Here is a 57,671-nt window from a genome sequence, read left to right as displayed (position 1 = left end):
TTTGCTTGCGTTGCTGCAATAGAAGTGATGTTACCAATGATCATCAAACCTGATGCAGAAGCAAATGCATACATTACCCATAGAGAGTAAAACTGTGGTGTTTTTAACATGGAACGCCAGTTTAGGTCAGCAACATTACCTGATTTATTATTTACGTCATAACCTGCAGGTACCTCTGGTGTATAGCCTGCTGGTGGATTGTTAATAGTACAAGCAAGTGGCACTGCAATAACAAGTACTGCAATACCTAAAACTAAAAAGCTAGTGTTAATGCCAACTTCTTTAATTAGGAAAGATGTTAGTGGGGCTAGGTATACAGCTGCTAAACCAAAGCCTGCTGCAATTAAACCGTTGACAAGGCCTTTCTTTGAAGGGTGGAACCATTTCATTGCAGAAGGGCTTAAGCATGCGTAGCCAAAACCGATACCACTACCCGTTAAGATACCGAATGTTATGATCAGTAGCATAGGAGAGGTGGCAAAACTTGAAATGATCATGCCTAGGCCAACCATCACTGTACCTAAAATGAGTACACGTCGTGGACCCATACGGTCTTGAAGAATACCTGCTACTAATAATGATAATGAGAAGGTAATAATCGCAACAGTGTAGGGTAGTGAAGCGTCGGCATTTGACCAGCCTAAATCAACAACAAGTGCTTTTTTGAAAACACTCCATGCGTAAAGAATACCCATACACAAATTAATGCAGAATCCAGCAAGTAAGATCTGCATTGCTCTATCAAATTTTTTCATACTTCTCTCAATTAAGACGATGTTAGCAAATCACTTTGCCAACGAAAATAATGTTATATCTAAATGGGTTTTTTAAAGTGCGCGAATCTTATCAAGATTATTTAAATTTAAAATTGGCTAGAAATTGTTTGTTACAAATGAGATGAAAGTATGAAAGTTAGAGTGTAACTGAATTTGAATGGCGCTTTTAATTAAGGCGGATGTAACTGAGTTGTTATTTGTTTGAGGTAATGTTGAGTATTAAAAAGGAATTATAGTAATAAAGGGAAAAGATCACTCTTTTCCCTTTATACAGTATTAAGTGTTATTACTTAAATTAGTGTCCAAGGAAACTAATATAGCCTTGTAGAACAAGAAGGTTAGTAATATCAATAAAGAAAGCACCTACAATAGGTACAACCATAAATGCTTGTGGTGATGGTCCATTTCGAGATACAAGCGCACCCATATTCATTACAGCTGTTGGTGTTGCACCCATACCAAAACCACAGTGACCACCTGCAATAATTGCTGCATCGTAATTCTTACCCATTACGCGGAAAGTAACGAAATAAGTAAATAGAGCGAGCACAATGGTTTGTACTACAAGAATAACCAGCATAGGTAAAGCAAGATCCATTAATTCCCATAAATGTAGGCTCATAAGTGCCATAGCAAGGAATAAAGATAATGAAATAGTACCTAAGGCATCAACGGTTTCCTTATTGATTTTGTAGCACTTAGTACCCTCACAAACGTTAGTAATGAAGACACCAATGAAAAGTGCGTATACAAACTCAGGAATACGAAGCGCATTAATACCGAAGCTATCAACAAACTCTTTTGCATGTGATGCACCAGCAACGCAGACAAGAAGAATAAATAGCACTTCAATCGTATTCTTTGAGGTAATACGATCTTCTTCTTTATCGCTGTATGTTACAAGATCTGGATGATCAATGTGGTGATTACCACTTTCACCAAAGTCTGATTTTAGATTGTATTTATTAATAAGACGCTGAGCAACAGGGCCTCCAATAATACCACCCATCACTAAACCAAACGTTGCACACGCCATCGACAATTCAAGCGTGTTTAAGCCATAGTCAGTCGAGAAGGTTTGCGCCCAAGCTGCACCTGTACCATGACCACCCGATAATGTAATCGAGCCAACAACAAGTCCCAGAAGCGGATCAAGACCAAGCAGCTTACTTAAGCTAACACCAACGGCATTTTGAATAACGATAAATACTGTTGCTAGTGCTAAGAATAAGAATACGCGTGATCCACCTTTAGCCAATAGTTTGTAGCTAGCAGCAAGACCGACTGTTGCAAAAAACATTTCCATTAACGCATTTTTCATACTTAGCTTGAAGCTAATATCAAACCCATGGAAATGAAAAATTGTGATAATAACAGCAACAACCAAGCCACCAACAATCGGCTCTGGAATGTTATATTTTCTTAAAATCGAAACTTTACTATTAATAAAGTAACCTAGAAAAAGCACGATTATTGCTATGAGCAATGATTCGAGCTCATTAATTTGAATAGTTGTGTTCATCGATAATCTTCTATTGTACTTCTTTGATGCTAATTTTAACGTTTAAAAGGTATTCTTACCATATTGCTATTCATTTTATAATGTAGTAGCTAATTAAGCTTTAAGTAGTGATATTGTATCAAATATCGAATATACCCACTTTAAAAAGTAAACAAAGTAACATTTTGGTGTTTTTATTGTTGTTTGGTTGTTTTATTTTTATGTATCAATGGTTGTTATTTTTCATGAGTGAAAACTGCAAATAAAATTTACATAAATATTATCTTTTAAATTTAAATCTTTTGATAAAACAGGTGGTTATTGGCTTATCATTGTCTAAATCAATAGGCTGGGTCATATTTATAACGAAATATGCACTGTAATACGAAGGTTAAAATGCAATTTAAGTTGTTATGAATGCAATTGAAAAAAAACGCAATTTTCTCACAATATAAGATTGGTTGTTTTTCGAACTAATTTTTTTGAATTTATTTGGATAAAAAATTCAAAAAACGGGATGATTTACACTTTAATAGTATTGAATGCTGTAATTTGTGCTTGTTTTTTGAGTTATTTTTATCAATGCTAAAAGTTATTGTAATTTTATTTGGTTTTTGACAATAAGAAAAAAGGAAGCCGTTGTGATAGCTTCCTTTTGATCAATGAAGATAAGATCAGTTACTGTATTTTTTTAGTTTTAGATCTTTTTTAAGCTGCTGAATATAAGCGATACGGTCAGGATCTGCTGGTCTTGCTTGTAATTTATTGTTTTCTAATGTTTGTGCTTCATCTGGTAAGACACAACGACCACTTACTCTTTCATGGTGTTGTTTGGTTTCAAATTCAGCACGCTTTGCAGCTAATTCTTGTTCACGAGCCATCGACTCACGGGCTTTACTTTGATCCGTTGCATCGACAACGACATAGCTATTACGTTTTTGCTGCCGTTGCTGGGCTGTGCCACCGAATTGCTCTCGCTGCTTGATAAAGTTATTTAAATGGTCATCAAAGCTCATCAACGCATCCTACATAAACAATTCTATTACCATAATGATAAGACACATTGAGAATGATGAGAACCTTGTTTTAATTTAAAATTGGTCTTATTGCATTTGCCGTCAAATATTTGTTCTCAAAAGCTGATAATGGCAACGGTTTGTCAAAATAATACCCTTGCAATTCTTCCACACCGAGAGATTCTAAGAATTTAAGTTGATCTTTCGTTTCAACACCTTCTGCGACAATTGTTAAATCTAAATTATGAGCAAGTTCAATGATAGATCGACAAATCGTAATACTGTCTTTGTTAAAAGGTAAGTCTTTGATGAACTCTCTATCAACTTTTAAGATATTAATAGGGAAGCGCGAAAGATAAGCGAGGGAGGAATAACCTGTTCCGAAATCATCAATAGCGATTTTAATACCAAGTTCACGTAAAGACTGAAGCTGTTTTAAAGCAAAATTAACATCACACATCAGTACGCTTTCTGTTAATTCAAGCTCGATAAAACGAGGGTTACAGCCTGTATTTTTAATTGAGTGTGTAATCGTTTCAACTAAGTCAGCCTCTAATAACTGTCTTGCTGAAATATTTATTGCAATATCAAAGTAATATCCTTTATCTTGCCACGTTTTTAATTGAAGGCAGGCTTGATTTATCAGATACCGTCCAGCATCGATAATGAGTTCTGATGATTCTAAAACAGGAATAACATCAATAGGTGAACGGTATTCTCCTTTGTTGTTTTTCCAACGTAGTAGGGCTTCAACACCGCATAAGGAATGTGTATTGGCATTCACTTTAGGTTGATAGAAGTATTCGTATTGATCACTACCAACGGATTTTCGTAAGTCAGATTCAAGTATTAAACGTTGAATATTTTCTGCTTCCATTGATTCAGTGAAATAGCAGTAGTTACTTCCTGCCAATCCCTTAGCACGATATAGAGCAATATGTGCATATTTTTGTATCAGCTTGGGATCTGCTTCTGCATCTGTACTTAATGCAATACCAATGTTAGTTGAAATAGAAAGAACCTGGCTATCAATAGACAATGGCGCATTAGTGTTTTTTAGTAATCGCTCAGCCAATTGTGTGATTGTTTGTATATCGTGAAATGATCTTATTAATATGCCAAATTCATCACTATCGATACGAGCTAAAACATCTGTTTCACGTAAATTAGATTTAATTCGCTTTGATACGATCAAGAGGATTTTTTCGATATCTTCATTACTCATGGATTCATGAAGTTGTTTAGTTAATTCTAAATCAATCACTATGATAGCAATTTGAGCCTGATGTTTGATGGCTTCTTGCATGCTGTGAGCAATATCCTGTGTAAACATCGTTCTGTTTGGTAACTGAGTTAATGCGTCATAGTGTGCGAGACGGTGTAATCTGTTCTCATAACTGACTCTATCTGTTATATCTTTACTCGTTGCGATGTAGTTACAAATATTGCCATCATCACCACGAATAGGTGAAATGGTATAATCCATATAGGTTATATTATTATCATTATTTTTAGTAATAACATGTCGAATTGATTGCCCTGATACCAATTTACTAATGATTTCATCTCGTTCGCTCTCATTATCAATATAGTCATCAAAGCATATTGAACTGTGATTACCGATAAGTTGATTTATAGGTTTATTACTCATTTTCACGTAAGCGCTGTTTACGTATTGAATAAAGCCATTCTTATCAGTAATGATAACGGATTCTGTACTTTGTTCTGCTGCTCGAGATAAGGCTTGTAATTTTTTTTCGCGATTAACCCAATAGGTTACGTCAGCAATATGAAGTAAAATATTATCTTCAATATTATTAACTTGTTTAGTGGCAATGACTTCTAAATGTTTAGAGCGCTTATATTTTAGTTTTATATGGGTTTTCAAATGCTCTGTATTAGGTAATTGATCGATAGTATTGAGTAAGGTTGTTAGCTCATCTTGTATTTGTTGGGAATTGAAAAGACTAATCAGCGGTTGATGTAAAGCACGGGAGTGAATATTCAGAATTTTAAAAGCAGCATCATTAATCGCTGTAATCACTCTATTTTTATTCAGGACAACAATACCATCTTCGCTATTCTTAATAATTGCAGCATATCTATTAAGGTGATCATCACGCTGTTGTCGTAATGTTTGTTCATTTTTATGGTTTTTAACCAAGCGATATATCAGTGCGATTGAGCTGACAATTAAAATAAAGAAAGTAATATAAATTGCAGCTAAACGTATACGAGTAAAGTTTGAAAAATAGAGATCGTTAAGTGCTTTATTTAAATTTAAGGATGAAATTAATACCCATTCTGAACTACTTTTATCTATGTTCTTACTCAGGTTCATATTTTCAAAAATCACGGGGGTATAAGTGTATAGATAGTCGCCAATGATTGTTTGCCCTTTATTTAATCGCTTTATTGTATTCCACAAGTAAGGGTAGGACACAGAAAATAGTACACTACTATCGCTATGGCTATTATGTTGTTGCTGATTCAGTGACTGTTGATAATAGGGTTGAGTGATCCATTTTGCGTCATTATCAATAATAAAACTGGCTCGTTCTTTACTGTTTGTTACATTGTTAATTGGTAGTTGGTGGTAATCTAATTGAATGACCCAGTGGCTATGTGTGAGTTTTAAATGCTGATAAAAGGATATTTTATTATTAGACTTAATAATATAAGTCATTTTATTTTTAAGTGAAAAGGTATGATCGATATTTCGTAACTCTTGTGGGTCATTAATTAATTTACTGTAATCAATAGAAAAGCCATCTTTACCTTTTTGTAGGAGAAGAACCTGAGTATTTTTATAATCAATTAACCTTATTGAGTCATAAAGCTCTGAATTAACAAGAATAGTTTTAAATTGCTTTAGTACATTGGCTTTTTCTAAAACTCGCAATGGTTCATGAAGCGGTTCTTGCTGTAATTGATAAGTTAAGCTATTTAAATCTTGAGTGACAGTATTGAGATGTAAATTAGTAATTTGTACAAAAGATTCTAATTGACTGAGTTCGTTTTCTTTAATGTGCTCGGTAAGCTGAATACTGTCTTTTTGGTAAAAATAGAGACTTAAAATAGTCACCATAGCTACCAATGGTACTAAAATGGCAAGAAGATACGGCTTTAACCCATTCACATAAACACCTTAATATGAATCTATAGACATACAGATAATAAGTTTATGCTAAACGGTTCATATAGTTAAGAGTAAATGACGAAAAACGTGATGAGGTAAATATTTCAAACTACCGGTAGTATATGGTTGTATCTGTTAATTTTAGAAATAAGTTTCGTGAAAGTGTAAATTATGGATTTTTTCACTAAAACCTTATTTTATATTGCTATAAAACCGATTTAACTGCTCAATAATAGAAGATTTTCCCTCGTAATTAAAAATTGTTTTTACAGTATGATCTGGCACTTCAAAAATATGCTTAATAGCATCTGCACTTTCGTTAGAAATACCATTGATACGATACTCTAAACGTTGATGAATTAATGAGTCTGTTGCGGTGACATAAATCATATCGATATCTGTGATATTTTGACGTAGAAAATCACGATGTTGCTTTTTATAAGCACCTTGCGTTACCACTACACGAGGATAAAGAGTACGGAAGTGATTTACTTTTTGGCTAATACGAATAAAAAAGTCATCTCTCATCGCATCAGTAAAAGGCTTGTTTGCACGGATGACTTCACGCATTTCATCAGTTAAATCATCATCGGCATGGTAAACGAACCAATCGTCATGAGCACCAATTACATCGCCGACATAAGATTTACCGGCACCAGAAAGACCAAATAAAAATAGGACTGATGGTGCATGGGTTAGTTGAAGACGATGACTCATTTTATATTCTCATTCTAGAGGTTAAATACACTTCAGCTGGTATAAAGAATCGAGTTAAATCAACTGAGGCGGTAATGTGCCAAATTATTCGAGCTGAGAATAGTAGAATATGCATATAAAGTGAATTTGAGATAAGAATGTGCGCTAACTGAATGTTTTGTAGACGCTCAGCGCAGTAAAGACATTAGAAGTGTGAACTGTGAGATTAATTGACTATTGCTATTCGTGATAAGTAGTGATCGGGATTTTTATACATTTAGTCTCATTTTGTGTGACAATAAAGAAATTCGATTTTATTTTTTATTAAGAGTATTGGATGCAAACTATTTTAATCGTGATCAATGACGCTCCTTATGGCTCTGAGCGACCGTTTAATGCATTACGCTTAGCAATTAAACTTAATGAACAGGAAGAACAACCTGTAAGTCTCAAATTGTTTTTAATGTCTGATGCTGTGATGTGTGCGATGAAACAACAGAATCCGGTTGAAGGTTATGATATTCAACAGATGCTTGAAATTCTTATTGCACAGGGGAGTGAGGTCAAGTTGTGCAAAACGTGTTGTTGCGCGCGTGGACTATCGGAATCGTTACTTATAGAAGATTGTGCAATAGGAACATTAGATGATTTAGCAAGTTGGACATTAAATGCAGAAAAAGTATTAACGTTTTAATCATTGTGCTCTGTGATCTAACTTTAGAGAAAATGGTTATTTTTGTACAGAAATCACAGAAAGCAAAAGAACTCAGCTACTACGTGTATTTATTATCAAAAAGCCGATCAAGCTAAGAGTTATCTTAGTTATATATGCTAGTGTCATTAAGTAAACTATTCATATATAGGAGATAAACTGTGCCGCATTGCATTATTGAATATGCCAAGGATCTTGAAACAGAGATTAATTTAAATGAATTAATGGCAACAACACATTACGCAACGTTTAGTTCAGGGCTTTTTGATGAAGAAGATATAAAAACTCGTGCTATACCTTATGAATTATATCGAACAGGGACAACAGAAAAGCCTTTTGTTCATATTACCGTAAGGGTACTTCCAGGTAGAGATCCGAAACAAAAAGATAATTTATCTGAAGTTATTTTGCATCAAGTAGCAGCAATGTTTCACAATGATATTTGTGTCACTGTAGAGATTGAAGATATTAATCAACAATCTTATCGCAAATACGTTATATAAAAATGCAAATATTTTTGCTTTAAATTATCAATAAAAGTAATAAATCAATGTTCAAATAAAAAATATTTGCACTCACTCGCATTTTCTGTTGATATATATGCAGATAATGTGGATTAGGATTAGATGATGCATAAGAAAATTTTGTTAATTGCTTTAAGCTCAGTAGCATTAGTTGCATGTAACTCTGCGAAAGAGGTAACTTCGAACGAGGCGAATATGCAAGAAAGTTGTCATTTTTCCCAAGCTGTCGTTGGTGGTTGGGCAGAAGGTGATGTAACACCTGAAGTGGAACAAGCAGCAAAAGCAGCCGTTAAAGCTATTTCTGGTGATCGTCAGCTAGGCAAGATCTATCATGTAAGACAGCAAGTTGTTGCTGGTATGAATTACTCAATTACATTTAGCATTGAAAATGGTGATTACTACAATGCTATTGTTTTCCGTAGTTTACAGAATACTTATGATGTTAAAGAAGTAAAACAAGTGCCATCAGCCGTTTCTAACTGTGATGTTCATAAGTAACTAAAATATTAAGTTATCATTGAAATTATAAAACGCTATTATTGAGTAATCAGTAATAGCGTTTTTTGTTTGAATAGTCGAAGAAGAATCAGAAGAGACGATATATGCATGTTGTAGGTCAGTGTTATCAAGATGAAAGCTTTTCTCAACAAGAATTGTCTGAATTTATTTTTGAGAATTGTCAGTTCTATCGTTGCGATTTCTCACGTGCAAATTTAGTTGAAGCGAATTTTATTAACTGTAATTTTATTAATGCGGGAGATGATAAAGGCTGTGATTTTTCATATTCAAAACTTAAAGATGCAAGTTTTAAGCAGTGTAACCTGTCGATGGCAAGTTTTCGTAATGCACAATGTTTTGGCATAGAGATGCGACAATCTAATCTTCAAGGTGCCGATTTTCAATATGCTTCTTTTTCAAATTATATTACCCATAGTACCTTTTTTAGCTCTGCATTTATAACGGGCTGCAATTTACGTTACAGCAATTTCGAAGATGTGAAATTAGAGCAATGTGAATTGTTTGAAAACCGATGGAACGGGGCGAATTTGTTGGCAACATCGTTTAAAGGCTCAGACTTAAGTCGTGGTGAGTTTTCTTCTGAACAGTGGCGTCAATGTCTTGTAGAAGACGCAGATCTTTGCCATGTTGATTTAGAGGGGGTAGATATTCGACGTGTTAATTTAAGTGGTGTAAAAATTTGCGATTGGCAACAAGAGCAATTATTAAGTCAACTTGGCATTATTGTGCTTTAGTACTGTATAAAAAGGTCGGTATTATTGAAAGAAATAATACCGACAAACAATGTTATTGCTTACCATTCACCTTGGTTTTGCATCGATGCCCAAGGTTCAGCTGCTTCTAGTGCGTCGCCTTTTTGTAGTAGTTCAATTGAAATACCATCAGGTGAGCGAACAAATGCCATGTGTCCATCACGGGGTGGACGATTAATGACAACACCATTATTTTGTAAATGAGTACATAAATCGTAAATATTATCGACGGCAAAAGCGAGGTGACCAAAATTACGGCCACCAGTGTAAGATTCTGGATCCCAGTTATATGTCAATTCTAATAAAGGCGATTGTGTTTCTTTTGCTGTTTCTGCCTGATTAGGTGCAGCTAAAAATACCAGTGTAAAACGTCCACGTTCGCTTTCTTTTCGTCGAATCTCTACCAGACCAAGCTTATTACAGTAAAAATCCAGTGAAGCATCTAAGTTGCTCACTCGTACCATGGTATGTAAGTATTCCATTCTATTTCCTAACTTTTATACAAAAAAATCCCCGTTGTATTAATACGTAGCATAAAGCAATTGAGTATTAAAACGAACGGGGATTATTAGATTTTATGAGCTAATATTAGTTGTATATTTATGCTGTTGCCGCTTGTTGGTGTTTCTTATGACGACGTAGGTGAATTGTACAACATGCTAAGAACCATACAGAGCTAACAGCGATACCTGCAATTGTTGAAGATAAGATACCCATTGCTAAGTAACCTAATAATGCGCCAATAGCGACAGTTAATGCATAAGGAAGTTGGGTCATTACGTGATCCATATGGTGACTACCAGCGCCTGTTGCAGACAAGATACTTGTACTTGAAATAGGTGAGCTGTGATCACCAAATACAGAGCCTGCAAGTACTGCAGATAACATTGGCATTAATAGGTGAGCATCACTTGCTACCGCCATATCACCAGCAAGCGGTAACATGATACCGAATGTGCCCCAACTTGTACCTGTTGCAAATGACATTGCACATGAAAGAATGAAGACTAAAGCTGGCAGTAATTCCGTTGGGAAACCACCTTTTGTTAAAGAGGCTAGATATTGGCCTGTTGACATATCACTCACAACAGTACCAATAGTCCATGCAAACAATAGGATGATAATTGCAGGTATCATTGCTTGCACACCTTGAGGTGCTGCAGTTAACCAAGTCTTACGTGGCAGCTTTAAACGTAAAGCCAGTAGAATAGAAACAGCTAGACTACATAAAGACGCATTAACTAATGAAGCACCTAGATCGGTATGCTCTAAAGAAGCAATCAAGCTAAAAGCCTCACCTTTTGCGCTTAATACTTCAGCACCACTGATGATCATAAAGATAACGCTTGAAACAGTCAGTGTTAGAATAGGCAATACCATATCAATCATAGTGCCTTGGCCTTCAGACTCAGTAGTGATCTCTAAACCTTTAGGGTGGCCTTTAGATTCATCCCACAGCTTACCTTCTTCTGCCCATGCTTCGTGTTGACGCATTGGACCAATATTAAGTTGGAAGAAAATAACAACGATAACCATTAATAGCGTGAATACAGCATACAAGTTCATTGGGATCATTTGAACAAACAATGAAATAGCACTGATATCTGTAATGTGGTTGGTTACTAAAATACCGCTAAGAATAGCAATAATGTAAGCACCCCAAGAAGAAATTGGCGTGATAACACAAACAGGTGCAGCCGTTGAATCAAGTAAGTAGGCAAGTTTTGCACGCGAGATATTGAAGCGATCTGTCACTGGGCGACAAATAGGCCCCACAGATAAGCTATGGAAAAAGTCATCAATAAAAAAAGCAAAAACCATTAAACCCGTTAGCATATTTGCGCTACGACGATCTTTACAGCGGCGAACACCCCATTCAGCAAATGCTTTAGTTGCACCAGTCGCTGTCATTAAGCTGATCAAACCACCAAGCAAAAGCATAAAGATGATCATATTAACGTTACCGCTATTAACAGCACCGTCTGCCCAAACAAGGCCTACAACTTTATTTACGATATATTGAAGCGCCGCTAAAGGACTGTAATCATTAAGAAGGATTGCGCCTGCAACAATACCAAGGCCAAGTGATAACAATACACGTCGTGTAGTGATTGCTAAAACAACCGCCAGCAAGGGTGGTACAACAGATAGCAGGGAGTCAGAATATTGAACTAGATTCATGGATCTCTTAAACACCTATATTAGGTGGAGATCTACCGAAAGGATAGAGAAACAGATTTCAGGAGAAAAAAACTTCTTCGTATCCCTTAGGGTAGCGCTCCATAGACAAAATAACTATGGCAGTTCTGCACTTATTTAATGCAGACCCAGCGATTGTTGACGACACAACAAACACTTCGGCGCCGACTCCTTTCCCCAGACTTCAAAGGTGTCACCCTCCATCTGGATACTTTTAGGCAGCGCGCCTCTACTCAAAGGATTGAAATTTGATGATACCTATTAATTTTGCTGAGGCAATAAAAAGCAGACAAAAAATGCATATTAATTGTAAACATTGTTATTTTTGATGGCATGTTAACCAATTGGTGATGTTACATGCCATTTAGATAAATGCTTATTCTGTTACGCTATTTGGTTGGTTTTGTGTCGGCGGTGTCATTGAATGAATATTTCCAGCGTAGCCACCTTTAATTAAATCTTTTCTTACCCCAGCCACTTCTTCTAGGGTCACAGGTACAGTTCTATCACCTAACTTATTACGGACAAAGCTAATTAACTTCGCGAGGTTGGCATCACTGATCACCGAGTTAAAGCTACTCATCGGCATAAAGTTACTGTCTTGTTCCATGAAGTTTGGCGATAAACCACGAATGGTAACTGCAATGGTATCGTAAGGATCACTGTGCATAATTATCCCATTGTTAAGCAGTGTTGGGGCAATCCCTTTTCTACCTTTACCGTCTTTACCATGGCATGCACCACAGGTTTGAACATACAAACCATATAGTTTGGCTTCGTTTTCAGGATCGTTGCTACTTAACGGTTTTAGCTCAACGGTTTGAATATCAACATTGGCTGGCACCAAGTCACCAAAACCGGGTGGGTTGAGCTGTGGAACCGATCTATCTAACTCGTTATATTTATCGCCAGTGATCAAGTATTCCGAAATGGCTGCGACGTCTTGTTCTGTCAAGAAACGGGTACTGTTTTGTACCACTTCCGCCATGCCGCCAAATGCGGTTCCTTTATCTGAATGGCCTGTTTTCAAAAAGTCGGTTAGTGTTTTTACATCCCAACGATCTTGATATAGTTCTGTTGCGGTAATATTCGGGGCTTTCCAACCATCAATTAAGTTACCTTGGAAGAGCTCTTTTTCTATCAAGGCTTGTGCAACATTACGTGGAGTATGACATTCCGAACAGTGGCCTAACCCCATGGTTAAATATTTACCCCGTTTCCATTGTTCGGTGGCATCTTCTGGGTATTGCAAAGGGTCGGTATTAAGAAAGGCAATATTCCAACCAAGTAGTCCTAAGCGGATATTACTTGGGAACATCATCTTGTTTTCTTCATTACGAGTATTCACAAAATTAAGCGATTGCATATAAGCCCAAAGTGCTTGGGTGTCTTCATCTGTCACATACTGATAAGACGAGTAGGGCATAGCTGGATAAAGGTAACCATGCTTGCCTTTTCCTTTATGTAGCGCATCGTAAAATTCATCGTAGGTGTAATCCCCAATACCATAGGTTGGATGCGCTGAAATATTGGTTGAATAAAGCGTACCAAATGGCGTTAAAAATCCTAAACCGCCGCCAAACGGTTCGCCACCTTCACCAGTGTGACAAGCAATACAGTCTCCTGCATAAGCAAGGTATTGTCCTTTACTGACCATATTCGGATCAAGCGCTGCGAGTTTCTCGTTTTGTCTATTACCTTGATGACGAATATAAGCGCCTAATGCTTGAATTTCGCTATCGCTGAGTTGCTCTTCAAAAGCAGGCATAAGATTATTTAAGCCATATTTTACCGTTGAAATAATACCTTCAACGCTGCCATCGTGAAGCCAGATATTATCGGTTAGATTTGGCGCACCAATTGCAGTATTACCTTTTGCATTACTGCCATGACAAGCCGTACAGTTAGCATCAAATACGGTTTTACCGAGCTCAAGCTTGACCGCTGGCTCTGAGATAATGCGGTTTTTTTCAAGTGAAGCTACATAATATGAAACATTCTCAATTTCTTCTTCAGTCAGAATATCTTTCCAACCAGCCATGACCCCGTTACGACCTTTAACAATTGAATGATGGATTGCCTCATCACTGCCACCATAAAGCCAAACGGTATCACTTAAATTAGGGAAATGAAGCTGACCTTGTGCTTGATTTAAATGGCAAGCCGCACAATGGGTTTGAAATAAAGCACGACCCGCGACCACAATTTCAGGTGAAGTACTTAATGCTTGAAATGATGTATCTCCATTAGGCACTTGGCTAATTTGCTTGGTTAACGAGGTGGGAGAGGTTGAAGCAGCTTCACTACTTGATTGCCACTTCATAAGTCCTTGCCAGTTTCCCATGCCAGGGTAGAGCACCAAAAAAACGGCAGCAATAATGAAAGCGAGAAGATAAGAAAGGAGTAAAAGGTTTGGTACGGCGGCATCGTTTTCATCAATACCATCGAAGCTATCGACGGTTCGATTAGCGTTGGCTGCACTGTTTTTCTTCCAGTAGTACGCAACAACGACGATCATAATTGCGAGAAAAATAAGGGTTAGGATAATGACCCAACCACTCCAAAAAGTACTCATGGTCGTACTCCTTGATCTTGTCCCAGACTTTGTAAATAGGCGATTAATGCCTGTGCCTTGGTTTTACCTTTTACTTCTAATCGTGCCTGTTTAATTTCCTTATCAGTGTAAGGAACACCAAGGGTGCGTAATGCAATCAGTTTTGCATCAATATCTTCACCATCGAGTACTTGCTCAAACAGCCAAGGGTAAGAGGGCATAATCGACGTAGGTACAACATCGCGGGGATTTCTTAGGTGGATGATGTGCCATTGATCTGAATATTTACGACCTAAATTGGTGAGATCAGGTCCAGTACGTTTTGAACCCCATAAATTGGGATGTTCATAAATATCGTCACTTTCTCGGCTATATCGTCCATAACGTTTAATTTCTGCATTTAAAGGACGAACCATCATGGTATGGCAAGTATGACAACCTTCACTGATATAAATATCGCGACCAGAGACCTCTAACGCAGTTAATGGCTTCGCGCTTGATTCAGCAATTAACTTATCTTGGTAAAAAAAAGCAGGAAGTACCCATACTAAGAACGAAAAGGCAGCAACCAAAGTTGTTGCAACAATGAGGATCACGACAGATGAGGTAAAGTCTTTATTAATCATAAGTATCTACCTTTTCTGTTGCTACATTTCGGTGCTTATCCGATTGAGGCTTTGGCTGTTTTAGCGTTCTGTATAGGTTATAAATCATTAATATCAGACCTAATACAAATAACGCACCACCGATAAAGCGAACTAACATCCACGGCGCACTGAAGTTCATCGCTTCGACAAAACTATAGCTAAGCGAGCCATTAGGATCTTCTTTTAACCACATATAGCCTTGTCCAATCCCAGCAATCCACAGTGCAACGGCATAAAGTGCAATCCCAATATGCGCAAACCAGAAATGCCATTTAACTAAACGGTTTGACCACAATTTTTCGTGACCAAATAAACGAGGGATAAAGTAATAAAATACGGCAATGGCAGACATGCCAACCCAACCCAAGGCGCCTGAATGCACATGGCCGATGATCCAATCGGTATTATGAGCAATCATGTTAAACCAGCGAATGGCTAATAATGGTCCTTCAAAAGTCGCTAACGCGTAGTAAACAATGGCAGAGAAGAAAAACCACATAATGTAATCGTGCTTTAGTTTCTGCTTATTGTTAAGCAAGGTCATGATGCTGTTAAACGCGCCCCCCCAAGAGGGAAGCCATAAAATTAACGACATCACAATACCAAGATTTTGTAACCAATCTGGGACAGAAGAATAAATAAGATGGTGTGTACCTGCCCAAGTATAAAAGCCGACTAAGCCCCAAAAGTGAATAACAGATAAGCGGTAAGAATAAATAGGGCGCTCAGCAATTTTGGGGATGAAATAGTAGTTCATACCAATGACGCCAGCGGTTAATAAAAAACCAACCGCATTATGTCCCCACCACCATTGCACGATGGCATCTTCAGCTCCTGAGTAAATAGAGTAAGATTTCCACATCGTGACAGGTAATTCGAGGTTGTTAGCAATAAAAATCATCGCAATAACAATAATAAACGCGCCGTAAAACCAGTTAGCAACAAAAATATGATGAACGGTACGTTTGGCAACTGTCATAAAAAACACAATGGCGTATATCACCCAGATGACAGCAATCAAGATATCAATCGGCCATTCAAGTTCAGCATATTCTTTTGAGGTAGTAAAACCTAACGGTAGGGTAATAAGAGCGAGAATAAGGATAAATTGCCATCCCCAAAAGACAGACCAAGCAGCAGTGTTGTTATATAGCGGGGTTTTACAGGTACGTTGGACAATATAAAAGGATGTTCCCATTAAAAGATTAACGACAAAGCCAAAAATGACGCCATTAGTATGCAATGGACGAAGACGACCAAATTGAAAGTATTCAGAATCGAGGTTAAGAGCAGGCCAATAAAGTTGCGCAGCTAAAATAACACCAATTAACATACCGATGAACGCCCAACAAACACTAGCGATCATAAAGTACTTAACGATTTTATAATTATACTGAGTATCCATCGTCATAACCTTAGCAAGTAATGCCGTTTATTGTGATTGATGGCTGGTATCTGTTTTTACGGTACTGAAGTAATACGCGAGATCCTTCATATCTTGATCACTTAAATCTTTTGCATAACCCTGCATTAATATAGCTAAACCATCAACACGTTGATTTTGTTTGTAAGCTTTAAGTGCAGCAACCAAATATTGTTGCTTTTGGCCTTGTAAGTTGGGATAAGTTCCCGTTGCTGAAATACCATCGACACCATGACATGTGATGCAAACAAGCGCTTTTTGTTTACCTATTTCAAATTGCTGTTTAGGCGTCATTTCGTCAGCAGAAGAAACGAGGGGAATGGTAAGTAAAACGACAAACAAAAAACGCTGAATGAATAGGATTAAAGACATGCTTGTCTCCCTTTAAATTCTATTTATAGAAGTCGCAATATAAATACATAATTATAAAGATAGATGTTTTTGGATTTTATCAATGTCTGTTTTTAACATTGCCTTAAAAAAAGAATACTCCTTGCTGTATTTATTACTGTCTGCAGGATGCTGACAATACTATGACTGTTTTTAGTGATTTTTTGGTATTTATTAAAATTGTTAATGAGAACTATTTTCGTTACCGTTGACGCTCATAAACAAGGAGTATACTAATGTTCACATGTCGACCATCGTTATGGATGTCTACGTATCAATTTATGTTCTGGTTTTCTTACGGCGTATATTTGCCGTTTAGAGGGCTATGGCTTGAAAAATTAGGCATTTCAGATGCTGATGTTGGAATGTTAGTTGGATTTGGTTTAGCCGCACGTTGTGTGATTAATTTTACGTTAACGCCTTTTTTCCACAAAGTCGGACATCTTATTCCATTTCTTCGTTGGTCGATGTTTTTAAGCTTACTTGGCTTTATTGCATTCATTTGGTTAGGAACAATTACGCCATCTTTCTGGGTACTTGCTTTATTGTTAGTGATTTTCAACTTAGCAATCGGCCCTGCTGTTGCGATCTCTGATGCAATTTCTAATCATTATGCGCGTGATAATCGGCTTGATTATGGTTATACACGCTTATGGGGAGCGGTAGCATTAACTGTAGCTTCGGCGTGTATGGGGTGGGTTATTCAACATTATGGTGTAAGTGCAGTTCCTGTTATGGGCGCGGTCGGTCTAGGTGCAACATTGATTGGTACCTTAATGAAGCCCAGTATCCCTATGGTATGTCATCATAATGAAGAAGATAAAAAACCTAGTATTTTTAAAGTGTTATGTTGCAAAGAAACATTAGTGTTCTTATTGGTTGCTTCATTGTTAGAGGGGAGTCATGGCGGGTATTATTTCTTTAGTACAGTGTATTGGGCTGATAAAGGATTAGATTCAGACACTATTGGCTACTTATGGAGCCTATCAACTATTTCTGTCATTGTCTTTTATTTGGTAAGCCGTAAAGCGTTTTCTAGCTGGAAAGTCTCTACGTTGTTTAGATTAGCCGCTGTTGCTGTCGTTATTCGTTGGGGGTTAATGGCGGTTTCTACTGATTTACCTGTTTTAATCTTTTGCCAAATTCTACACTGTATTACTTTCTCAGGAACAATACTGTCATCAGTACGTTATGTTGAAGAAAACAGAAAACATAACTATGTTGCTTTGCAGTCGTTATATCATGCTATTCCAGCTGGCTTTGTATTAGCCATTGTTTCTGCAGCGTGTGGCTGGCTAATGCACCATTCAGATATTAATATGTTTTGGTTTATGGCTGTGATGGGGCTCCCATGCATTTTCCTAACAGTTAAGCAGCCAGAACCATATACCGTAAGCAACCTCCATAGTGCAGCGAAGCCTTTAGTATCAGTGTAAACGCGCTAATGAACAAGGATAGGTAAAGTAAATTCATAAATCAAAAAGCCGATAATGTCAGTATTATCGGCTCTCTTATATGGTGAAGGTTGAAATTTAATTCGCCACTTCAAACGCTAAAGCTTTTTTCTCTATCATCCTAAAGGCAATAGAAAGCAGTGCATTAACGGTAAGATACATCGCACCTGCAATCGCAAATACAGTTAATGTATCGTAGGTTTGAGCATTAATACGCTGCGCGTAACCCATGATGTCCATAATTGTAATAGTGCTGGCAAGCGATGTACCTTTAAACACTAAAATTACTTCATTAGAATAAGCAGGCACAGAACGACGAATGGCAAAAGGTAATAGGGTACTCAATGTCGTTTTAGTTTCCATACCTAATGCTCGACATGCTTGCCATTGACCTTTAGGAATTGCATCAAACGCACCTTTAAACAGTTGGGTACTGTAAGCGGCAGTATTTAATGCTAGTGCTAACATTGCACAGAACCACGGTTGGCTGAGCCATTGCCATACAAAGCTATCACGAATACCTTCAAATTGTCCCGGTCCGTAGTAAATCAAAAAGATTTGAACTAACAAAGGCGTACCCGTAAATAGGGTAATGATGCCACGGCTTATCCAATGTAAAACAGGGGTTCTTAAAATTAATGTCATTGTCATTAATAGAGCGAGAGTACAGCCAACTAATAACGATGCAACGGTCAATTGTAAGCTGGTGGCAAGGCCATCCAATAATTGCCAAAAGTGTTGTTCATTCATGCCATCGCTCCTTCAACAACCGTTTTTTTGTTGTTGCTTGAACCTTCTTGAGCGCTATATTTCGCATCAATCCGTTTAATAATTTGTTGAGTAATTAGAGTGATCACTAAATACACTGCCGCAGCTGTTGCATACCAGGTAAAACTTTCATGCGTCGCTGCAGAGCTTAACTGCGCTTGTTTTAGAAGATCTGTCACACCGATGAGCGATACCAATGCCGTATCTTTTAATAACACTAACCATTGGTTAGTTAACCCCGGCAATGCATGACGGATCGCTTGTGGCATAATAATAGCGACAAATGTTCTTGTTTTGCTGATCCCAAGTGCACTGGCTGCTTCTCTTTGTCCTTTAGGCACAGCTTTAATGGCACCACGGATAGTTTGCGCTGCATAAGAGGCAAAAATCAGTGAAAGCGCAATAACACCTGAAAGAAAAGGACTGATCTCGATATAATCACCGGTGATATAAAATAAAATCTGACCTGAACCAAAAAAGATGAATAAAACAATCAGTAGTTCAGGTAAGCCGCGTAATATGGTTACTAAGGCTGTCGTTGGCCATGCCACGAAGCGAAATCGAGACATCTCACCGCCAGCAAACAACATAGCCAGCACCAATCCAACCGCTAAACTGGTAAAAGCGAGCTGGACTGTCATCCAGCTAGCTTCTAACAGGGAAAGAGAATATCCCGATAACATCATAATTTACTTACCAAAGTACTTATCAAAAATAACTTGATACTGACCATCTTGCTTAATTTTAGCGAGTGCCGTATTCAACTGTGTAACCAATTCTTGGTTGTTTTTATTTACCCCGATACCAAAACCGTTACCGAAGTATTTAGGGTTAGTCACTGGCTTACCGACATACGCGAGGTTGTCATCTTTTTTCAGCCATTCTGCGATAACCGCAGTATCACCAAATACCGAATCAATACGGCCATTTTTCATATCAATAAAGGCATCTTGGTAACTGGTATAAGGAACCGCAGTCACACCTGACATTTGATCGGTTAAATAGCTCTGGTGAGTAGAACCATTTTGTACCCCAACACGTTTACCTTTAAGGGCGGCAACATCGGTTACTTTACCTTTTATAGAAATAAAGCCAGCAGCGTTATCGTAATAAGGTTGGCTAAAGCTCACTTGTTGTTGACGTGCTTCAGTAATGTCCATTGCCGAAATAGCGGCATCGTATCGTTTGAATTTAAGAGCAGGAATTAGGCTATCGAAAGATTGGTTATGAAAAGTACAGGTAGCATCCATCTCTTTACATAGGGCTTTAGCAACATCAACGTCAAAGCCTTGGATTTGATTATTCTCATCCATATATTCAAAAGGGGCGTATGTTGCTTCCATTGCAAACTTAATCTCTTGCGCCATAGCTTGAGAAGAAACCAGACCGATAATGCTAGCTAATAAAATTTTATTCATCGCGATACTCCATGCGTCTTTTACGAACGAATATATAGAGAGATATAATTCGTTAATGTTTTAAATAGTCAGCAAATTGTGAGGTTTTAGGGTGACTAAACGCCTCGTTACTGCCGTGTTCAATAATTTTGCCGTTTTCCATGTAAAGCACATGGCTGGCGATTTTCTTTGCAAAATCCACTTCGTGGGTAACCACAACTTGGGTAATGCCTGTGCCGCTTAATGTTTTGATGATCTGTACAATTTGGCTTGTGATCTCAGGATCAAGCGCCGCAGTAGGCTCATCAAATAACAACACTTCAGGCTTCATCATTAACGCACGTGCAATTGCAACACGTTGTTGTTGACCGCCAGACAGTTGCAAAGGCCATGCATTGGCTTTATCTGCTAACTGTAATTTTGATAAATGCTCTAACGCTTCTTTTTTCGCTTGAGCTTTATCGACACCGAGCACTTTTACAGGTGCTTCTATTAAGTTCTCCAACACGGTTTTGTGGGGCCACAAATTGTATTGTTGGAATACCATGCCAACTTTACGACGCAGTTTTAAGCCATCTTTTTCAACGATTGTTTTTTTAAAATCAAAATAATTTTCTGCAATGCTTAGCTCACCAGCAGAAGCATCTTCTAATAGGTTTAATACCCGTAGTAAAGAGCTTTTACCTGCACCACTTGGACCAAGTAAAACCAGAGTTTCACCTTTATTACATTCGAAGGTTACATCGTGTAAAACCTGATGCTTACCATAGAATTTATCAACGCCTTTTATTTGAATACCCATGCGCTTATTCTGCATTTGTTCTCACTTGTGTTTTATATTACTCAAGTTGGTATTCTATGCAATAAAAAAGTAAAAATAATTTTATTTGTTAATTAATTGTTTAATTTTTAGTCTTTTGTTGGTTTTATATTCTAATTAAAACCTAGGGTTAACGTTTAAATGTAGATGGAGATAAATGCTGTAATAGCATGTTAACAACTAACTAAAGGGTGTGTTTTTTAAGAAGAACTCTAGTTGGGTAATTATTCAAATTATGATGGTGGAGATAGGAGTGGTGAAAAATGAGAATATAGAAAATAATAATTGTTGAGTACGAGCAAATACCATATTTCTTTATGTACAGATAGCATCTAGATAACCCATTATTGTTATGTTATAACATAACAATAATGTTTGATTTACTGCGTTAGTTGTGACTGAACCATTTCCCTATGCGATTTTTCTGGAAGGTAAGTGGTCATTAAAAGTTGCGGGTGATTGCGCGAATAGTGAAGAGAAAAAGAGATGCTAAGAAGAAACCCAACAGGGCATATGCCAACGATATCTGAAACTGCGTTTATTGATCCTACTGCGATTATTTGTGGCAAAGTGATTGTAGAAGATAACGTTTTCATTGGGCCTTATGCAGTAATACGTGCTGATGAAGTGAATGAGCTGGGTGAAATGGATGCAATTGTGATTAAACGCGATACTAATATTCAAGATGGTGTAGTTATTCACTCAAAAGCGGGGGCTGCAGTTACTATTGGTGAACGTTCTTCTATTGCTCACCGGTCAATCATTCATGGGCCGTGTGAGGTTAGTGATGATGTGTTTATTGGTTTCAACTCAGTGGTATTTAACGCCGTTATTGGTAAAGGGTGTGTGATCCGACATAACTGCGTTGTAGATGGATTAGATCTGCCTGAAAACTTTCACGTCCCGCCAATGACCAATATTGGTGCAGGTTTTGACTTAAATAGTATTTCAAAAGTCCCACCTGAATATTCCGCTTTTTCTGAATCGGTTGTATCTGCTAACCACGAACTGGTTCAGGGATACAGGAGGATTGCTAATGAGCTTTAAGGTATCATCGCCAATTTTAGGAGTGCCAACCAACATTATTACTGGGTTTCTTGGGGTCGGGAAAACCTCAGCTATTCTTCACTTAATGAAAAGCAAACCTGATAACGAACGTTGGGCTGTGCTGGTTAATGAGTTTGGTGCAATTGGTGTCGATGGTAGTTTGCTGCAAGGTCAAAGCGGTAACGAGCAACAGATTTTTATTAAGGAAGTACCCGGCGGCTGTATGTGTTGTACCGCTGGTTTACCAATGCAGATTGCGCTTAATCAATTACTTTCAGAAGCAAAGCCTGATCGTTTGTTCATCGAACCCACAGGGCTTGGTCATCCTAAAGAAGTGATGCAAGTGCTTTCTACTGAATATTATCGTGATGTCCTATCGTTACAGAAAAATATCACATTAGTGGATGCAAGAAAGTTATCCGATCCTCGCTACACCTCACATGACACCTTTAGACAACAGATTGCGATTGCCGATACGGTGGTAGGAAATAAGACCGATCTTTATCAAGCTGAGGATAAAGAAAAGTTAAAAGCTTTTGTCGCGCAAGTTGCTAGCCTAAAAACGAAAGTGATTTTTGCTAAACATGGTGTGATCCCATTTAATGAGTTTGATGGTGAAACCGGTATAGAAGTATTACCGCCGTCTTATCTCCATCGTGATAGGCAGACAAGTGTATCTGAAGAAGCGCTATCGGAAGAACTGATACCTGAAAGTGGCGTGATAAAAGCCACTAACCAAGGTGAAGGTTTCAAAAGTATTGGCTGGCGTTTTGCATCTGAAAAAGTCTTTGAACGTCAATCATTACATCAGCTCTTTCAAACATTGAATGTTGAGCGAATGAAGGCAGTGTTTATCACTTCTGATGGGATCTTTGGTTATAACAAAACGGCAGATGGAATCACAGAAGTTGAGCTTGATGAGTGTGCTGAAAGCCGTGTCGAAATTATCGCAGATACATTAGATGATGTATTGGAAGGCAAGCTTTTAGATTGTTTAATTGTTAATGACGTGGATGATTAACGAAATCGTATATAGCACCGTTACTCGGGAGCATACTTATGTATCATCACACAACAAGTAATCAAGAACGATAAGATCAAAGTGATTTGCCACAAACCATCTTCATAAAACGACATCTGGTTGTCTGACCAAATTCGCAAGCCGATATTGAATAATTCACCTTTTATACCGATCACTAATACTGTAGCGAGAAAATATTTCGTAAAGTCTGTCGCTAATATTTTGATGTAAGAGATGTACGTATCTAGCATTTGAAAAACCTTAGTCGCTCAATAGATTGGCGCCTGAATGAATGTCATATCACCGTCTAATGTTAAATCTAATATCATGCAATCATCGGCTTGTGAAAATCTGCCGTTATATACGCTTTTATTCTGATATTTCATTGTAATCTCTGTATTTTGCGAGTTACTTCATGTCTAGCAGAGGTGGGCGATCAAGTTGAATAGATTGGAAACAAAAAGGGGGAGCTGAATTATCAGCTCCCCCTTTTGTTAAACCAGTATGTAGATTGGTTAAAGCATATTACGCTGTTTGTAGCTCACCATCTTGTGCTTCTTTACGAGCTTGAGTAACTAGGACAAAACCAAAGATTGCAATAAAGCCGGTAATGAACATGCCAGTTGTTACTGTTAGTAGACCGTGTGCAGCGAATGCTGAAACTAAACCACTTGCCGCAAAACATACCATGGTTTGCATGAAGTTAAGTAGACCTGCAGCGGTTGCGCTACAGTTTTTAAAGTCAGACAGTGCTGCGCTAATAACAATCGGGTAAATCGCACCGTTCGCTACTGCTAGGAAGCAGAATGGGATCAGGATAGGCCAGATTGTTGTTACTGTGGTAGTTACCGAGATAACAAACATGACAGCTACGCTTGCAAAAAATAGCGCTAAAATCCAAGGTAGAAGCTGCTTACCAGAGTAACGGTTAAGTAGCGTACGACAACCGTAACCACCGACAATAAATGCTACTGTTTGTGGAGCGTAGCTTAGACCAATATCTGCACCTGAATAACCCATTGCAGACATAACAAACGGTGAACCTGTTAAGTAAGCAAAGAATGCCGCAGAACACGCCGCGAAAATAACCATGTTACCCCAGAACTTTTTAGAGCGTAGGATTTGGCTATAGTCTTTACGAAGTTGAACCGTTACGCTTTCTTGCTCTTTATCTAATGCAGCACTTTCTTTTTCTTTAAGCGTTAGCATTGCTAAAACTGCACCAAAACCGACTAATGCAATAAAGATGCTGCGCCAGCCAACGTGATGCTCAAGCAGTGCGCCTAATAACGGTGCTAATGCTGGAGATAACGCGACAAGCGGCATAATTGTTGCGAACACACGCTCAGAAGTTTTACCTTCGTAACGATCAACAACCACTGCCTGCCAAATAACCGTTGCGCTACATGCACCTAATGCTTGAGCGAAACGTGCTAATAAGAACACTTCAATGTTTGGCGCAAAAGCAGAGGCTAAAGAGCCAAGGCTAAATAGAGCAATACCGCCAAGTAGTACTTTAATTCGTCCAATACGATCAGACAGTGGGCCGTAAATCAGTTGGCCTAATGCCATACCGAGTAAAAAGATACTTAGTGAAAGGCCGATAAGAGATTGGGTTGTAGCAAAGTCGGCACGAATCGTTTCAAACGCAGGTAAATACATATCTGTGGCTAAAAAGCCCAGCATGCTTAAGCAAGCGAACCAAAATAGGGTGATTTTTGATGGTTTAGCGTGTTGTTTATTCATTTTTATTATAACTATATCTATATGACATATGTGTAGTGTAATACTGGTTTAAATCGCTGTGAAACGCTAATATTTCAACATTGCTTTCAAAAAATTTGATTTGATATGTTTTCATACAACGATCTCCAAGTTATTGACGTAGTAGCCCGTCGTGGCAGCTTCTCTGCTGCTGCTGAAGAATTACATAAAGTACCCAGTGCGATAAGTTATACAGTTCGGTTAATAGAAGAGCGATTAGCTGTCGAATTATTTGTTCGATTACACAGGCAGGTGAAATTGACACCGGCTGGTGAGTATTTTGTCGAAGAAGCGCGCAAACTTATTAAACAGATGGATACCATTAAATATCAAACCCAACGGGTAGCGAATGGTTGGTCAGAAAATGTCTCTGTTGCGCTTGATACCGTGGTACGCCAAAGTCGAGTAAATACCCTTGTTCGAGATTTCTATTTACATTTCCCTGATGTAGAGCTGCATCTGACAATGGAAGTGTTTAATGGGGTATGGGATGCCTTAGCTGATGGGCGGGCAGATATTGCCATTGGTGCTACTGCTGCTGTGCCAATTGGCGGCAGTTTTGATTATCGTGATATGGGCGTGTTGACGTGGAAGTTTGTGGTATCGCCAGACCATCCTTTAGCAATGGCAACCCATCCGTTAGAGCCTTCGGAATTAGCACAATATCCTGCGATTTGTTTAGAAGATACCTCACGAACGTTACCTAAACGAACAACTTGGCTAATGGATAACCAACGTCGGATCATGGTGCCAAGTTGGCACAGTGCATTTCAATGTTTACAAGCTGGGCTGGGCATTTCTGTTGTTCCTAGCCATATGGCGATCAGTAAAATTGAATCAGGAGAGCTGGTGGAAAAAGAGCTCGCGGTGAAGCCTTCAATGAGTCCTTGTTGTTTAGCATGGAATACAGAAACTTTGAGCCCAGCTATCAGTTGGTTACTCGATTACTTAGGCGACAGTGAGCAGCTTCATCATGAATGGATGCGTTAATAAAGTGATATTGATGCCATTATAAATACCTTTAAAGAATAAAAGTGGCGATGTAAGAATTGTTTAATAAATGCAATGTAGGTTGCTCGCATTCAATAAAAACAGCGAGTTGGCAATGCGGTGATTGGTACGATGACAACCACTTTATTGTTAGCCTATTCAGGCAGTTTTTTAACAATGATTATGTTGTTTGCGAGTCGTGGTAACGATGTGATGCAAATTATTAACATGAAAGTCGTGGCAGCCGAAATTGCACGAACATTAATTGGTAGTTTATCGTTGATTATTGTTGCACCTATTACGGCATGGATAGCATGTTGGATGATTAGTAAAGAGTTTGAGCCTAACGCGCAAATCGAATTAGAAGAAGCTTAATAAAAATAGCCAGCGTGTCATTGAACTTGCTGATGAAAGAGCAGAGCACAGTGATGGGCTGGCTGTTTTAATAACAGTTAGAGCAACATAACAAAGCTTAGTGTCCGTAACGCTTTTGCCATTCATGCTCAATGGCCATTAGCCATGTAGGGTTGGGTTCGGCAATAGATGGATAAAGCTCAAAAGACTGGCTCTTATAAGGCTCAGCTAATTGGCTAAATGCTTCAGCTTTTAGCACTGTTGGATCGCCCCAAACCTTGGTGTCTGATTTACGCGCTTGTGCTTCTGGGCTCATTAAAAAGTTTATCGCAACCAGTGCCCCTTCTTTTGCTGATGCATTCCATGGTATCGCTAAAAAGTGAATATTGGTTAATGCCCCTTGCTTAAAGGCATAGGTTTTCGTATTTTCAGTTAAATTACCGTTCTCAATTGCAGCTGAGGCGGCGTTAGGATTAAAAGTGATAGCTAATAATAATTGCTGATCGTCAAGCAGCTGTACGGTTTCTGCAGTGCCCGCTGGGAACTGTTTACCACCACGCCATGCCACTTTATGGAGCTGATCTAAATAGTGCCAAAGCGGTGCTGTCACGTTATCAAATAGCGTTTGTTCGGCAGGTAATGATAATGGCTGATAGAGTGCTTTTTTATCATCAGTGAGCTCTAGCAATGCTGCTTTTAAAAAACTGCTACCATGAAACTCAGGTGGGCGAGGGTAGCTGATCTTACCTGGGTACTTTTGTGCTAATGCTAATAGCTCTTTAAAGCTTTGCGGTGGCTGTTTAAGTACACTGGTATCGTAAATAAAGACGAGCTGACCAACGCCCCAAGGCGCTTCATACCCTTCTGTCGGTACACTGAAATCTTGATCAATAGGTAGCTTAGTATCAACATACTTCCAACTGGGTAACTGTTGAGTAAAAGGACCATACAAGAGGTGGTGTTGCTTCATTGAACGGAAGTTTTCACCATTGATCCAAACTAAATCAACCCCACCGTTGGTATTTTTTCCCGCTGTTTTTTCTGCCAGTAGGCGCTGGGTTGTTTCAGCTATATCGGTGACTTTGACTTGTTTTAGCGTTACACCGTAATCTTTCTGTAATTGTTTATCAGCCCATTTTAGGTAGTCATTGATCTCTTGACTGCCGCCCCATGCATTGAAGTAGACGGTTTGACCTTTGGATTTTTGTTCAATTTTCTGCCAGCTTTGGCTTTCATTTACAGGTGCTTTCGTTTCTTCAGCGTAAGCGAAGCTAGAAATTGTTAACGATAACGCGATACCTTTTGATAAGGCTTTTAGTTTATTTTTTTTCATCATCAGAGTTTCGTCCTTATTTAATTCCTTGTATCGAATAACCTATTTACGCATCCATTGATGATAGCGTTTAACCATTGCCAATAACTTTTGTGGGGCATTGGCTTGTTTCCATACACCAGCCGCGTATTTATTGGCTTCACTCATCGTTGGATAAGGGTGAATAGTTGATAAAATCTTATTCAATCCAAGTTTATAACGCATTGCTAAAGTGAATTCCGCGAGTAATTCACCACCATGATGACCGACAATTGTAACCCCTAAAATCTTATCACTATTGGGTGGGGTTAGAACTTTAACGAAACCTTCAGCAGCATTATCGGCAATCGCACGATCTAAATCGGATATAGGGTAAGTATATGTTCGATAATCGATATTTTGCGAAATTGCTTCTTTTTCATTGAGTCCCACTCGAGCTAACTCTGGCGCAGTATATGTAACTGCAGGTAATATCGAGTAATCAGCTTTAAACTTTTTGAATGTACCAAATAAACTATTTACCGAGGCATACCATGCTTGGTGTGCCGCAGCATGAGTTAATTGGAAAGGACCTGCCACATCACCCACTGCGTATATATTAGGATATTGTGTTTGTAGGTAGTTGTTAACTTTGATCGTCCCTTGTGGGGTTGTTGCTATATGTAGGTTTTCTAAGCCGAAACCTTTGGTATTAGCAACACGACCTAACGCCACAATAACCTGATCAAACTCAACGTCGATAGTTTGCTCTGACGTAAGATCATCAAGCTTAACGTGGTGATATTGCGTAGCTCCTTTTTCTGTAAAACTAGCGGCTTTGTGTTTAAGAAGTACTCTAACACCTTCATGTGTTAGTTTTTGATAGATTAAATCGGCCGCATCTTGATCTTCACGGTTAAGTAGCTGATCTGCCATTTCAATTAAGGTAACAGATGCGCCAAGACGATTAAACGCTTGAGCCAATTCACAACCAATAGGACCACCACCCAAAATTAATAATTTTTCAGGTAAGGTATCCAATTGCCATAGGTTATCGGACGTTAATGGATCAACCGTGTTTAAGCCTGAAATGTTGGGCAACAGTGGGGAAGCCCCTGTTGCGATAATGATGTTACGGGTGGTGATCACTTTGCCGTTAACTTCTACTTCCCAAGGTGACAAAATTGTCGCGTCACCTTGAACGCAGTTCACACCAAGCTTGCTGTAACGTTCAACTGAATCATGCGGCTCGATACCTTTGATAACCTTGTGAACACGTGCCATAACAGCTTTAAAGTCGATTTTTTCAATTTTGGCTTCAATACCAAATTGTTTTGCTTTTTGCAGCTCATAAGCGCTATGAGCGACACGGATTAAGGCTTTAGATGGCACACAACCTGTGTTTAAGCAGTCACCACCCATTTTATGGCGCTCAATTAATGTGACTTCCGCTTTTACGGCTGCCGCGATATAGGAACTGACTAAACCGCCAGCACCAGCGCCAATCACCACTAGGTTTTGATTAAATGATGTTGGTTTGTTAAATCCTTTGTATACCTGTTTGCGTTTAATGGTAGTGACGATGAACTTAGCGATGAGTGGGAAAATACCCAATAGTGCTAAGGACAGTAATACTGGCGTCGAGATAATACCGCGAAGCGATTCGATATTGCTAAGTTGTGTGCCTGCATTGATGAAAATAGCTGTAGCGGGCAGCATCCCTAATTGGCTGATTAAATAAAAAGTACGGGTTTTAATAGGGGTTAAGCCCATTAATAAATTGATAAGAAAAAATGGGAAGACAGGAATTAAACGCAAAGTCAGGAGATAAAACTCACCTTCTTTCTCGATACCTTGGTTAATGGTTTTTAAGCGAGAGCCAAAACGTTGTTGTACCCAGTCACGTAAAATAAAGCGGCTAGAGAGAAAAGCCAATGTCGCGCCAATAGTACTGGCAAATGAGACAATAACGAGACTTGGCCAGAAACCAAAGATCGCTGCTGCTAACAAAGTTAAAATAGCAGCACCCGGTAAGGATAAGGCAGTCGCTAGAACGTAAATCGCAAAGTAAGATACATAAACCACGATTGGCTGGTTTTGAATTTTTGCTTGCAGTGCAGATTGCTCTTGCTTGATAAAATCAAGGGTGAGGTATTGCCCTAGATCGAAATGAACCCAACTTACAATTAGGCTGATGATCACGATGAGTAAAGCGAGCTTTTTCTTATCCATTTATCTCACCTTATTTAGCTTGCTGAGCATCAGCTTGTGATTTGCCTTGGTCTTGGCTAGAAGTTATATCAGTAGGTTTAATTGGTAGAGTGCAAAAACCTTGCTCTGGTACATCTAATGCGGTGTTGAATTTAGCCGATAGATTTTGGAAACTAATTAATGCTGTGATCTCTATGATGTCATCGCTACTGTACCACTGCTGGAGCGCATGAAGCATTTCATCAGTAACACGGTGTCCAGTAATCGTCATTGCTTCTGTGTAGGCAAGCACAGCACGCTCTTGTACTGTAAATAAATCAGAATGTTGCCAGTTAGCCAACGCTTTAATTTTTTCTTCAGAATCGCAACGCTCTGCCAATTTCATACCATTAGCATCTACACAGAAAGCACAATCATTGAGTTGTGATACCCGAACGCAAATTAGTGAACGCATGACTTCTTGAATCGGTGACTTCTTGCGATCAAGAAAACCGAAGAACCCAGCTACTAACCAAAATAGGACTGGTTTACGCCCCCATAGTTTTGCAGGGTTTAATACTTGACCATAGTGGCGGGCTTGAAGCCATAGCAGGGGTTTTATCCATAAAGAGTCAATTTTTTTGATCGAAATACGCATGTTATTCCTTAATAAATACCCTAAAAAAGGGCTTGATACGATCTTACTTAGTAGCAGTAGTAAACATGTAGACCTTAAGAACAGACATTGTATTTCATTTAATGAGAAATATTTCTTTTTCTTCAATTGGTTGCTGAAAAAAACAGCAGGAGATATGAAAATTTAAAACACTGAGTTATTTATCAATGAGAAGCTATGTTAGTGGTTGTATTTAAAAATAAATAAGCATGGAATATAAAAAACAATAATTATTATTTATATAAATCTAATAATATAAAACAGAGAGAAATTAAATTGAGTGTAAAATATTGTCACTATGCAATTAAAGTAGGTAGGTGTTAGAGTTTATAAAAAGAAAGGAGGGAATAATGATAACAATGAAATTATTTTAGAAAGGTATACTTAGAAATAAAAGAATGAGAATCTTTTATTCCTAAGTATTGTATATTTAAAACAAATGATACTTTAAGATAACGCGGATAATAACTCATTTCGACGTTGCTCAGGAATAACTGACCAATGTTGTCCGCTAATTGCGCCTTCCAATGCCCAAAGTAATTCAATACTCAATGGACTTTTCTGTGATTCTTGAAGTGCTTTATATGCACCAAGAGAGCCCACGGCTAGAAGTTGTTCAATGGTATTTATGCCTGCTTTCTTAAGCATTCTTTCATTTGATAATCGTAGATTAGGTAAATCTTTAATTCGGTCAGGTATGCAACTCTCCTTTTCTTGCTTGTCTTTTTCTGCCGCATCCAGTGAATACCTGCCTTGAGCTACAATCTTAGCGGGTTCATCCCACCATTGATCAGGTATTGCATAGTGCTTGGTTACAACAGGGAAACCACGTTTTTTATAAACATATGGTTCCAAGCCAGCTTGTTTGAATTCCTTTTCAGTTTCAGCATTTGCACGCAAGTGAAGTTTATCGTTTACAACTAATGCAAACATTGTATCACCAGCAAAAATGCCAAAACCTCCAAACATCGACCGTGATTTTATTGATCCAAAATGGTCAAATAATTTTAATGAATCTTTTAATATTGGTTTATCCATGCTTCTACTCGGTGAAAAAATATGAGTGTCACCTAAACATTAAGAGCGAGGAAATAGATTAATTAATCTACTCATTGATACTGTCAATATATTGTTAAAATTTATGTCATAATATTGTCAGTTCAATAATAATCCTTCGGTAACCCCGCTGCCTTGAATTATTAAAATAATTTTTAGGCCGGTGGTTTTGCGTCTTAATCTTTCAATTAATTTGCCAGTTCGTGACTATATAAAGTTATATTAAATAATACTTTTAATATTAAATCTAAGCCCTCAAAAGTGTGATATTGGTTCAGGTATTTGTTCATAGCTTATTTAAATAAGCTTAATTATTATAAATACTCATGATTGTTTTTTGGTAAGAAAAAAAAGCCAACAAGATAAACTTATCGGCTTTTTCTTTACATAGAAAGATCAATTTTGTTAGTTGAGATCTTTAACAGACTTTCTCGCAACAAGTTTAGGGGTCATTTCAAAAGTTTGACGCTCATGATTCTTGTCTTTAACACGCTCTAACAAAATTTCGATCGCTTTTTTACCCAAACGACGCTTCGGTTGGTGGATCGTTGTTAGTGGTGGGGCAAAGTAGGGAGCAAGATCAATGTTGTCATAACCAATGATAGAGATATCATCAGGAACTCGTAATCCAGCCTGTTCAAAGGTACTGATCAGAGCCATAGCCATGATGTCGTTAAAACAGAAGATAGCAGTAGGGCGATCTTCCATTGCGATAAACTTTTGAGCAGCGTCAACGGCTGATTCACACTCAAAGTCACCTTCAAGTAGCCAATCATCGTTAACAGTGAGATCTGCTTCTGCCATTGCTTTTCGGAAGCCCTTCAGACGTTCTTGACAAGTAGACTTATCAACTTGTCCTGATAAACAGCCAATTTTTTTATGACCATTTTCAATAAAGTGCTTAGTCGCAATGTAACCGCCGTGTTCAGCGTTATCAAGAATATTATCTGTATGTGGGCTTTCAGGACCCCAGTCCATGATAACCATAGGCAGATCATTTTTACGCTCAAGTAAATCGAGCAGCATTTGATCCAGATCGCTACACATAACCAATAGGCCATCAACACGTTTTTCAGAAAGCATACGAAGGTAATCGCGTTGCTTTTCTAAGTTACCTTCTGTGTTACATAGGATCAGTGTATAACCTGCACCGTAACAATATTCTTCAACACCATGTACTACTTCTGCAAAAAATGGGTTAGTCGATTTAGTGACTAACATGCCAATGGTGCGTGTTGTATTACATTTTAAGCTCCGCGCTACAGCACTTGGGGCATAGTTAAGCTCATCAACTGCAGCCAACACTTTTTGTTGCGTTGCTTCTGCAACAAAGCGTGTTTTATTGATCACGTGCGACACTGTTGTAGTTGATACACCTGCCATACGTGCAACGTCTTTAATGGTTGCCATATTTATTCTTCTTATCATGGTCAGATTAGGATCTGACAAAGGTTTTGATACCAAATTGATTAATTACGTAGTCTATGGCTTGCGAGTTTACTCGCAGTGATAAAAGTTATTTAATTATTAACTACTTAATTATTCAATTTGATACCGAATTATAGGGTGTTGCAATTGCCTTAGATCATAAACAGCTAAAGCCGCAATAAATGCGGCATTAGAAGATAGAAACTGTTCTTACACTAATTACACGTGTAATCGCTTGCGCTCACATTTTACTGTGTGTTTTGCGTTGTGCAATCATTCTATTCAACTTGATTAAATTAATTGATGCTAAAACGCAAAAACTCGACTTTTGTCATGCAAATCATATGAATTTATCGACTAAATCTAGCTATTAACGAATAGCGAATTAAAAAATAGAATGATTGGCTGATAAAAGATAAGGAAAATGACCACTGGGATGAATATGAACGCTTACTGGCCAACCATATAAGCTTTGTATTATCTGTGGTGTAAGAACATCTTTAGGTTTGCCATCAGCTTTTATTTCTCCTTCATTAAGGAAAATCATCCGATCAGTGTATTGAGATGCAAGGTTTAAATCGTGTAATACAATAATCACAGCCGCGCCTTGCATTGCCATGTTTTTGGCAATTTGTAAGGTGTGGTGCTGGTGGGCAAGATCAAGTGCTGAGGTTGGTTCATCTAACATTAAAATACACTTATCGCCGGATTTACTCAGTTGTGTTAAAACCCGAGCAAGATGCACACGCTGTTTTTCACCACCAGATAAGGTGGGGTAGAGACGTTTAGCTAAATTGTTAATGTCAACGTATTGCATGCTTGACGCTGTCGCATCTTTCAGCTCTGGCGACGTGAGTTGCAAAGGTATTGCGCCTAGTTCGACAACTTCTTTAGCGGTAAAGGCAAAAGATAATGCACTATGTTGTGGGAGGACACCTAAATGACATGCTAATTCTTCTCGAGCCCAATTATTAAGAGGTTTATCAAAGAAAGAAACCGTGCCTGATTTTGGTGTAATTTCACCACATAATACTTTTAATAGGGTACTTTTACCTGCACCATTTGGCCCAAGTAATGCGGTGACTTCTCCTGCATGAATATCAATATCAAGATGATTTAGCAGGACTTTATCGCCAAATTGTAATGATAAGTCGCGAGCCTGAATAACACAGACTTTGTCGCTACTTGCTGTAAAGTCGACCTTTTCTGAATTACTTAACATCATGACATCTGACTCTTTTGATTGACTAATAAATAGATAAAGAAAGGCGCGCCTAACATGGCGGTGATGATCCCAACCGGCAGTTCTTGCGGTGAGAATGCGCTTCGAGCAATCATATCGGCCACCAAGAGGATTAAGCCGCCAAGTAACGCTGAAATTGGCAATAAGGTTTTATGATTTGGGCCTGTTAGTATTCTACCTACATGAGGTATAACCAAACCAATAAAGCCAATCGGTCCACAAACGGCAACAGTAATACCCACTCCCGCAGCACACGTAATAATTAAATTACGTTTTAGTTTTTGCGTGTTAACGCCCATGTGTCGAGCTTCAGCTTCGCCTAATAACAACGCGTTTAAATTGCTGGTATGACGATAAAAATAGCTAAACAGTAACCCGAAGGTGCAATAGGCGAGAATAATACCTGTCCATGTAGCACCAGCCAGTGAGCCCATTGACCACAATGATAAGTCACGTAAGGCTTGATCGTCGGCAACATAATTGAGTAACCCAAGACCTGCGCCTGAAATTGCGGTAATAGCGACACCAGCGAGTAGCATGATCATCACCGATGTCCCGTTTTTATCAGTACCAAGACGATAAACTAAAACTGTGCTGATTGCGCCGCCAATAAAGGCAAAAATAGGCACAATAGCGAAGTTTAAAAGCTGAGGGAATGATGTAGTGAGTGGGGCAAATAAAACAATGGCTAATGCAGCACCTAAGCCTGCACCGCCAGTGATTCCAATGATCCCTGGATCAGCAAGCGGGTTGCGAAAGAGCCCCTGTAGTACAGCGCCACATACAGCTAAAATTGCACCGATAGCAAAGCAGAGAAGAGTACGTGGTAAACGAATTTGATGGATCACTAGGCTGACATGTTTAGCAAGCTCATGATCACCGGGTAATAGTGCTAACAAACTTTGTTTATAACTGATCGCCATAGGACCAATAACAATAGAAGAAAGCCCTGCAAAAATAAGTAAGGCGATACTTATTATATAAATATGATGGGCTGAGAAGCGTTTTGTATACATGTACAACAACCTTACGCACGAATAAATAGGGATGATAGAGGCGTAATTTAAGGGTAAATAGCCTGATTAAGTTTTAAAGCTTCATCAACACTTTCGAGCCCTAAACCACCAATGAGCGCAGTACTTTTTATTGTGAGTAATGCATTATTTGTTGCAGCTGGTGTTGCGGCAAGTAATGGCATCTTGGCAATAAGATCTTGCATGTTTTTGATCTTGCTGGTTGTACGTGTGCTCAATAAAATAATATCTGGTTGCATGGTAACAATAGCTTCACCAGAAATAGGCTTGTAGTTACTGATTGATGTTGCAGCAGGGTTTTTAGCGCCAGCAAGTGTAATAATGCTATCTGCAGTGGTATTGCTTCCTGCAATGTTAATTGGGCGTCCATCATGGATCATTAAGAACAAGACTTTTTTAGGTGTCTTAATATTGGCTGTTGCGGTATTAATTTTATTTAGCTGAACATTAAGTTTCTGTTTTAGTTTTTCAGCACGATCTTGATGATCAGTGAGTTTAGCAATCTGATCGATACGTATAAGCAAATCTTTGACCGTTTCCCCAGAATTAACAATATCAACTTCAACACCTGACTGCTCAAGCAGGTTAAGTGTGCTTTGTGGCCCCATTTCATTAGAACCAACAAGGTGAGTAGGGGATAAAGACATTAAGTTTTCTGCTGAAAGTTGGCGGTGATAACCCACTTTAGGAATCGATTTATTCACTAATCCTTTACTTGTTAGATCAACAGCGACGACTTGATCATTAGCATCTAAGGCGTTAATGATTTGAGTCACTGAAGCACCAGCACTGATGATTTTATTTTTTTCAGTTGCTGACTCCGTATTTGCTTGCGCGTAGCTACTAAGTCCTAACACCAGCGTTAATAAAGAGGTCTTTAATAGAGAGGGTTTATTCATTGTTTGATTCTTCCATAAGTAGCTGAGTCGCTTTTATATTATTTTCTTGCAAGAAAGCGAGTAATTTGAGCATTTGTTCAACAGAGGCTGCTTTATCTGCACCAATCACAACAGGTTTCGTTGGGTTAGTTTTCACTTCTTGTAACAAGGCTGTTTTGAAGTCATCCCATTGATTGATTTTATTACCTTGCAGTGCCCAATAAGGCGCTTTTGAAACTAAATTAATAGCAATAGGATCGGCTTGGGTTGTCTGTAATGTTTTGGTTGCTGTTTGTGGTAAATCGACATCGAGGGCTTTAATTTTCACTGTGGCTGTTAACAGTAAAAACACCATGACAATAAAAATAATATCCAGTAAAGGAGTCAGATCTGGATTCATTTCTTCGGTTTGGAAAACGCTACTGTTGGCTTTGATCATGATGCAGTCCCATTAACGGCAGGGTTTTGCTCACAGGTATCACAGGCTGATGTTTTCCCGTTTTCAGCGTCAACATTCATCCCTTCAAGCCAAAGATTACAACGGTTTAAACTGTGTTCTAGTTTAGCCGTAACATTATCAGCCCATAGCCCAAGTAGTTGTGCACCAGTAATGGCAGGAAGTGCGATGATCAAACCAGCAGCTGTTGTTCGCATAGCAAGACCAAGGCCGTCAGCAAGATCGCTGGGAGTCACAGAGCCTGTGGAATGGGAAATACCGGTAAACATATCAATTAAGCCAAGTACTGTACCGAGTAAACCAAGTAACGGACTAATAACACCAATCAAACTTAATAATCGTAAACCTGAACGTAATTCAGTACGTTTTTGAATTAACCAAATAGCTGCGGCATCTTCACGTAATGGTTTAGTGAAATGGCGATGCGCAATTAACATCGCAATTCCTTTATAAAGCAATGGACGTTGCTGTTTTAACTCCTCGGTTAATTTATCAAGCGTGTGTTCGTCGTGACGATTTTGTCGAGCAAGGAGTGCTGTAACTTTTGTTTTACCTACACCGGTACATAACAAAACTTGAATCAGACGCTCAGTTAAAATCATAACAGTGAGCACTGAACAAATAATAAGAGGCCACGCCATTAGGCCAAGTTGCTGGTTTAGGTTGTCAATAAAAGGCATGATTTAATCCAATTTGAAACGAACGGGAATTTGAACACGGTGTGCAATAGCAATGCCGTCAACAATATGGGGTGAGAAACGCCACTTTTTAATCGCTTTAAGTGCCGCATTATCAAGCACATTAGCGCCAGATGATTTGATCAGCTTCTGTTTAACTTGATGACCATCTTTTGCAATCTGTACTTCAACTAATACTGTGCCTTCAATTCCACGACGTTTTGCTAATCGTGGATACTTCACAGCGGAAGGTTTCGTGGCAAACGTGGGTTTTGAGACAAGTTGAGGTGAATTTGCTCCAACCGTTGTCTTTTTAGCTTTAGTTGTATTATTTAATGCCAGTTGTGATGACACAGGCTTGGTATAATCTGTTGCTTTAAGTTCAAACTTCTCAGTTTTTCTTTGGGTTTTTCTTTGGGTTTTTGTTACGTTTTTAGAAACTGTTTTTTTCTCCACTTTCTTCTGAATATTTTTCGTTACTGGCTTCTTTACTGTTTTTTGGTGAGCTTTCTTTTTTGGCTGAACAGGAGCCTTAACTGTTTTCTTTTCAGGTTGTGACTTTTTGACCAACTTTTTCATTGTTGTTTTTGGTGTTGGCGTGGTTTTAGCAACAGGTTGAGGAGTCACTATAGCGGGTGGTTGCGCCTTAGCAGGTTCAACGATGGGTTCTGGTTTTATATTAGGCAGTGATACCAAGTTGACGGCCACGCTTGTCGACTTTTCAAGAGGGACAGTAATGATCTTCTTCTCTGGCATTGCTGACACAATAAGACTGTGGAAGAGAATAGAGGCACAGCCAGCAATGAGATAACGTTTAATATTCACAATGTAAGCCTTATTGAACAGATGAAGGAATGTGAACTAAATGTTTAATTGCGTTTTTTAGCATGGTTTGTTTCTTAATATAGTTCCGTTTATTCAATGAATTAGGTTTATTTTATAAATGTAACACTAATGTTTATAACGCGTATTAACCTCATTATCCATGAAATACGAATAATATCAATTATCATTTGCAATATTATTTAATCGTTAATATCATGAACAAAGTTAGTCGATGATGTAAGACTTAGACTTGCTCAATTGAGAACGTCTAAGTAACAAAGGCTAAATTAAAAATGCATAGAATTTTATGGACGCAATAAATAGTTTTTTTCTATAGAAGCCGGTTGTATAGAAAAATATCTAAAGAGAAGGAAAACCAAGGTGTTTGAGCAATACACTCGTGAAGAATTGAAATTGAAAGTCGCTGCTTTATTAGCTGAGAACCCTAAACTTCATGCTGTTTCAATCGCAGAGCAATTAGCAGTAACAGAAGGTGAGGTTGTCATGTCTTACCCTGATGAAATGGTGTGTTTATTGCCCGGTCATTTAGCGAAAACAATTTTAGAATCGTTACCTGAATGGGGACCGGTGACTACGATTGTGCATTCAATGGGTTCTATTTTCGAAGTAAAAGCGGCGTTCCCCAAAGGCAAAGAAGCGCGTGGATATTATAATTTAATGGGTAAAGAGGGCGAGTTACATGGTCACTTACGTTTAGAGCATGTCTCTGACGTTGCGCTCGTTAGTAAACCCTTTATGGGGCAGGAAAGTTACTTCATCGGTTTTTTTGCCGTAACAGGCGAGTGTGTATTTAAAGTCTATTTAGGTAGAGACAAACAACGTAACTTGTTCCCAGAACAAATTGAGAAATTTAAGTTGTTAAAACAAATTAAATAAATCTAGTCGAAGAACTAGGCCAAAGTAAAGTTAGTCAAATTGAGGAAGAAATATCATGAGTGAAGTAAAACAGGAACGTTTGCAAAATCGCCTTGGTCCTGAGATTGAAGAATTCCGCGAAGCATGCCAAACGCTACAATTAGCGACGGTAGATGCGAACGGTAAACCCAATGTGAGCTATGCACCGTTTGCTTTGCTTGATGATGGTTATTACGTATTAATTAGCCAAATTGCTAAACATGCCAGAAATTTACTTGAAAACCCGCAAGTCTCTTTAATGATGATTGAAGACGAATCTGCATCTAAAGCACTTTACGCCCGTAAGCGTCTAACGTTTGAAGCTGATGTGAGTGTGATTGAACGAAAATCTGATCGTTGGCATCAAGGAATTGCTGCACTGCAAACGCGTTTTGGTGAAATTGTAGAAGGCTTAAGTGGTTTAGAAGATTTTTCATTGTTCCGCTTAGCGCCGACTCAAGGTTTATTCGTTAAAGGTTTTGGACAGGCATTCCAAGTAAGTGGCGATGATTTAGTAGATTTTGTTCATCTACAAGAAGGTCACCGTCGTGTTAAAGACGGGAGTGAGATCGAGTCAGCAGAAGAAAAACTGTAGTATCTAGAATGGTTTTCACGTGAATGCCTATACAGTAATGTATGGGCATTTGTTCGTTTAGGGTGTTATAGCAGACTTTAGCGAAGTGTAAACAAGCTGTTTTGATCCTGATCATCGTAATTTGCAGCGAAACTTGAAGTCGCTAAAATACCTGTGATAATTAGGGGTAAATCATTACCTTTATTGCTGATTTGGATTAACGTTATGACACAAGATAATAAAAAAGGCGTTTGGTTTGCGTATATAGCAAGCTTTCTTACTCCGTTTACACTGCTTACCTCTGGTATTGTGGCGATCATTTATGCAGGGTACCAATTAAACAAAGGTACAGACGAACTTACATATAGTCACTATTACTCCATTATCCGTAGCTTCTTTTTATTCTTTACATTTTTTGTGGTATTGGGTGTAACAGCGGCAACAACAACGGGTATGGTTGCCGGTGCTGATTATTGGGTACAAGGTTCAATGCTTCATGATGTAATGAATACTGTGTTAAATGTTCTACCATTTGTTGGCGGTGCCATTGCTATCGTTGCTGTACTTTATTGGCTGTTTAAAATTATTAAAGGCATGAGAATGCTAAGTCAAGATAAGCCAGTGTGCTTGTAACTGATTAGAATAAAAGAAAAGAGTGGCTTGATAGCCACTCTTTCTTTGCTTTGAGTCAATTGAAAGAGGATATAAACAATATGTTTAACTCATTAGCTGTCGGTTATAAATAGTCATTACGTCATTATTGATGATGTATGGTGCACGATACGCTGTAGGTTCAACTGAGATTACTTCTGGAACAGAGCAATCATTCCAATCACATACATCACCACAATCTAGTACACCTTCAGGGCATTCAGGAGTAACTACTGGTGGTTCGATACAATCGATCGCCCAATCACAAGGGTCACCACAGTCCATTACGCCAACAGGACATTCAGGGTCGACAGTTGGTCCATCACAATTGCCAGCAAGGATACAGGCATCTAGTCCACAATCTTGAACACCAACAGGACATTCAGGGTCAACAGTTGGTCCATCACAATTGCCAGCAAGGACACAGGCATCTAGTCCACAATCTTGAACACCAACAGGACATTCAGGGTCGACAGTTGGTCCTTCGCAATTACCAGCAAGAACACAGGCATCTAATCCGCAATCTTGGACGCCAACAGGGCACTCAGGATCAACCGTTGGTCCTTCGCAATTACCAGCAAGGACGCAGGCACCTAGTCCACAATCTTGAACACCAACCGGACATTCTGGTGGCTCCGTACATGTCCCATCTGCTTCACAAGCTAATGTATCTAACAGAGTTTGACGATCTATCCAGTTGACAGATTCACCTGAATTTTCTGCAACAATACGATCTATTTTTTTCGCTAAACTTGCGGTTTGAATCGCTTGGTAGCGGCTATGCGTTAAGCCAATTTGAACATCACCGAGTGATTGAGTTTCTATCACCCAAGCTCCCCCTTTGAAATTTTTTTCAAAGTAAACAGGTCTTGTATTATGACGTGCTGTTTTTTTGTTTTTACCTTTAGCACTGTATGATGCAATCATTTGAAAACCGTGAAGTGCAGAGACTGAAAATCGCCCGTGCTCTGGTAATAATGGATAACGGAGCAGTGCGACTTGTGGGGTATTTTCTAATGGTGCTGCAAGTTGTAATAAAACAAACTTTTTGTTTTTAAACTTAAAGGCCTTTTTAACAGTGCTGATATTTATTGTATTTAAGCTATTAGTAGATGCGATATTAATGGTTGAATTGTTAGTACCTTTTACACATTTTAAGGCAGTTAATACCCAGCTAGGACTAATAACTGAACCTTGGCATTGTGTTGTTTGCAAGGTATTTAGATTAAAGCTTTCTACACTCACATGATACTTTTTTTCAATGTTCGGGTGTATAGGGGGGGAGACCGCTGATGCATTATATGAAAACATAAGCAATGCCATCGCTGAAAGTAAATTTACGTAAGATATCATAGCGTTATCACTCTGTTGAACGTCGGTTTAACAGCAGAAAGAAACTTTAAGTTAATTCACTATAAAATCTTAGTAATAAGATTGTTTATTATCAATGAGAATAAAAATATTTCGTTTTAACTTTTTTGTCTTTATTAATTTATAGAAAAGCTAATAAACAAAAATAAAAAAGGATAGCCATAGCTATCCTTTTTTATTCGTTAATAGTAATAATTAACTTTTAAATTGTTTCACTAAGCTATCTAACTCAGTAAGCAGTTTCTCTGCTTTAGGATCTTGTTTCTTCATTGCTGTAAGTACATCTTTTTGTACTTGTTTGTCTTGCTTGCTAATTGCAGGATCAGACAGGATAGATTTTTGCTGCTTAGCTAGTTCCATACGAATATTGGTGAACTCTTTTACAAGCTCAGTACGCTTCGCATTAGATAAACCTTCTTTACGCGCCTCAAGTTGGATTTCTTGAGCGCGTTTGATTAGCTTCTCTGGGTTGTAGCCTTTTGCTTTTACTTTATTGTTAAAAGCTGTTTCGTAAGCTTTTAGCTCTTTTACTAATTCAGGATGAGATTGAAGAGTCTGATGGCGGATGCCCGCAAGCTCTTGCTGAATCATACCGATACGATTAGCAATATTTTGCTGTTGAGCAGTAATTTGAGGTGCTGCAGCAGGAACAACGGCAGTCTCTTTAGCCATAGCAGGAGCTGCGGTAAATGCGCATGCAAGTGCTAGAGGAACAGCAGCTTTTAGTAGCTTTGATTTTAAGCTTGATGTTTTAGTATGCATATGACTTCTCTTTTTCATGTTGATGCCGCTAAGATACGATGCGTTTTAATCTGTATTGTCAGATGATTGTCATTAAGTCTGAATATGAGCTGACAATTGCTCGCATTGATTGCGAATTAATCTCTATTACTAATATCGTAAATCATAGTTCTACGCAAATAAATCGTCATACAATTGCAATATTCCCTTATAGCATAGATAATTAAGGCTAAATTTTTGGTTGTTGTTGATTAAGTAGCCATTTTATACCTTTTTGCATTGCAAGGCTTACCTCTTTCTTGTTTTTCCGGTAAGCCGATGTCGGTTGGAGTTCCTATGTGTCAAGATTGCGGTTGTTCACTAGCCGGTGGTGATCATCACCATCATCACCAATTACAAGCAAACCCTCAGCTTAATGATAAAAAAACATTATCTGTTATTCATAAAATCCTTGATAAGAATGATGTTGAAGCAGCACATAACCGTGCACATTTTAATGCTAAAAATGTGACAGCATTTAACTTAATGAGTAGTCCTGGCAGCGGTAAAACGACGTTATTAGAACATCTACATCAGTATACACCGCTGAAATATGCAGTTGTTGAAGGTGACTTAGAAACATCACGCGACGCTGATCGATTAAAAGCGCAGGGGATTAATGCATATCAAATTCAAACGGGCTCGGCCTGCCACCTTGATGCATTTATGGTGCATTCAGCACTTCATCATATTGAATTAGATGATCTTGACATTTGTTTCGTTGAAAACGTCGGTAACCTTGTTTGTCCTGCGAGTTACGATGTGGGTACGCATAAAAATATCGTATTGGTCTCAGTACCAGAAGGCGATGATAAAATTGAAAAATACCCAGTGATGTTCCGTCGCGCTGATGTAGTTCTTATCACTAAGTGTGATTTATTGCCGTATTTTGATTTCAGTATTGAAGAAGCAAAAGCGCAACTACAAAAACTTAATCCTAATGTTGAAGTTATTTCATTATCAACCAAAGATCCTGAAAGCTTCCAACCGCTTGTTTCATGGATTAACAACAATCTTATTGAAGGATAATTATCATGTGTTTATCTATTCCTTCACAGGTGGTTGAGTTACATCCTGAAGAAAATAGCGTCACGGTTGATACTATGGGGGTTAAGCGCACAGTAAGCTGTCATCTATTAACTGAGCCTTTGGTGTTAGGGGATTATGTACTTATCCATATTGGTTTTGTAATGAGCAAAATTGATGATAAAGACGCCCAAGAAAGTTTAGAAATGTATCGTTTACTGTTGGCTGAAGCAGGGCCATTAGCATTATGAGTTTTGATTTAAAACAGCTATATCAAGGCTTTCGTGATGCTGATACCGTGCTGAGTTTAGCCGAACAAATAAAAGCGATAGCGCCACAATTACCAGAGCCTTTAAAAGTGATGGAAGTGTGTGGTGGTCATACTCATACCATTATGAAGTATGGTTTAAAGCAGTTACTGCCCGAGAATATTGATTTTATTCATGGTCCTGGTTGTCCTGTTTGTGTCATGCCCAAAGAACGTATTGATCATGCCGCTGCACTGGCATGCCAACCCAATGTTATTTTAGTTACCCTTGGCGATATGATCCGCGTTCCGGGGTCTAAAGGTAGTTTGGCGCAATATCGTGCTAAAGGCTGTGATATTCGACCTATCTACGATCCGCTTGATTGCTTAACCATTGCAACAGAAAATCCAGATAAAGAGGTGGTTTTCTTTGCAATTGGTTTTGAAACCTCAACGCCTATGACTGCAGTGTTAGTTGAACTAGCCGAGCAACGCCAAATCAATAACCTTTATTTTCACATTAACCATGTATTAGTGCCGCCTGCCGTTGATGCTGTAATGGCTGATCCAGCGGTAAAAGTGAATGCGTTTATCGGTCCATCACATGTGAGTGTGATTGAAGGGGCGAAGATTTATCGTCCGTTGGTTGAGAAATACAATACTCCCGTTGTGGTTGCAGGTTTTGAACCTGTTGATGTGATGGAATCTATTCTTCGTATCACTAAACAAAAAATCGCTGGTGAATCTGAACTCGACGTGCAGTATACGCGTGCAGTAACAGAAGAGGGGAATACGGTTGCTCAACAAGCCGTAAAACGTTGTTTTGATGTGCGCGATAGTTTCCGCTGGCGTGGCTTAGGGCCTATTGCTAACTCAGCCTTAAAACTCAACGCTGCTTATCAACACCGTGATGCTGAAATTCGTTTTGCGGATTGCTTACCCATGACACCAATTGATGATCATAAAGCGTGTCAATGTGGTGATATTCTTCGTGGCTTAGCTAAACCACAAGATTGTAAAGTGTTTGGTCGAGGCTGCACACCACAAACCCCATTGGGTAGCTGTATGGTGAGCTCTGAAGGTGCATGTAATGCTTATTTCCGTTACCGAGGTGTTTAATAATGACTGATATTGATTTAACAACCCTGTCTACGACCAAGTCGATTCAATTAAGTCACGGTGGCGGTGGTCAGGAAATGAATAAGCTGATCAAAGGCTTATTCTTTAAAGCGTTTGATAACGATATCCTTCGTAATGAAGAAGATGCTGCGGTTTTAACACTGGAAGGTAAAACGGCTTTTACTACCGATTCCTTTACGGTTTCGCCATTGTTTTTTGCTGGTGGCAATATCGGTAAATTAGCCATTGCAGGTACGGTGAATGATCTCGCAATGATGGGCGCAAAACCTCAGTATTTGAGTTGCAGTGTGATCATCGAAGAAGGCTTTGATGTTGCTAATCTAAAAACCATTGTTGATAGCATGGCCAATGAGCTTAGTATTTCTGGTGCTAAGATCGTGTGTGGTGATACTAAAGTTGTGCCGAAAGGCTGTGCGGATGGTTTGTTCATCAATACCACTGGTGTTGGCACTATTACCAAATCTGGTATTTCAGTACGTAACCTAAAACAGGGCGATGCAATCATTGTTTCTCGTGATATTGGTCGTCATGGCGCTGCTATTTTAATGGCACGTGAAGGGCTAACGCTAGAATCTGAACTTATCAGTGATTGCAATACCTTGTGGCCAGCAGTTGAGGCGTTAATTGCTGCTGATCTTGATATTCATGCAATGCGTGATGCCACGCGTGGTGGCTTATCTGCAGTACTTAACGAATGGGCGCAAGCATCTGGCATTGGTATCAATGTGGTTGAAGATGACGTACCTGTTAGTGAAGAGGTACGTGGCCTTTGTGAGTTATACGGTTTTGAACCGTTTGATCTTGCAAATGAAGGAACATTTATTATCGCACTACCACAGGAACAAGCAGAAAAAGCATTAGAAGTATTAAATGCATTTGCTGCGTGTGGTGATGCTGCCATTATCGGTGAAGTCAGTGACGATTATGCAGGGCGTGTAATTTTAACTAGCGGATGGGGTAGTCGTCGTTACCTTGATTTACCACAAGGTGAGTTACTTCCGAGGATCTGTTAATGCATGAATATTCCATTGTTGGCGCTTTAATTGAACAATGCGAACAACATGCAGAAGATAATGATGCGACCAAAGTAACTCGTGTTGCAATCAAAGTCGGTATTTTAAGCGGTGTTGAACCTGCATTATTAGAAACAGCCTTTCAAACCTTTAAGTTAGAAGGGGTTTGTCATGACGCTATATTTGAAATGCAAATCCAACCATTAGTGTTATCGTGTTTCGAGTGTGGGCAAGAAACCACTCATAACGAGCGCAGTATTATATGTAGCCATTGCCAAAGTAATCGTACAGAGGTAATTGATGGCGAAGATTTAATGCTGATGCAGTTAGAGCTTGAGTAAAAACACACTAAAAATTACGTTCTAAAAAAAAGGCAATACTGGTTTTTATCGTTATTGCCTTTTTTGTGATCTATTTACTACTGATCTCACTTGGTGCAAGGATCAATGATTGTGCCACAGCCTACTGGATATTATGTTACAGCTTGATCTTCCAGTGATATTTATGGCAAATATCACGAGTATTCAGAAATCTTAGCGCATAATCATAACACTACGGGACTGTTATAAAGTCCGATATCTGTATTTATAATTTATATGTGACAATGTCACCTACATTATTACGTTGCCTTTGTCAGTATAATTGAAGATGTTTGTGATTAGATGTCTGAGAAGTATTTTTCAATTGGTTTAGAGATTTCAAGGATAACAGCGTTATGCACTTCAAGATCGTATTATCAGTCAGTGGGTTTGCATTTTGTTAACAAATTATCTTAAACAGACGCATGATCATTAACTGACTGTTTTTTTGACGCTGGTATCACTACGTATAGAGCAGTGATATAAGAAAAATAAGTCGCTATATTATGCTTTTAATTGAGTAATAAGAAGTGCTTTATGAAAAATAAGCCTTATTAAATGTAAGTGTAATAATGGCTTCGAAATGGAATAAAAAAAGCCCCATCGTTAAATGAGGCTTAATAATCAATGAATTCTGATTATTTCTAGGCAAGGGGCCTAATTACCGGCTAGGTATGGAATTAATTTAGATGATTCTAAAGATAATTAAAATCACATTATAATCATTTTGAGATCTTGGTGCTTTAGTGCCTAGTTTTTCATGCTAATCATGTTGCATAGGTGTAATCAATGTAACCGATGTCAAAAAAATGGCGATTTTTTGATGTTCTCATTATTCAAGAATGACTGATTATAAATATTATTTGATTTTTTTCTTGCGCCATACTGATTTTAGAACAAGCTAATTTTATTAGGGCTAACGTTACGTTTATAAAATGCCTTTTCTACGTTCTGAAATATCGAAGCCGAGATCTATAAGGTATTGTTCCATTTCTTGATTATCTTGCTTAATTTGCTGATATAGCCAGTTAAGATAACTCTGTTGTAATGGCTGATAGTGTCTATTGGGTTGACTGAGAAGCACATATCGTAACCCCGTAATTATTGGCATGTTAAACGGGATGACGAGACGCCCATTAGTGAGTGCTTCAAAAGCAAATAAAAAATCACAGATTAAGACGCCTAAACCATTTTCTGCAGCAGACAATGCCATATCCAATGTGTCAAATTCATAACCCGTTGTTGTATCAAAATTATGGAGTTGCATTGCTTTAGCCCAAGCTTCCCAATGAATGTGACCATCTAATCGAGTATGCAGTAAAGTATGATTAACAAGATCTTGCGCTGACTTTATTTGACCATTGCGGGCAAGGTAATCAGGTGAAACGACTACAAATAACGACTCTTCACGTAGTAATTCTGTTCGCAAATTATTAAAAGGGTAATTAATACAAGCATGAATGACTAATTGGTTGGGTTCTGTTTGAATATAGTCTGTGATAGTCCGTAACCACGTTGTTTCGATATGTAGCGATAGTTCAGGTAGGTTTTTGTGAAGTAGTTCCATACGTGGAATTAACCAACGACTCGCAAAGGTTGGTGGGGCTTGTAAGCGTAATTGACCGGCTTGACCCTGAATCGTATCAATAGCTTGTTGTAGGCAGTCTAATGCCTCTACACAGCCAGTATAAAATAAACGTCCAGTCTCTGTTAAATCAATCTTTTGCCCTTTTCTTATAAAGAGAGATGTATTTAAGAATCGCTCTAAACCTTTAATTTGTTTGCTAACACCACTTTGCGTGATCGAAAGTTCTTCAGCTGCCAGTGTAAAGTTTAAATGGCGTGCTGCAGACTCGAAAACACGAATAGATTGCTGTGATGGTAGCTGTTGATAACGATGCCTAGTATAACTCTTTGTCATGATTGGATAACCATAAGTCGTTTGTTTATAGCATAATCATCGCATAACCTGATGTTATTAGGTAGTTTGATGATTCTAATAATGACTGAACGGAATAGTATGAACTTGGCGTTTTTTAATGGTAAATACATGCCTTTAAATGAGGTTGCGATATCACCGTTTGATCGCGGTTTTTTATTTGGAGATAGTATTTATGAGGTTATACCTGTATATAGCGGAAAGATGCTAGAAGGCGAACTTCATCTTCAGCGATTATTGAATGGTTTAAGTGCTGTTGGTATTGAATCACCTTATAGCTTACTTGATTGGCGAGAGTTGATAAGTAATATAATCATTGAAGCAGAAGCAACTCAGATGATTTATATCCAAGTAACACGAGGAGTTGAAGAATCGAGAAATCACCGCTTTCCTGTCAAAGTAGCACCGTCAGTATTAATCTTTGCAACGCCATTTACGTCTCCTATTGATCTTTCATATCCTGGCTGTGCTGCAATATTACAAAGTGATAAGCGCTGGCTAAATTGTCATATAAAAGCAACGAGCTTATTAGCAAATGTGATGGCATATCGGCGACTTTATTTAGAGGGGAAACCACAGGATGAAGCGTTATTTATACGTAATGGATACGTGGTTGAAGCTGCTAGTAGCAATTTGTTTATGGTCAAAGATAAGGTCATTTATACACCTCCGATTGATAATATTCTGCCGGGAATTACGCGTCATATTATTCTTCAAATTGCTGAAAAATTGCAATATCAAGTCTATGAAATAGCGCCCGATAAAAAAACATTGGAAAAAGCTGATGAAGTGTGGGTTTCCAATTCTATTGAAGAACTTAAACCTGTAATAAGGATTGATGATCACTGTATTGGCTCTGGGCAGCCGGGTGAGGTCTGGCGTGAGTTTTGGTTACACTATCAAAGTAAAAAATGAGGTGGATATGAACTATAACAATCAATTACGTTTTTACAGTGGATTAAGATTGAGAAATATAATTATAGTGATGGTATTTGCTATTTTAACAACTAAGGGAAATGCTGCATCATTTAACTCTGAGGTGTGGGAAAGCAATAAAATTGGTTTATTTCCGATGGTGATTAGTAATATGGGGAATAGTGTTGCAGCCTATGATGCTGACTTTAATATGATTACATTTTTTACTCAAGAGAAAAAAGAAACGTGTTTAAAGATGAATGACACTGACCTTGTTATTAATAATAAGCCGATAAAAGTTAAAACCATATATAGTTATCATAACTGTTTAATTCAGGCGAAAAATAAAGAAGATTCAGCTTATATAGTAAGTCAGTTTAAAGATAAATCAAAAGTTGATGTTGGCCCGCTGCATTTTAGTGCGATTGGTTTTAATGATGAGGCTATTTTAACAAATATTGATGAAACAGTTAGCTGGGGTTTTAAAAAAGAAAAACATCTAAATTTCAAATCTATAGGTGCAATGGATGGATGGGAAGGTGTATGGAGCGGTGAAAAGGTTGAGTTATACCAATATAGCCGTAGTAATAATATTACTTTAGATGTTTTTGAAGCAGAGGCATTAGATCAACATGGAACGAATTGGTTTGAGGTCTGCCAATATAAAAACTTATTGATGTTAAGTAGCGGCGATAAAGCATGTAAAGCATTAATACATCACCTATAGATTTTGAATATAATTTAAAACCACCCTAAATATTTATATAAAATTAATTAGAATGTAAAATTAATAATAAAGCTCTAAATTAATAGAGCTTTATTATTTTTATATTCAATTAACGGCGACGCATCTTTAGGTATAACGCACCGGCACTTAGGTTACTGCCATCGAGTTCTAATTGACGGTTAACAGTAATAGCAAAGTTTTTACCTACACGGAGTGATAGACGTTCAGTTAGCACTTCATTGGCAAAATCACTGCCTGCTAAAACCACAGCATTTAAGCCTGTGGTTTCGTCTATACGTTCTAACCAGTTAGCAATAAAGTCAGCTAATGAATCCATGATGCCAAAAGCAAGCTTATCATGTTCTGATTTGTCGACAACTAAGCTGAAGCTCATCAGACTTCCGAGGGTTTTAGCCCATTCAATGGTACGTTTGCCATCTACCATATCTAGTGGGTAATCAACGCGATGGCCTTTTTGCCCGCTGTTTTGTAATGCTTTAGCGATCAGTGCATCGTTTAAGTATTGAATACTATTAGTACTGGATGTTGATAAGCCAAGGATGGTGGCAGCGACAGCAAATAACCCCGATAACTGATTATAACTATCTTCAAGATGAATTTGGCTTAGTGCATGGTAGCTCTCAGGTCGGGATTCTTTAAATTTAGCAAGAATCGTCGCTTGTTCTCCTGCGGTCATCAGGCGAATAATTTCATGCCCTGTTTGCGGCAAGCTAGGCAGTACTAAAAAGCTATCTGTACGGGTAAATTTATCTTGGCAAACAATTTCACCTGCAGCATATCGACCAAAATATATAACCGCGGTATTACGCCCGTTACCTGATTCAATATTACCGCCATGCAACGCACAAATAGGCAGCGCGTGAGAGGGGACATCGTTTGGATGATTTGGTTTGTAGTCGAAATGAATACGACGTTTATGCCAATAAGCATTTAAGCCGTTAATGCAAGCTTGATCGTGTAAGGGTTCAAGGGCTTTGATTGACACTGGAAGATCAAGTTCAGGATCGCTATCGACTTGGCTCCAACCTTTTTCAATCCATGTAATTAAGGGTTGCCAATGGTTGGTATCAATAAATACGAAATCAACGCCTTGTTGACGTAAAATTTCAGTCAGCACTGTGAGCACGCGATTATAGCTAAAACACAAATCATACAAGGGATCCTGTAATTGATGATGTTTCGCTTTGGGCTGTACCGTAACGCGCGGTTTCTCAAGGCTTGATAACGCGAATACGTGTTCTGATGGAGTAAAGAAATGCAAAGGTACATTATTAGGATTACAGATCAGAATTTGTGGGCGTTCTTGCGATGAGGTTAAAACCGGTGTTGTACTGAGTTGGAATACCTGATGCTTACCTTGCTCTGTAGTTAAGGTAAATAACACATTGCCAGTGGTAAGAATATCATTAGCCCAAACTTTTACTTGGTTAATACTGATTGCTTGATGTAAACGCTGCTCGCCATGACAACATACACAAGGTAATGCTAACTCACCAAATTGTGGCGATTGGTTATCGCCTAATAACGGCTCGCAATGTTGGCAAAAGGGTAAGTGATGTTGAGTATTAACCAGAGGGACAATACTGCCTTCACGATGGATGATTTCTTCCACTTTAGATTCAACTAACCAAATGGAAAGCAGGAAATCATTGGCAATTTTTTCAGCTAATGCTTCAAGTTGTGCTTGTTCACCGACCGCTTCAATTAGATAACGATTTTTAACAAAACCAATGGTAATTTCATAAGGTTCATTGGCTAAATAGTCATTACATAATTGCGCATAAAACGGCACTTGGCGTGAGCATTTAAAAGAAAATTGAATTAATTTCATGCATCTACTCCTCGTTTATAAGCGGTTGGGATCAAGCTATTAATCTCAATATTGTTTACGCGTTCGCAGGTAATACCCAAATCCGTTAAATGATTCAGAATCGCTGATTCCATAGTAGGAATAGCAGCATAAATTTTAGGTGTTAGTCCTAAATGCATCGGCTCGAGTACAGTAGGGGTAACACCTAATACGAATGTTTTAGGGCGATCGCCGACCAATTCCATCATGATCAATGTTTGCAGCATTTCTACTTCATGGGCACTGCCTTGCCAGTCGATCTCTGGTGGCGCTTTATCAAAATCGAAAAAGTACACTTCGCCAGCATCTACACCAGCAGCATTAACAGTATCAATCACAATAAGGTGATCATATTGGGTTAAGGTTGGGATCAAACTATGCGCAAGGGTACCGCCATCCACGAGATCAATCTGATGTTCTGGGTGTGAAAAGCGGTAGTTTTCGGTGAGGTAATTGACGAAATGTACGCCGACTCCTTCGTCGGCGTACAAGACATTGCCAATACCAAGTAGCAATATCTTCATTAGTGCTAGTGGCCTTTATGGTCAGTATTTGTGTGGTGAGTATGATGTTGAACTGGGTGGTTACTCTTGTTCTTATCTTTAACGTGCACAGGGTGGTAATCAAAACCCGACATAATGGCGTCAGCTGAGCCATTGCGGAATCGAATACCGGTCCAAATCACCATGTAAACGTGAATTAAGACAAACACGATGAACGCCCAAGTTATTATGTGGTGCCATTCACGAACGTTAGCTAATCCGCCCATAGCATAGGTTACCCACTCAGCTGGCTGCCAGAATAGGCCACCCATACCAAGGTGATACACGTTGGCATATAAGGTTAAGCCTGTGACACACATAAAAATGGCAGCGATAGAAATACCCGCATATACCACTAACTGTAATGGACCGTAAGCACCATGATGGGGTGGTTGCCCAACCCAAAAATAGGCTTTGATTTGCTTCACCCAGCTATTCGGACTTACTGCATCTTTCACCGAGCGACGTTCAACGTTACTGCGACTAAAGAAGAATAAATAAGCACGAATTAAGGTGATGGCCACAAGGATGAATCCAAGCACTTCATGGGCAAAACGCACCCAGCCTTGCTCTAATACGTTAGTGCTATCTGGCGCAACCAAAAATGGCCAAGCAATATAAAAGCCTGTGATGACTAAACCAAATATGGCAAAAGCACGGAGCCAGTGACATAAACGTATAATAAAAGAGAAAACATAGGATCGTTTGTACAACACTGTATCTGTTGACATAAATTCCTTCCTTACACTGCTTGTGCTGGAATACGGAATTCACTCAAAGATTGGCCTTTGTAATCCATCACGTGTACTGAACACGCCATGCATGGGTCAAATGAGTGGATCACACGAAGAACTTCAAGAGGCTTAGTTGGATCTTCTAACTTTAAGCCAACTAAAGAAGCTTCATAAGGTGCAATTTTGCCGTTGCCATCAATTGGGCTTGCGTTCCATGTGGTAGGAACAACCGCTTGATAGTTTTCAACTAAACCGTCTTTAATACGTAGCCAGTGACTTAATAAACCACGAGGTGCTTCAATCACACCTACACCTTTGTATTCTTTTTTAGGATCAATGGTTGGTTCAATGTACGTGGTTTGATCTGAATTTAGATTTTGAACCATAGATTCAAAGGTGGTTAAACCATTACGTGCAATGATCAAGGTATGAAGCATACGAGCAGCGGTACGGCCTAGCGTAGTAAATAGCGCACCAGCAGGCAATCCCGTTGTTTTTAAGAACTCATTCACAACAGGTACAACATATGGGTTACCTTTTGCGTAGTTCACCGCAATGGTTGCCAGTGGACCAACTTCAACAGGCTCACCATTATAACGTGGCGATTTAACCCAAGAATATTTACCCGCTTCATTAATGGTTGGACGCTTACCTTCAAGAGTGTCACGTTCAATAAACGGAGTATGTTCAGGGATAGTTGTACCATCGTAAGGGTGTTGTGGTTTATCCGCGTTGTACCATGAGTGAGTCACATCTTCAGCAATCAGGCTCAGATCAACATCTTCTGCCTTACTTAGATCTTTATTACGAATGACACCACTAGTGAACAGTTGATCTTCTTCGTTTAGCTGAATAGATTCGCTACACATGAAAGTGCTAACGTTACAGCCACCAAGTACACAAGGCTCTTTACCGAATGCAGAGGCTGCCATCAAAATATCCGCTTGGTAGGCACGCTCAATGAATTCAGCAACGTGAACAAACTTTTGCTTAAACTCTTGCAGGCGAGCAGGATCTAACATGTCACGTACACAAGTAACGCCACCAACAACAATAGATTGTGGGTGCGGGTTTTTGCCACCCCAAATGGCCATCATCTCAGCACCAACACGCTGAACTTCTAGTGCTTTAAGGTAGTGAGATAGACCAATAAGGTTCTGCTCTGGCGTGAAAGCGTAAGTTTTATTGCCCCAGTATGCGTTAGCAAACGGACCTAACTTACCAGTATTAACTAAGCCTTGTACTTTTTCTTGTACAGCGCGTAGTTCACCTTCACCAGCCGCCATCGGAGTTTTAGACCATTTCATGGCTTCTTGTGCAGCTTTTGCTGGATCGGCACCTAATGCAGAAACCACATCCACCCAGTCAAGGCCGTGTAGTAGGTAGAAATGAACAATATGGTCGTGCATTTCAAGAGACGTTAAGATCAAGCTACGAATGTATTTCGCGTTAATAGGCACTTGAGCATTGATAGCATTTTCAACCGCTAATGTGCCACATAAGTAGTGAGATGAAGTACATACACCACAAATACGCTGCATAAGTAGACCTACATCATAAGGCGTACGGCCTTTCATGATGATTTCTAAACCACGGAACAGAGTAGAGGAGGCATAAGCTTTTTCAATAACATTGTTAGCATCAAGTTCAACTTCGATACGTAAGTGGCCTTCGATACGCGTAATAGGATCGATTACGACACGCTTGCTCATGAATTATTCCTCGACTTTTTTTGCAAAAATACTACTAACAGCGTGAGCACCAATACCCACGGCGGTAACGCCTAATGTCACAGCACCAATGGTATCGGCGGTGGCATCTAAACCATGTAATGGTTGACGGCTTAATGGTTTCTCGAAGTATGCCATGTCATCCCAGAAGTCTGGTTCTGAACAACCAATACAACCGTGGCCGGCTAATACAGGCCAGCTAGTGTGCGCGTTGAAACGCTCAGTAGGGCAGTTGTTGTAAGTGTATGGACCTTTACAACCCATCTTAAATAAGCAGAAACCTTGCTTAGCGTTATCATCACCAAATTCAGTCACGAACTCGCCAGCATCAAAGTGACCACGGCGCTCACAGTTATCGTGAACACGTGCACCATATGCCCACTTTGGACGGTTGAACATATCAAGAGCAGGAAGGCGACCAAACATGATGTAGTACATTAATGTACCTGTGATGTTGGCAGGGTTTGGTGGACAACCTGCTACATTAATCACTGGGCGATCAATTACAGCACCGACACTTTTTGCTCCTGTAGGGTTAGGACGAGCAGCCTGTACACCACCAAATGATGAACAAGTGCCGACACAAATAACCGCTGCGGCATCATTAGCGACACGTTTGATTAGTGACATACCGGTTTCAGCTTTGCTACCAAGCGTAAGATAAATACCGTTATTAGCAGTAGGAACGGCACCTTCTGCTGCTAATAGGTATTTGCCTTTGTATGCTTTCATTGCATTTTCAAGGTTTTCTTCTGCTTGTTGACCAGCCGCAGCCATAAGCACTTCTTGGTATTCAAGTGAAACGTGCTCAAACAAAAGGGTACTAATATCAGGAGTTGTTGTACGTGTTAGTGATTCTGAACAACCAGTACATTCTGCAAGACTTAACCAAATAAGAGGCACACGATCGGAAAGCTCGGCAGCTTCGGCAACCATGGTGCTAAACGGTAAAGGTAAAGCCAGTAGGGATGTGATAGTGGCACTCCAAATCATGAAGTCACGACGTGTTATGCCATTTTGTTCTAATTTATCTTTGAATGATTCCTCACGAAGAGGTTTCATTGCTCGTAACTCTGCAAGACGTTTCTTGCCTAGTTCGAAAAGGGCTGCATGCGAGTCCATCTATCAACCTTGTTTATTATGAATACTTATACGCTAAGGGAATAGCGTGCAGATTTTAGGCTTGTAAAGATGAGATATGATTGATCTATATCAGATTTTTGATTTTTGTATGACAATATAAAAAATCAAAAATGAAGCTATGCATAAATAACTCATTGATATTGTTAATGAGAATGCTTTGTATTAAGCGTGTATGATTGTTTGTAGTTAAGTCATTGAAATTAAATTGATAAAAATTTAAAGACAATAATTTACTTTGATTGTAAATGCGGATGGTATGCTTGAATATGCAACATAAATTTCAAATAAAAAATGAATAATATCGAAGCGAAAGAAAGGAAAGCAGAGAATTAGAAATGTTTAGCTTTTTTATTATTGTTTTGAAGGAGATACAAAAAACCTCAGTCGAGACTGAGGTTTAATTATTAACATATTGCTTGATTATTCACCAGCAAGGAAAGCCGCATCAAGTTTACAGAATGCCAATAATAAATTAGCTGCTGCAGCGTAGAATCCAAATTGATCTCGGTTTTGGCACTCTTTCACAAATAGTGGTAGCCAGTTGAGCAGCATAGTGTTAACAAAAGAAAGCTGTGCTTGCATTAGCTCTTCGCGTTTTTCTTCAGTTTCTTGCTGATTACCCATGATGATCAGGTTACCCATAAAATCTAATTCAACCGCAAGGTGATCTGCAGGTTCATTAAATTCTTTACGCTGTGCAATCGCGTAATCATTCATTAGCACATTCATGTCTTGTGCTGGCTTATCGTTAAGTAAGCCTGATGTACCCACATACATAGACGCATACGGTAGGGCACCTGTTTTCGGTGTGCTTAGGAATAAACCACAGAAATCGGCAGCAAGCTCAAGCTGCTCATCAGGACGTGTATTTGATTGATTAATTACGTCGCGGAAAACTTCAACCGGTGCTTTTAATTCCTCTGTCATACCTAAGCCTGAAAGGAATGTGTACATTTCACCGCCATGGTATTCATGTAGATCCGCATCAGTGAGTTCGCGAGCGAAAAGTGATGACATCCACCAATAGATCTCTGCACGTTGTTCGTTGAAAGCAATAAATTCTTGCATTGTCACTCCAGACACATAAAACACATTCAAATATAACCGAAGGCATTATATTGGAATCTATTTTAAAAAGGTGAAATAAAGGCGATGAATTTTCGTTCATCGCCTTCTTTTAATCAACTAGCTAAGTAAAATTACTTATCCATAGCAGGGAACAGTGGGTCGATACCTTCTTCGTAGATAGGACCGTTAAAGCCTGTTACTGCAGGTACTGTACCTGTGTACTTCTCGATTTGAACTAGAGCAGCTGCTGCAGATGTTGCTTGCGCTAGGCTAGAAGTACCGATGTCTTCTGTTAGTACGTTTGGATCACCATAAGTACAGATAGTACCTACTTTACCGCCTTCTAATGGGCTGTACCATGCGCCTTCTTGTAGGCGACATACACCAGGTAGGTAATCATCAGTTACAACCGCACCAGCTAATACTTGACCACGATCGTTGTAAACACGAACGATATCACCAGATTTAATACCACGAGCCGCAGCATCTTCAGTGTTGATAAAGATTGGCTCACGCTCAGCAACTGCGTAAGTCGCACGGAAATCCGTTGACGAACATAGCTGTGAGTGTAGACGATCTTTCGGGTGCGTACTTTGCATGTTGATCGGGAAACGATCTGAACGAGGACCACCATGGCTACGTTCTGTTTTCTCGAACCACATTGGGTGACCTTGACAGTCTTTGTAACCCATATCTGCGATAGTCTTAC

56 protein-coding genes, 1 pseudogene and 2 riboswitches (2 of these 59 cut by a window edge) are annotated in these 57,671 nt (G+C 38.8%); of the genes and pseudogenes, 19 read left to right on the top strand and 38 right to left on the bottom strand.

Annotated features, from left to right (window positions below):
* The 5 genes from I3259_RS04820 to I3259_RS04800 all read right to left on the bottom strand — a co-directional run.
* Positions 1 to 755, bottom strand: partial view of an OFA family MFS transporter gene (locus I3259_RS04820; RefSeq protein ID WP_238028581.1) — the 5' portion only. Its footprint begins 475 nt before the window's first position; the window shows 755 of its 1,230 coding nt (coding positions 1-755); it begins with the start codon at positions 753 to 755; its stop codon lies beyond the left edge, outside the window.
* 316 nt (positions 756 to 1,071) lie between these two features.
* Positions 1,072 to 2,298 (bottom strand): sodium/glutamate symporter, encoded by a 1,227-nt coding sequence (gene gltS / locus I3259_RS04815; protein WP_238028580.1) that lies wholly within the window; start codon positions 2,296 to 2,298, stop codon positions 1,072 to 1,074.
* Positions 2,299 to 2,951: 653 nt separating this feature from the next.
* On the bottom strand, positions 2,952 to 3,293 hold the full coding sequence (locus tag I3259_RS04810; RefSeq protein ID WP_238028579.1) for a hypothetical protein: 342 nt from the start codon (positions 3,291 to 3,293) through the stop codon (positions 2,952 to 2,954).
* A 70-nt stretch (positions 3,294 to 3,363) separates the two neighbouring features.
* Complete coding sequence (locus tag I3259_RS04805) at positions 3,364 to 6,381, bottom strand: bifunctional diguanylate cyclase/phosphodiesterase (protein ID WP_238028578.1); 3,018 nt, start codon at positions 6,379 to 6,381, stop codon at positions 3,364 to 3,366.
* 243 nt (positions 6,382 to 6,624) lie between these two features.
* Positions 6,625 to 7,149 (bottom strand): hypothetical protein, encoded by a 525-nt coding sequence (locus I3259_RS04800; protein WP_238028577.1) that lies wholly within the window; start codon positions 7,147 to 7,149, stop codon positions 6,625 to 6,627.
* A 316-nt stretch (positions 7,150 to 7,465) separates the two neighbouring features.
* Between I3259_RS04800 and I3259_RS04795 the strand changes: the two genes are divergently transcribed.
* From I3259_RS04795 to I3259_RS04780, 4 genes are all read left to right on the top strand, one after another.
* A complete protein-coding gene (locus I3259_RS04795; protein ID WP_238028576.1) occupies positions 7,466 to 7,822 on the top strand; it encodes a DsrE family protein in 357 nt (118 codons plus the stop codon).
* A gap of 179 nt (positions 7,823 to 8,001) precedes the next feature.
* Complete coding sequence (locus I3259_RS04790) at positions 8,002 to 8,343, top strand: 5-carboxymethyl-2-hydroxymuconate Delta-isomerase (RefSeq protein WP_005368326.1); 342 nt, start codon at positions 8,002 to 8,004, stop codon at positions 8,341 to 8,343.
* A gap of 126 nt (positions 8,344 to 8,469) precedes the next feature.
* Positions 8,470 to 8,862 (top strand): cystatin domain-containing protein, encoded by a 393-nt coding sequence (locus I3259_RS04785; protein ID WP_238028575.1) that lies wholly within the window; start codon positions 8,470 to 8,472, stop codon positions 8,860 to 8,862.
* Between the two features lie 104 nt (positions 8,863 to 8,966).
* Entirely contained in the window at positions 8,967 to 9,617 is a 651-nt protein-coding gene (locus I3259_RS04780; RefSeq protein WP_238028574.1) for a Qnr family pentapeptide repeat protein, read from the top strand.
* A gap of 59 nt (positions 9,618 to 9,676) precedes the next feature.
* On the opposite strand, the gene I3259_RS04775 is transcribed toward I3259_RS04780, so the two are convergent.
* From I3259_RS04775 to I3259_RS04750, 6 genes are all read right to left on the bottom strand, one after another.
* The gene (locus I3259_RS04775; RefSeq protein WP_238028573.1) at positions 9,677 to 10,117 is read right to left on the bottom strand and encodes a VOC family protein; all 441 of its coding nucleotides are present in this window, start codon (positions 10,115 to 10,117) and stop codon (positions 9,677 to 9,679) included.
* Positions 10,118 to 10,235: 118 nt separating this feature from the next.
* On the bottom strand, positions 10,236 to 11,816 hold the full coding sequence (locus tag I3259_RS04770; protein WP_238028572.1) for a Na+/H+ antiporter NhaC family protein: 1,581 nt from the start codon (positions 11,814 to 11,816) through the stop codon (positions 10,236 to 10,238).
* Between the two features lie 84 nt (positions 11,817 to 11,900).
* Positions 11,901 to 12,074, bottom strand: a riboswitch (Lysine riboswitch).
* A 136-nt stretch (positions 12,075 to 12,210) separates the two neighbouring features.
* Entirely contained in the window at positions 12,211 to 14,409 is a 2,199-nt protein-coding gene (gene ccoP / locus I3259_RS04765) for a cytochrome-c oxidase, cbb3-type subunit III (protein ID WP_238028571.1), read from the bottom strand.
* Positions 14,406 to 15,014 (bottom strand): cytochrome-c oxidase, cbb3-type subunit II, encoded by a 609-nt coding sequence (gene ccoO / locus I3259_RS04760; RefSeq protein WP_238028570.1) that lies wholly within the window; start codon positions 15,012 to 15,014, stop codon positions 14,406 to 14,408. Before ccoO ends, ccoP begins: the two co-directional genes overlap by 4 nt.
* Positions 15,007 to 16,440: a cytochrome-c oxidase, cbb3-type subunit I gene (ccoN, locus tag I3259_RS04755; protein WP_238028569.1), complete on the bottom strand. Its 1,434-nt coding sequence runs from the start codon at positions 16,438 to 16,440 to the stop codon at positions 15,007 to 15,009. The genes ccoO and ccoN overlap by 8 nt, the downstream gene beginning before the upstream one ends.
* 27 nt (positions 16,441 to 16,467) lie before the next feature.
* A complete protein-coding gene (locus I3259_RS04750) occupies positions 16,468 to 16,830 on the bottom strand; it encodes a cytochrome c (protein WP_238028568.1) in 363 nt (120 codons plus the stop codon).
* Positions 16,831 to 17,084: 254 nt separating this feature from the next.
* On the opposite strand from I3259_RS04750, the gene I3259_RS04745 reads away from it, so the two are divergent.
* Positions 17,085 to 18,284, top strand: a complete 1,200-nt coding sequence (locus I3259_RS04745) for a 3-phenylpropionate MFS transporter (RefSeq protein ID WP_238028567.1) — start codon at positions 17,085 to 17,087, stop codon at positions 18,282 to 18,284.
* A 96-nt stretch (positions 18,285 to 18,380) separates the two neighbouring features.
* Here I3259_RS04745 and artM read toward each other — a convergent pair whose 3' ends face one another.
* Genes artM through artP form a run of 4 tightly spaced genes read right to left on the bottom strand, consistent with a single transcriptional unit; the run spans position 18,381 to position 21,269 of the window.
* Complete coding sequence (artM, locus tag I3259_RS04740; RefSeq protein WP_238028566.1) at positions 18,381 to 19,052, bottom strand: arginine ABC transporter permease ArtM; 672 nt, start codon at positions 19,050 to 19,052, stop codon at positions 18,381 to 18,383.
* A complete protein-coding gene (gene artQ / locus I3259_RS04735; RefSeq protein WP_238028565.1) occupies positions 19,049 to 19,756 on the bottom strand; it encodes an arginine ABC transporter permease ArtQ in 708 nt (235 codons plus the stop codon). Before artQ ends, artM begins: the two co-directional genes overlap by 4 nt.
* A gap of 3 nt (positions 19,757 to 19,759) precedes the next feature.
* Positions 19,760 to 20,488 (bottom strand): arginine ABC transporter substrate-binding protein, encoded by a 729-nt coding sequence (locus I3259_RS04730; protein WP_238028564.1) that lies wholly within the window; start codon positions 20,486 to 20,488, stop codon positions 19,760 to 19,762.
* A 52-nt stretch (positions 20,489 to 20,540) separates the two neighbouring features.
* A complete protein-coding gene (gene artP / locus I3259_RS04725; RefSeq protein ID WP_346015687.1) occupies positions 20,541 to 21,269 on the bottom strand; it encodes an arginine ABC transporter ATP-binding protein ArtP in 729 nt (242 codons plus the stop codon).
* A gap of 504 nt (positions 21,270 to 21,773) precedes the next feature.
* On the opposite strand from artP, the gene I3259_RS04720 reads away from it, so the two are divergent.
* The gene (locus I3259_RS04720; RefSeq protein ID WP_238028562.1) at positions 21,774 to 22,334 is read left to right on the top strand and encodes a carbonate dehydratase; all 561 of its coding nucleotides are present in this window, start codon (positions 21,774 to 21,776) and stop codon (positions 22,332 to 22,334) included.
* Entirely contained in the window at positions 22,324 to 23,355 is a 1,032-nt protein-coding gene (locus I3259_RS04715) for a GTP-binding protein (protein ID WP_238028561.1), read from the top strand. Before I3259_RS04720 ends, I3259_RS04715 begins: the two co-directional genes overlap by 11 nt.
* A gap of 20 nt (positions 23,356 to 23,375) precedes the next feature.
* On the opposite strand, the gene I3259_RS04710 is transcribed toward I3259_RS04715, so the two are convergent.
* Positions 23,376 to 23,606 carry a hypothetical protein gene (locus I3259_RS04710; protein ID WP_238028560.1) on the bottom strand — a complete coding sequence of 77 codons (231 nt, stop codon included), beginning with the start codon at positions 23,604 to 23,606 and terminating at the stop codon, positions 23,376 to 23,378.
* Between the two features lie 274 nt (positions 23,607 to 23,880).
* A complete protein-coding gene (punC, locus tag I3259_RS04705) occupies positions 23,881 to 25,101 on the bottom strand; it encodes a purine nucleoside transporter PunC (protein ID WP_238028559.1) in 1,221 nt (406 codons plus the stop codon).
* 105 nt (positions 25,102 to 25,206) lie between these two features.
* Here punC and punR point away from each other — a divergent pair, with 105 nt between their 5' ends.
* Both punR and I3259_RS04695 read left to right on the top strand, forming a co-directional pair.
* A complete protein-coding gene (gene punR / locus I3259_RS04700; protein WP_238028558.1) occupies positions 25,207 to 26,109 on the top strand; it encodes a DNA-binding transcriptional activator PunR in 903 nt (300 codons plus the stop codon).
* A 117-nt stretch (positions 26,110 to 26,226) separates the two neighbouring features.
* Positions 26,227 to 26,484: pseudogene (locus I3259_RS04695) on the top strand (YibE/F family protein); the annotation flags it as partial.
* 97 nt (positions 26,485 to 26,581) lie between these two features.
* Here the strand turns inward: I3259_RS04695 and I3259_RS04690 are convergent.
* The 11 genes from I3259_RS04690 to I3259_RS04640 all read right to left on the bottom strand — a co-directional run bounded on the left by I3259_RS04690 (position 26,582) and on the right by I3259_RS04640 (position 38,218).
* Positions 26,582 to 27,799: an ABC transporter substrate-binding protein gene (locus I3259_RS04690; protein WP_238028556.1), complete on the bottom strand. Its 1,218-nt coding sequence runs from the start codon at positions 27,797 to 27,799 to the stop codon at positions 26,582 to 26,584.
* A 39-nt stretch (positions 27,800 to 27,838) separates the two neighbouring features.
* Positions 27,839 to 29,986, bottom strand: coding sequence for a bifunctional TVP38/TMEM64 family protein/FAD-dependent oxidoreductase (locus I3259_RS04685; protein ID WP_238028555.1), 2,148 nt, complete (start codon positions 29,984 to 29,986; stop codon positions 27,839 to 27,841).
* Positions 29,987 to 29,996: 10 nt separating this feature from the next.
* A complete protein-coding gene (locus tag I3259_RS04680) occupies positions 29,997 to 30,602 on the bottom strand; it encodes a carboxymuconolactone decarboxylase family protein (protein ID WP_238028554.1) in 606 nt (201 codons plus the stop codon).
* A 465-nt stretch (positions 30,603 to 31,067) separates the two neighbouring features.
* Complete coding sequence (locus I3259_RS04675; protein ID WP_238028553.1) at positions 31,068 to 31,658, bottom strand: TfoX/Sxy family DNA transformation protein; 591 nt, start codon at positions 31,656 to 31,658, stop codon at positions 31,068 to 31,070.
* A gap of 135 nt (positions 31,659 to 31,793) precedes the next feature.
* Positions 31,794 to 31,884, bottom strand: a riboswitch (cyclic di-GMP riboswitch).
* A gap of 197 nt (positions 31,885 to 32,081) precedes the next feature.
* A complete protein-coding gene (gene purR, locus I3259_RS04670; protein WP_238028552.1) occupies positions 32,082 to 33,086 on the bottom strand; it encodes an HTH-type transcriptional repressor PurR in 1,005 nt (334 codons plus the stop codon).
* Between the two features lie 403 nt (positions 33,087 to 33,489).
* The gene (locus I3259_RS04665; RefSeq protein ID WP_238028551.1) at positions 33,490 to 34,329 is read right to left on the bottom strand and encodes a heme ABC transporter ATP-binding protein; all 840 of its coding nucleotides are present in this window, start codon (positions 34,327 to 34,329) and stop codon (positions 33,490 to 33,492) included.
* The gene (locus I3259_RS04660; protein ID WP_238028550.1) at positions 34,326 to 35,363 is read right to left on the bottom strand and encodes an iron ABC transporter permease; all 1,038 of its coding nucleotides are present in this window, start codon (positions 35,361 to 35,363) and stop codon (positions 34,326 to 34,328) included. The genes I3259_RS04665 and I3259_RS04660 overlap by 4 nt, the downstream gene beginning before the upstream one ends.
* A gap of 47 nt (positions 35,364 to 35,410) precedes the next feature.
* Positions 35,411 to 36,280 (bottom strand): ABC transporter substrate-binding protein, encoded by an 870-nt coding sequence (locus I3259_RS04655; RefSeq protein WP_238028549.1) that lies wholly within the window; start codon positions 36,278 to 36,280, stop codon positions 35,411 to 35,413.
* Positions 36,273 to 36,698 (bottom strand): biopolymer transporter ExbD, encoded by a 426-nt coding sequence (locus tag I3259_RS04650; RefSeq protein ID WP_105060049.1) that lies wholly within the window; start codon positions 36,696 to 36,698, stop codon positions 36,273 to 36,275. Before I3259_RS04650 ends, I3259_RS04655 begins: the two co-directional genes overlap by 8 nt.
* The gene (locus I3259_RS04645; RefSeq protein ID WP_238028548.1) at positions 36,695 to 37,396 is read right to left on the bottom strand and encodes a MotA/TolQ/ExbB proton channel family protein; all 702 of its coding nucleotides are present in this window, start codon (positions 37,394 to 37,396) and stop codon (positions 36,695 to 36,697) included. The genes I3259_RS04650 and I3259_RS04645 overlap by 4 nt, the downstream gene beginning before the upstream one ends.
* Positions 37,397 to 37,399: 3 nt before the next feature.
* A complete protein-coding gene (locus I3259_RS04640; RefSeq protein ID WP_238028547.1) occupies positions 37,400 to 38,218 on the bottom strand; it encodes an energy transducer TonB in 819 nt (272 codons plus the stop codon).
* Positions 38,219 to 38,599: 381 nt separating this feature from the next.
* Here I3259_RS04640 and hutX point away from each other — a divergent pair, with 381 nt between their 5' ends.
* From hutX to I3259_RS04625, 3 genes are all read left to right on the top strand, one after another.
* Positions 38,600 to 39,115 (top strand): heme utilization cystosolic carrier protein HutX, encoded by a 516-nt coding sequence (hutX, locus tag I3259_RS04635; protein WP_238028546.1) that lies wholly within the window; start codon positions 38,600 to 38,602, stop codon positions 39,113 to 39,115.
* A gap of 55 nt (positions 39,116 to 39,170) precedes the next feature.
* On the top strand, positions 39,171 to 39,728 hold the full coding sequence (hutZ, locus tag I3259_RS04630; protein WP_238028545.1) for a heme utilization protein HutZ: 558 nt from the start codon (positions 39,171 to 39,173) through the stop codon (positions 39,726 to 39,728).
* 204 nt (positions 39,729 to 39,932) lie between these two features.
* Entirely contained in the window at positions 39,933 to 40,340 is a 408-nt protein-coding gene (locus I3259_RS04625) for a hypothetical protein (protein ID WP_005368261.1), read from the top strand.
* Positions 40,341 to 40,424: 84 nt separating this feature from the next.
* Here the strand turns inward: I3259_RS04625 and I3259_RS04620 are convergent, their stop codons facing one another.
* A complete protein-coding gene (locus I3259_RS04620) occupies positions 40,425 to 41,669 on the bottom strand; it encodes a trypsin-like serine protease (RefSeq protein ID WP_238028544.1) in 1,245 nt (414 codons plus the stop codon).
* A gap of 255 nt (positions 41,670 to 41,924) precedes the next feature.
* Complete coding sequence (locus tag I3259_RS04615; protein ID WP_238028543.1) at positions 41,925 to 42,491, bottom strand: hypothetical protein; 567 nt, start codon at positions 42,489 to 42,491, stop codon at positions 41,925 to 41,927.
* A 315-nt stretch (positions 42,492 to 42,806) separates the two neighbouring features.
* Between I3259_RS04615 and hypB the strand changes: the two genes are divergently transcribed.
* From hypB to I3259_RS04590, 5 genes are read left to right on the top strand one after another with little or no spacing between them, the layout of a single operon-like run.
* Positions 42,807 to 43,538: a hydrogenase nickel incorporation protein HypB gene (gene hypB, locus I3259_RS04610; protein ID WP_005368248.1), complete on the top strand. Its 732-nt coding sequence runs from the start codon at positions 42,807 to 42,809 to the stop codon at positions 43,536 to 43,538.
* 5 nt (positions 43,539 to 43,543) lie between these two features.
* A complete protein-coding gene (locus I3259_RS04605; RefSeq protein WP_238028542.1) occupies positions 43,544 to 43,786 on the top strand; it encodes a HypC/HybG/HupF family hydrogenase formation chaperone in 243 nt (80 codons plus the stop codon).
* Complete coding sequence (hypD, locus tag I3259_RS04600) at positions 43,783 to 44,901, top strand: hydrogenase formation protein HypD (protein WP_238028541.1); 1,119 nt, start codon at positions 43,783 to 43,785, stop codon at positions 44,899 to 44,901. Before I3259_RS04605 ends, hypD begins: the two co-directional genes overlap by 4 nt.
* A 2-nt stretch (positions 44,902 to 44,903) precedes the next feature.
* The gene (gene hypE, locus I3259_RS04595; protein ID WP_238028540.1) at positions 44,904 to 45,935 is read left to right on the top strand and encodes a hydrogenase expression/formation protein HypE; all 1,032 of its coding nucleotides are present in this window, start codon (positions 44,904 to 44,906) and stop codon (positions 45,933 to 45,935) included.
* Positions 45,935 to 46,276 (top strand): hydrogenase maturation nickel metallochaperone HypA, encoded by a 342-nt coding sequence (locus tag I3259_RS04590; RefSeq protein ID WP_238028539.1) that lies wholly within the window; start codon positions 45,935 to 45,937, stop codon positions 46,274 to 46,276. The genes hypE and I3259_RS04590 overlap by 1 nt, the downstream gene beginning before the upstream one ends.
* Positions 46,277 to 47,222: 946 nt before the next feature.
* Here I3259_RS04590 and I3259_RS04585 read toward each other — a convergent pair.
* Complete coding sequence (locus I3259_RS04585; protein WP_238028538.1) at positions 47,223 to 48,215, bottom strand: LysR substrate-binding domain-containing protein; 993 nt, start codon at positions 48,213 to 48,215, stop codon at positions 47,223 to 47,225.
* An 81-nt stretch (positions 48,216 to 48,296) separates the two neighbouring features.
* On the opposite strand from I3259_RS04585, the gene I3259_RS04580 reads away from it, so the two are divergent.
* Positions 48,297 to 49,148 (top strand): aminotransferase class IV, encoded by an 852-nt coding sequence (locus I3259_RS04580; protein ID WP_238028537.1) that lies wholly within the window; start codon positions 48,297 to 48,299, stop codon positions 49,146 to 49,148.
* Positions 49,072 to 49,875: a hypothetical protein gene (locus I3259_RS04575; RefSeq protein ID WP_238028536.1), complete on the top strand. Its 804-nt coding sequence runs from the start codon at positions 49,072 to 49,074 to the stop codon at positions 49,873 to 49,875. Before I3259_RS04580 ends, I3259_RS04575 begins: the two co-directional genes overlap by 77 nt.
* Before the next feature lie 109 nt (positions 49,876 to 49,984).
* On the opposite strand, the gene I3259_RS04570 is transcribed toward I3259_RS04575, so the two are convergent.
* The 7 genes from I3259_RS04570 to torA form a co-directional block, all read right to left on the bottom strand.
* Positions 49,985 to 51,727, bottom strand: a complete 1,743-nt coding sequence (locus I3259_RS04570) for a hypothetical protein (protein ID WP_238028535.1) — start codon at positions 51,725 to 51,727, stop codon at positions 49,985 to 49,987.
* On the bottom strand, positions 51,724 to 52,269 hold the full coding sequence (locus tag I3259_RS04565; RefSeq protein WP_045151250.1) for a HyaD/HybD family hydrogenase maturation endopeptidase: 546 nt from the start codon (positions 52,267 to 52,269) through the stop codon (positions 51,724 to 51,726). The genes I3259_RS04570 and I3259_RS04565 overlap by 4 nt, the downstream gene beginning before the upstream one ends.
* 5 nt (positions 52,270 to 52,274) lie before the next feature.
* Positions 52,275 to 53,018 carry a Ni/Fe-hydrogenase, b-type cytochrome subunit gene (gene cybH, locus I3259_RS04560; protein WP_238028534.1) on the bottom strand — a complete coding sequence of 248 codons (744 nt, stop codon included), beginning with the start codon at positions 53,016 to 53,018 and terminating at the stop codon, positions 52,275 to 52,277.
* Between the two features lie 11 nt (positions 53,019 to 53,029).
* Positions 53,030 to 54,733, bottom strand: coding sequence for a nickel-dependent hydrogenase large subunit (locus I3259_RS04555; RefSeq protein ID WP_238028533.1), 1,704 nt, complete (start codon positions 54,731 to 54,733; stop codon positions 53,030 to 53,032).
* Positions 54,734 to 54,736: 3 nt separating this feature from the next.
* Positions 54,737 to 55,873, bottom strand: coding sequence for a hydrogenase small subunit (locus tag I3259_RS04550; RefSeq protein WP_238028532.1), 1,137 nt, complete (start codon positions 55,871 to 55,873; stop codon positions 54,737 to 54,739).
* Between the two features lie 441 nt (positions 55,874 to 56,314).
* Positions 56,315 to 56,962 carry a molecular chaperone TorD gene (gene torD / locus I3259_RS04545; RefSeq protein ID WP_238028531.1) on the bottom strand — a complete coding sequence of 216 codons (648 nt, stop codon included), beginning with the start codon at positions 56,960 to 56,962 and terminating at the stop codon, positions 56,315 to 56,317.
* Positions 56,963 to 57,093: 131 nt separating this feature from the next.
* Positions 57,094 to 57,671, bottom strand: the 3' portion of a protein-coding gene (torA, locus tag I3259_RS04540) for a trimethylamine-N-oxide reductase TorA (RefSeq protein WP_238028530.1). 1,951 nt of this gene lie beyond the right edge of the window; 578 of the gene's 2,529 nt are visible here — the last part of the coding sequence; the start codon falls outside the window, past its right edge — the gene reads right to left on this strand; it ends in the stop codon at positions 57,094 to 57,096.

The sequence above is a fragment of the Photobacterium sp. Ph5 genome (assembly GCF_022129445.1).
GTDB lineage: Bacteria > Pseudomonadota > Gammaproteobacteria > Enterobacterales > Vibrionaceae > Photobacterium.
Note: the sequence above shows the minus strand (reverse complement) of the source record. Positions and strands in the feature narration are given on the sequence as shown.

What these genes read in the sequence shown, in the direction of transcription:
- gltS (WP_238028580.1), bottom strand. Translation starts at nt 2,298, where the DNA reads ATGAACACAACTATTCAAATTAATGAGCTCGAATCATTGCTCATAGCA.
- I3259_RS04810 (WP_238028579.1), bottom strand. Translation starts at nt 3,293, where the DNA reads ATGAGCTTTGATGACCATTTAAATAACTTTATCAAGCAGCGAGAGCAA.
- I3259_RS04805 (WP_238028578.1), bottom strand. Translation starts at nt 6,381, where the DNA reads ATGGTGACTATTTTAAGTCTCTATTTTTACCAAAAAGACAGTATTCAG.
- I3259_RS04800 (WP_238028577.1), bottom strand. Translation starts at nt 7,149, where the DNA reads ATGAGTCATCGTCTTCAACTAACCCATGCACCATCAGTCCTATTTTTA.
- I3259_RS04795 (WP_238028576.1), top strand. Translation starts at nt 7,466, where the DNA reads ATGCAAACTATTTTAATCGTGATCAATGACGCTCCTTATGGCTCTGAG.
- I3259_RS04785 (WP_238028575.1), top strand. Translation starts at nt 8,470, where the DNA reads ATGCATAAGAAAATTTTGTTAATTGCTTTAAGCTCAGTAGCATTAGTT.
- I3259_RS04780 (WP_238028574.1), top strand. Translation starts at nt 8,967, where the DNA reads ATGCATGTTGTAGGTCAGTGTTATCAAGATGAAAGCTTTTCTCAACAA.
- I3259_RS04775 (WP_238028573.1), bottom strand. Translation starts at nt 10,117, where the DNA reads ATGGAATACTTACATACCATGGTACGAGTGAGCAACTTAGATGCTTCA.
- I3259_RS04770 (WP_238028572.1), bottom strand. Translation starts at nt 11,816, where the DNA reads ATGAATCTAGTTCAATATTCTGACTCCCTGCTATCTGTTGTACCACCC.
- ccoP (WP_238028571.1), bottom strand. Translation starts at nt 14,409, where the DNA reads ATGAGTACTTTTTGGAGTGGTTGGGTCATTATCCTAACCCTTATTTTT.
- ccoO (WP_238028570.1), bottom strand. Translation starts at nt 15,014, where the DNA reads ATGATTAATAAAGACTTTACCTCATCTGTCGTGATCCTCATTGTTGCA.
- ccoN (WP_238028569.1), bottom strand. Translation starts at nt 16,440, where the DNA reads ATGGATACTCAGTATAATTATAAAATCGTTAAGTACTTTATGATCGCT.
- I3259_RS04750 (WP_238028568.1), bottom strand. Translation starts at nt 16,830, where the DNA reads ATGTCTTTAATCCTATTCATTCAGCGTTTTTTGTTTGTCGTTTTACTT.
- I3259_RS04745 (WP_238028567.1), top strand. Translation starts at nt 17,085, where the DNA reads ATGTTCACATGTCGACCATCGTTATGGATGTCTACGTATCAATTTATG.
- artM (WP_238028566.1), bottom strand. Translation starts at nt 19,052, where the DNA reads ATGAATGAACAACACTTTTGGCAATTATTGGATGGCCTTGCCACCAGC.
- artQ (WP_238028565.1), bottom strand. Translation starts at nt 19,756, where the DNA reads ATGATGTTATCGGGATATTCTCTTTCCCTGTTAGAAGCTAGCTGGATG.
- I3259_RS04730 (WP_238028564.1), bottom strand. Translation starts at nt 20,488, where the DNA reads ATGAATAAAATTTTATTAGCTAGCATTATCGGTCTGGTTTCTTCTCAA.
- artP (WP_346015687.1), bottom strand. Translation starts at nt 21,269, where the DNA reads ATGGGTATTCAAATAAAAGGCGTTGATAAATTCTATGGTAAGCATCAG.
- I3259_RS04720 (WP_238028562.1), top strand. Translation starts at nt 21,774, where the DNA reads ATGCTAAGAAGAAACCCAACAGGGCATATGCCAACGATATCTGAAACT.
- I3259_RS04715 (WP_238028561.1), top strand. Translation starts at nt 22,324, where the DNA reads ATGAGCTTTAAGGTATCATCGCCAATTTTAGGAGTGCCAACCAACATT.
- I3259_RS04710 (WP_238028560.1), bottom strand. Translation starts at nt 23,606, where the DNA reads ATGCTAGATACGTACATCTCTTACATCAAAATATTAGCGACAGACTTT.
- punC (WP_238028559.1), bottom strand. Translation starts at nt 25,101, where the DNA reads ATGAATAAACAACACGCTAAACCATCAAAAATCACCCTATTTTGGTTC.
- punR (WP_238028558.1), top strand. Translation starts at nt 25,207, where the DNA reads ATGTTTTCATACAACGATCTCCAAGTTATTGACGTAGTAGCCCGTCGT.
- I3259_RS04690 (WP_238028556.1), bottom strand. Translation starts at nt 27,799, where the DNA reads ATGATGAAAAAAAATAAACTAAAAGCCTTATCAAAAGGTATCGCGTTA.
- I3259_RS04685 (WP_238028555.1), bottom strand. Translation starts at nt 29,986, where the DNA reads ATGGATAAGAAAAAGCTCGCTTTACTCATCGTGATCATCAGCCTAATT.
- I3259_RS04680 (WP_238028554.1), bottom strand. Translation starts at nt 30,602, where the DNA reads ATGCGTATTTCGATCAAAAAAATTGACTCTTTATGGATAAAACCCCTG.
- I3259_RS04675 (WP_238028553.1), bottom strand. Translation starts at nt 31,658, where the DNA reads ATGGATAAACCAATATTAAAAGATTCATTAAAATTATTTGACCATTTT.
- purR (WP_238028552.1), bottom strand. Translation starts at nt 33,086, where the DNA reads ATGGCAACCATTAAAGACGTTGCACGTATGGCAGGTGTATCAACTACA.
- I3259_RS04665 (WP_238028551.1), bottom strand. Translation starts at nt 34,329, where the DNA reads ATGATGTTAAGTAATTCAGAAAAGGTCGACTTTACAGCAAGTAGCGAC.
- I3259_RS04660 (WP_238028550.1), bottom strand. Translation starts at nt 35,363, where the DNA reads ATGTATACAAAACGCTTCTCAGCCCATCATATTTATATAATAAGTATC.
- I3259_RS04655 (WP_238028549.1), bottom strand. Translation starts at nt 36,280, where the DNA reads ATGAATAAACCCTCTCTATTAAAGACCTCTTTATTAACGCTGGTGTTA.
- I3259_RS04650 (WP_105060049.1), bottom strand. Translation starts at nt 36,698, where the DNA reads ATGATCAAAGCCAACAGTAGCGTTTTCCAAACCGAAGAAATGAATCCA.
- I3259_RS04645 (WP_238028548.1), bottom strand. Translation starts at nt 37,396, where the DNA reads ATGCCTTTTATTGACAACCTAAACCAGCAACTTGGCCTAATGGCGTGG.
- hutZ (WP_238028545.1), top strand. Translation starts at nt 39,171, where the DNA reads ATGAGTGAAGTAAAACAGGAACGTTTGCAAAATCGCCTTGGTCCTGAG.
- I3259_RS04625 (WP_005368261.1), top strand. Translation starts at nt 39,933, where the DNA reads ATGACACAAGATAATAAAAAAGGCGTTTGGTTTGCGTATATAGCAAGC.
- I3259_RS04620 (WP_238028544.1), bottom strand. Translation starts at nt 41,669, where the DNA reads ATGTTTTCATATAATGCATCAGCGGTCTCCCCCCCTATACACCCGAAC.
- I3259_RS04615 (WP_238028543.1), bottom strand. Translation starts at nt 42,491, where the DNA reads ATGCATACTAAAACATCAAGCTTAAAATCAAAGCTACTAAAAGCTGCT.
- hypB (WP_005368248.1), top strand. Translation starts at nt 42,807, where the DNA reads ATGTGTCAAGATTGCGGTTGTTCACTAGCCGGTGGTGATCATCACCAT.
- I3259_RS04605 (WP_238028542.1), top strand. Translation starts at nt 43,544, where the DNA reads ATGTGTTTATCTATTCCTTCACAGGTGGTTGAGTTACATCCTGAAGAA.
- hypD (WP_238028541.1), top strand. Translation starts at nt 43,783, where the DNA reads ATGAGTTTTGATTTAAAACAGCTATATCAAGGCTTTCGTGATGCTGAT.
- hypE (WP_238028540.1), top strand. Translation starts at nt 44,904, where the DNA reads ATGACTGATATTGATTTAACAACCCTGTCTACGACCAAGTCGATTCAA.
- I3259_RS04590 (WP_238028539.1), top strand. Translation starts at nt 45,935, where the DNA reads ATGCATGAATATTCCATTGTTGGCGCTTTAATTGAACAATGCGAACAA.
- I3259_RS04585 (WP_238028538.1), bottom strand. Translation starts at nt 48,215, where the DNA reads ATGACAAAGAGTTATACTAGGCATCGTTATCAACAGCTACCATCACAG.
- I3259_RS04580 (WP_238028537.1), top strand. Translation starts at nt 48,297, where the DNA reads ATGACTGAACGGAATAGTATGAACTTGGCGTTTTTTAATGGTAAATAC.
- I3259_RS04575 (WP_238028536.1), top strand. Translation starts at nt 49,072, where the DNA reads ATGATCACTGTATTGGCTCTGGGCAGCCGGGTGAGGTCTGGCGTGAGT.
- I3259_RS04570 (WP_238028535.1), bottom strand. Translation starts at nt 51,727, where the DNA reads ATGAAATTAATTCAATTTTCTTTTAAATGCTCACGCCAAGTGCCGTTT.
- I3259_RS04565 (WP_045151250.1), bottom strand. Translation starts at nt 52,269, where the DNA reads ATGAAGATATTGCTACTTGGTATTGGCAATGTCTTGTACGCCGACGAA.
- cybH (WP_238028534.1), bottom strand. Translation starts at nt 53,018, where the DNA reads ATGTCAACAGATACAGTGTTGTACAAACGATCCTATGTTTTCTCTTTT.
- I3259_RS04555 (WP_238028533.1), bottom strand. Translation starts at nt 54,733, where the DNA reads ATGAGCAAGCGTGTCGTAATCGATCCTATTACGCGTATCGAAGGCCAC.
- I3259_RS04550 (WP_238028532.1), bottom strand. Translation starts at nt 55,873, where the DNA reads ATGGACTCGCATGCAGCCCTTTTCGAACTAGGCAAGAAACGTCTTGCA.
- torD (WP_238028531.1), bottom strand. Translation starts at nt 56,962, where the DNA reads ATGCAAGAATTTATTGCTTTCAACGAACAACGTGCAGAGATCTATTGG.